This window comes from Candidatus Krumholzibacteriia bacterium (assembly GCA_029865265.1).
Lineage (GTDB): Bacteria > Krumholzibacteriota > Krumholzibacteriia > WVZY01 > JAKEHA01 > JAKEHA01.
The window spans coordinates 1-57,671 of the sequence record JAOUHG010000015.1 but is presented as its reverse complement, the minus strand read 5'-3'; the positions used below and the strand labels follow the sequence as shown (position 1 = coordinate 57,671).

At 65.2% G+C, this 57,671-nt stretch carries 45 protein-coding genes and 4 tRNA genes (1 of these 49 running past the window's edge); 15 read left to right on the top strand and 34 right to left on the bottom strand.

Going from position 1 to position 57,671, the window contains the following annotated elements:
* Both OEX18_08920 and OEX18_08915 read left to right on the top strand, forming a co-directional pair.
* Nucleotides 1-940, top strand: the end of a protein-coding gene (locus tag OEX18_08920; protein MDH4337378.1) for a T9SS type A sorting domain-containing protein. Its footprint begins 1,790 nt before the window's first position; the window shows 940 of its 2,730 coding nt (coding positions 1,791-2,730); the start codon falls outside the window, past its left edge; the stop codon is at nucleotides 938-940.
* A 152-nt stretch (nucleotides 941-1,092) separates the two neighbouring features.
* Nucleotides 1,093-3,159 carry a WD40 repeat domain-containing protein gene (locus OEX18_08915; GenBank protein ID MDH4337377.1) on the top strand — a complete coding sequence of 689 codons (2,067 nt, stop codon included), beginning with the start codon at nucleotides 1,093-1,095 and terminating at the stop codon, nucleotides 3,157-3,159.
* A gap of 13 nt (nucleotides 3,160-3,172) precedes the next feature.
* Here the strand turns inward: OEX18_08915 and OEX18_08910 are convergent, their stop codons facing one another.
* From OEX18_08910 to OEX18_08885, 6 genes are all read right to left on the bottom strand, one after another.
* On the bottom strand, nucleotides 3,173-4,609 hold the full coding sequence (locus OEX18_08910) for an aldehyde dehydrogenase family protein (protein ID MDH4337376.1): 1,437 nt from the start codon (nucleotides 4,607-4,609) through the stop codon (nucleotides 3,173-3,175).
* Nucleotides 4,610-4,624: 15 nt separating this feature from the next.
* Nucleotides 4,625-6,109, bottom strand: coding sequence for a biotin carboxylase (locus OEX18_08905; protein MDH4337375.1), 1,485 nt, complete (start codon nucleotides 6,107-6,109; stop codon nucleotides 4,625-4,627).
* Nucleotides 6,110-6,114: 5 nt separating this feature from the next.
* A complete protein-coding gene (locus OEX18_08900) occupies nucleotides 6,115-8,871 on the bottom strand; it encodes an aminotransferase class I/II-fold pyridoxal phosphate-dependent enzyme (protein ID MDH4337374.1) in 2,757 nt (918 codons plus the stop codon).
* A gap of 6 nt (nucleotides 8,872-8,877) precedes the next feature.
* Complete coding sequence (locus tag OEX18_08895; GenBank protein MDH4337373.1) at nucleotides 8,878-9,300, bottom strand: VOC family protein; 423 nt, start codon at nucleotides 9,298-9,300, stop codon at nucleotides 8,878-8,880.
* A gap of 83 nt (nucleotides 9,301-9,383) precedes the next feature.
* On the bottom strand, nucleotides 9,384-10,301 hold the full coding sequence (locus tag OEX18_08890; protein ID MDH4337372.1) for a carbon-nitrogen hydrolase family protein: 918 nt from the start codon (nucleotides 10,299-10,301) through the stop codon (nucleotides 9,384-9,386).
* Nucleotides 10,298-11,623 carry an aspartate aminotransferase family protein gene (locus tag OEX18_08885; GenBank protein MDH4337371.1) on the bottom strand — a complete coding sequence of 442 codons (1,326 nt, stop codon included), beginning with the start codon at nucleotides 11,621-11,623 and terminating at the stop codon, nucleotides 10,298-10,300. The genes OEX18_08890 and OEX18_08885 overlap by 4 nt, the downstream gene beginning before the upstream one ends.
* Before the next feature lie 145 nt (nucleotides 11,624-11,768).
* Here OEX18_08885 and trmB point away from each other — a divergent pair, with 145 nt between their 5' ends.
* The 5 genes from trmB to OEX18_08860 are packed head-to-tail and all read left to right on the top strand — an operon-like array spanning nucleotide 11,769 to nucleotide 16,503.
* Entirely contained in the window at nucleotides 11,769-12,320 is a 552-nt protein-coding gene (trmB, locus tag OEX18_08880) for a tRNA (guanosine(46)-N7)-methyltransferase TrmB (protein MDH4337370.1), read from the top strand.
* A gap of 55 nt (nucleotides 12,321-12,375) precedes the next feature.
* Nucleotides 12,376-13,086 carry a C39 family peptidase gene (locus OEX18_08875; protein ID MDH4337369.1) on the top strand — a complete coding sequence of 237 codons (711 nt, stop codon included), beginning with the start codon at nucleotides 12,376-12,378 and terminating at the stop codon, nucleotides 13,084-13,086.
* Nucleotides 13,087-13,092: 6 nt separating this feature from the next.
* On the top strand, nucleotides 13,093-14,550 hold the full coding sequence (locus OEX18_08870; protein MDH4337368.1) for a RimK family protein: 1,458 nt from the start codon (nucleotides 13,093-13,095) through the stop codon (nucleotides 14,548-14,550).
* A gap of 2 nt (nucleotides 14,551-14,552) precedes the next feature.
* Nucleotides 14,553-15,818 carry a glutamate-cysteine ligase family protein gene (locus OEX18_08865; GenBank protein ID MDH4337367.1) on the top strand — a complete coding sequence of 422 codons (1,266 nt, stop codon included), beginning with the start codon at nucleotides 14,553-14,555 and terminating at the stop codon, nucleotides 15,816-15,818.
* On the top strand, nucleotides 15,805-16,503 hold the full coding sequence (locus tag OEX18_08860) for an N-formylglutamate amidohydrolase (protein MDH4337366.1): 699 nt from the start codon (nucleotides 15,805-15,807) through the stop codon (nucleotides 16,501-16,503). Before OEX18_08865 ends, OEX18_08860 begins: the two co-directional genes overlap by 14 nt.
* A 13-nt stretch (nucleotides 16,504-16,516) precedes the next feature.
* Here the strand turns inward: OEX18_08860 and OEX18_08855 are convergent, their stop codons facing one another.
* The 8 genes from OEX18_08855 to OEX18_08820 form a co-directional block, all read right to left on the bottom strand.
* Nucleotides 16,517-17,875: a chloride channel protein gene (locus tag OEX18_08855; GenBank protein ID MDH4337365.1), complete on the bottom strand. Its 1,359-nt coding sequence runs from the start codon at nucleotides 17,873-17,875 to the stop codon at nucleotides 16,517-16,519.
* A 233-nt stretch (nucleotides 17,876-18,108) separates the two neighbouring features.
* Nucleotides 18,109-18,288, bottom strand: coding sequence for a hypothetical protein (locus OEX18_08850; GenBank protein MDH4337364.1), 180 nt, complete (start codon nucleotides 18,286-18,288; stop codon nucleotides 18,109-18,111).
* An 11-nt stretch (nucleotides 18,289-18,299) separates the two neighbouring features.
* Nucleotides 18,300-19,298, bottom strand: coding sequence for a zinc ribbon domain-containing protein (locus OEX18_08845; protein MDH4337363.1), 999 nt, complete (start codon nucleotides 19,296-19,298; stop codon nucleotides 18,300-18,302).
* Nucleotides 19,298-20,545 (bottom strand): thiolase family protein, encoded by a 1,248-nt coding sequence (locus OEX18_08840; protein MDH4337362.1) that lies wholly within the window; start codon nucleotides 20,543-20,545, stop codon nucleotides 19,298-19,300. Before OEX18_08840 ends, OEX18_08845 begins: the two co-directional genes overlap by 1 nt.
* A gap of 178 nt (nucleotides 20,546-20,723) precedes the next feature.
* On the bottom strand, nucleotides 20,724-21,869 hold the full coding sequence (locus OEX18_08835; GenBank protein ID MDH4337361.1) for an acyl-CoA dehydrogenase family protein: 1,146 nt from the start codon (nucleotides 21,867-21,869) through the stop codon (nucleotides 20,724-20,726).
* A 2-nt stretch (nucleotides 21,870-21,871) separates the two neighbouring features.
* A complete protein-coding gene (locus OEX18_08830) occupies nucleotides 21,872-23,428 on the bottom strand; it encodes an amino acid adenylation domain-containing protein (protein ID MDH4337360.1) in 1,557 nt (518 codons plus the stop codon).
* A gap of 8 nt (nucleotides 23,429-23,436) precedes the next feature.
* Entirely contained in the window at nucleotides 23,437-23,691 is a 255-nt protein-coding gene (locus tag OEX18_08825; GenBank protein ID MDH4337359.1) for an acyl carrier protein, read from the bottom strand.
* A 31-nt stretch (nucleotides 23,692-23,722) separates the two neighbouring features.
* Nucleotides 23,723-26,125, bottom strand: a complete 2,403-nt coding sequence (locus OEX18_08820; GenBank protein ID MDH4337358.1) for an SGNH/GDSL hydrolase family protein — start codon at nucleotides 26,123-26,125, stop codon at nucleotides 23,723-23,725.
* A gap of 277 nt (nucleotides 26,126-26,402) precedes the next feature.
* Between OEX18_08820 and OEX18_08815 the strand changes: the two genes are divergently transcribed.
* Nucleotides 26,403-27,269: a metallophosphoesterase gene (locus OEX18_08815; GenBank protein MDH4337357.1), complete on the top strand. Its 867-nt coding sequence runs from the start codon at nucleotides 26,403-26,405 to the stop codon at nucleotides 27,267-27,269.
* Nucleotides 27,270-27,279: 10 nt separating this feature from the next.
* On the opposite strand, the gene OEX18_08810 is transcribed toward OEX18_08815, so the two are convergent.
* From OEX18_08810 to OEX18_08800, 3 genes are read right to left on the bottom strand one after another with little or no spacing between them, the layout of a single operon-like run.
* Nucleotides 27,280-30,453, bottom strand: a complete 3,174-nt coding sequence (locus OEX18_08810; GenBank protein MDH4337356.1) for a nucleotidyltransferase domain-containing protein — start codon at nucleotides 30,451-30,453, stop codon at nucleotides 27,280-27,282.
* 26 nt (nucleotides 30,454-30,479) lie between these two features.
* On the bottom strand, nucleotides 30,480-32,213 hold the full coding sequence (locus OEX18_08805; protein ID MDH4337355.1) for a PEP/pyruvate-binding domain-containing protein: 1,734 nt from the start codon (nucleotides 32,211-32,213) through the stop codon (nucleotides 30,480-30,482).
* A 12-nt stretch (nucleotides 32,214-32,225) separates the two neighbouring features.
* Nucleotides 32,226-33,512, bottom strand: coding sequence for a Glu/Leu/Phe/Val dehydrogenase (locus OEX18_08800; GenBank protein ID MDH4337354.1), 1,287 nt, complete (start codon nucleotides 33,510-33,512; stop codon nucleotides 32,226-32,228).
* 180 nt (nucleotides 33,513-33,692) lie between these two features.
* Here OEX18_08800 and OEX18_08795 point away from each other — a divergent pair, with 180 nt between their 5' ends.
* From OEX18_08795 to OEX18_08785, 3 genes are read left to right on the top strand one after another with little or no spacing between them, the layout of a single operon-like run.
* A complete protein-coding gene (locus OEX18_08795) occupies nucleotides 33,693-35,462 on the top strand; it encodes an asparagine synthase-related protein (protein ID MDH4337353.1) in 1,770 nt (589 codons plus the stop codon).
* Nucleotides 35,459-36,676 carry a glycosyltransferase family 4 protein gene (locus tag OEX18_08790; GenBank protein MDH4337352.1) on the top strand — a complete coding sequence of 406 codons (1,218 nt, stop codon included), beginning with the start codon at nucleotides 35,459-35,461 and terminating at the stop codon, nucleotides 36,674-36,676. The genes OEX18_08795 and OEX18_08790 overlap by 4 nt, the downstream gene beginning before the upstream one ends.
* Nucleotides 36,677-36,678: 2 nt before the next feature.
* A complete protein-coding gene (locus OEX18_08785) occupies nucleotides 36,679-37,662 on the top strand; it encodes a hypothetical protein (GenBank protein ID MDH4337351.1) in 984 nt (327 codons plus the stop codon).
* A gap of 39 nt (nucleotides 37,663-37,701) precedes the next feature.
* Here OEX18_08785 and OEX18_08780 read toward each other — a convergent pair whose 3' ends face one another.
* From OEX18_08780 to OEX18_08730, 11 genes are all read right to left on the bottom strand, one after another.
* Nucleotides 37,702-38,571, bottom strand: a complete 870-nt coding sequence (locus tag OEX18_08780; protein ID MDH4337350.1) for a flap endonuclease — start codon at nucleotides 38,569-38,571, stop codon at nucleotides 37,702-37,704.
* A 70-nt stretch (nucleotides 38,572-38,641) separates the two neighbouring features.
* Entirely contained in the window at nucleotides 38,642-40,678 is a 2,037-nt protein-coding gene (locus OEX18_08775; GenBank protein MDH4337349.1) for a hypothetical protein, read from the bottom strand.
* A 111-nt stretch (nucleotides 40,679-40,789) separates the two neighbouring features.
* Nucleotides 40,790-41,311, bottom strand: a complete 522-nt coding sequence (locus OEX18_08770) for a peroxiredoxin family protein (protein ID MDH4337348.1) — start codon at nucleotides 41,309-41,311, stop codon at nucleotides 40,790-40,792.
* Between the two features lie 113 nt (nucleotides 41,312-41,424).
* Nucleotides 41,425-41,634: a hypothetical protein gene (locus OEX18_08765; protein MDH4337347.1), complete on the bottom strand. Its 210-nt coding sequence runs from the start codon at nucleotides 41,632-41,634 to the stop codon at nucleotides 41,425-41,427.
* Between the two features lie 261 nt (nucleotides 41,635-41,895).
* Entirely contained in the window at nucleotides 41,896-43,266 is a 1,371-nt protein-coding gene (locus OEX18_08760; GenBank protein ID MDH4337346.1) for a choice-of-anchor J domain-containing protein, read from the bottom strand.
* A 103-nt stretch (nucleotides 43,267-43,369) separates the two neighbouring features.
* Nucleotides 43,370-43,445 (bottom strand) — tRNA-Lys (locus OEX18_08755).
* 16 nt (nucleotides 43,446-43,461) lie between these two features.
* Nucleotides 43,462-43,899, bottom strand: coding sequence for a single-stranded DNA-binding protein (locus OEX18_08750; protein ID MDH4337345.1), 438 nt, complete (start codon nucleotides 43,897-43,899; stop codon nucleotides 43,462-43,464).
* 138 nt (nucleotides 43,900-44,037) lie between these two features.
* Nucleotides 44,038-44,114 (bottom strand) — tRNA-His (locus OEX18_08745).
* Nucleotides 44,115-44,178: 64 nt separating this feature from the next.
* Nucleotides 44,179-44,706: a dihydrofolate reductase family protein gene (locus tag OEX18_08740; protein MDH4337344.1), complete on the bottom strand. Its 528-nt coding sequence runs from the start codon at nucleotides 44,704-44,706 to the stop codon at nucleotides 44,179-44,181.
* A gap of 30 nt (nucleotides 44,707-44,736) precedes the next feature.
* A complete protein-coding gene (locus tag OEX18_08735) occupies nucleotides 44,737-45,564 on the bottom strand; it encodes a class I SAM-dependent methyltransferase (protein MDH4337343.1) in 828 nt (275 codons plus the stop codon).
* Between the two features lie 18 nt (nucleotides 45,565-45,582).
* Nucleotides 45,583-46,074, bottom strand: a complete 492-nt coding sequence (locus tag OEX18_08730; protein ID MDH4337342.1) for a transcription elongation factor GreA — start codon at nucleotides 46,072-46,074, stop codon at nucleotides 45,583-45,585.
* A 205-nt stretch (nucleotides 46,075-46,279) separates the two neighbouring features.
* Between OEX18_08730 and OEX18_08725 the strand changes: the two genes are divergently transcribed.
* Both OEX18_08725 and OEX18_08720 read left to right on the top strand, forming a co-directional pair.
* Nucleotides 46,280-48,649 (top strand): 6-pyruvoyl-tetrahydropterin synthase-related protein, encoded by a 2,370-nt coding sequence (locus OEX18_08725; protein MDH4337341.1) that lies wholly within the window; start codon nucleotides 46,280-46,282, stop codon nucleotides 48,647-48,649.
* A 113-nt stretch (nucleotides 48,650-48,762) separates the two neighbouring features.
* Entirely contained in the window at nucleotides 48,763-49,338 is a 576-nt protein-coding gene (locus OEX18_08720; GenBank protein MDH4337340.1) for an outer membrane beta-barrel protein, read from the top strand.
* A gap of 102 nt (nucleotides 49,339-49,440) precedes the next feature.
* Here OEX18_08720 and OEX18_08715 read toward each other — a convergent pair whose 3' ends face one another.
* Together OEX18_08715 and OEX18_08710 are read right to left on the bottom strand one after the other, a co-directional pair.
* Complete coding sequence (locus OEX18_08715; protein ID MDH4337339.1) at nucleotides 49,441-50,124, bottom strand: sel1 repeat family protein; 684 nt, start codon at nucleotides 50,122-50,124, stop codon at nucleotides 49,441-49,443.
* Between the two features lie 21 nt (nucleotides 50,125-50,145).
* Nucleotides 50,146-50,222, bottom strand: a tRNA-Arg gene (locus tag OEX18_08710).
* Between the two features lie 169 nt (nucleotides 50,223-50,391).
* On the opposite strand from OEX18_08710, the gene OEX18_08705 reads away from it, so the two are divergent.
* Nucleotides 50,392-50,988 (top strand): hypothetical protein, encoded by a 597-nt coding sequence (locus OEX18_08705; GenBank protein MDH4337338.1) that lies wholly within the window; start codon nucleotides 50,392-50,394, stop codon nucleotides 50,986-50,988.
* Nucleotides 50,989-51,074: 86 nt separating this feature from the next.
* On the opposite strand, the gene OEX18_08700 is transcribed toward OEX18_08705, so the two are convergent.
* Together OEX18_08700 and OEX18_08695 are read right to left on the bottom strand one after the other, a co-directional pair.
* Entirely contained in the window at nucleotides 51,075-52,238 is a 1,164-nt protein-coding gene (locus OEX18_08700) for a hypothetical protein (GenBank protein MDH4337337.1), read from the bottom strand.
* Nucleotides 52,239-52,397: 159 nt separating this feature from the next.
* Complete coding sequence (locus OEX18_08695) at nucleotides 52,398-54,338, bottom strand: oligopeptide transporter, OPT family (GenBank protein ID MDH4337336.1); 1,941 nt, start codon at nucleotides 54,336-54,338, stop codon at nucleotides 52,398-52,400.
* Nucleotides 54,339-54,519: 181 nt separating this feature from the next.
* Between OEX18_08695 and OEX18_08690 the strand changes: the two genes are divergently transcribed.
* A complete protein-coding gene (locus OEX18_08690) occupies nucleotides 54,520-55,968 on the top strand; it encodes a CHRD domain-containing protein (protein ID MDH4337335.1) in 1,449 nt (482 codons plus the stop codon).
* A 193-nt stretch (nucleotides 55,969-56,161) separates the two neighbouring features.
* Here the strand turns inward: OEX18_08690 and OEX18_08685 are convergent.
* Together OEX18_08685 and OEX18_08680 are read right to left on the bottom strand one after the other, a co-directional pair.
* A tRNA-Pro gene (locus OEX18_08685) sits at nucleotides 56,162-56,238 on the bottom strand.
* Between the two features lie 41 nt (nucleotides 56,239-56,279).
* Nucleotides 56,280-57,545 carry an ABC transporter permease gene (locus OEX18_08680; protein MDH4337334.1) on the bottom strand — a complete coding sequence of 422 codons (1,266 nt, stop codon included), beginning with the start codon at nucleotides 57,543-57,545 and terminating at the stop codon, nucleotides 56,280-56,282.
* Nucleotides 57,546-57,671: the final 126 nt, after the last annotated feature.

The window sequence follows — 57,671 nt, the reverse complement described above, 5'->3', positions numbered from 1 at the left end:
GATTCTCGCAATCGAGGACGTGCCCAACGACAACGGGCGCCTCGTTTCGATCACATTTGCGCGCGACAGCGAGGATGCCGGCGGCGCGGCAACACCGGTGCTGTCGTACGGCATTTATCGTCGCGACGACCCGCCGCCGTCGATATCGAGCCCCTCTACGATCGCAGCCAAAGAGCCCGATCCCGTGCACAGAATCGAGGGCTGGACGTACGTGGCCTCCGCTCCGGCCCACGGCGACCCGGTCTATGCCGTAGAAGCGCCGACGGTGGGTGACTCGACGATCAGCAGTGGCGACTATAGCTCGACGTTCTTCGTGCGCGCGATGACGGCAGCGCCAACGGTCTTCTTCGACTCGCCATGGTATGCGGGGTATTCACTCGACAACCTGGCTCCGCCCATGCCGACGAGCTTCGCGTACAATGCCGGGACACTCTCGTGGGATCCGTCGACGGCGGGCGACTTTGGCTACTTCACCGTCTACGGCAACGCGATCGCTGACTTCACCACCGCCGTTGTCGTCGACTATACAACCGCGGCCACGATGGACGTCAGCCTGTCCCCCTACGCCTGGTACTACGTGACGGCGACAGACTTCTCCGGCAACGAAGGTCCGCACGCGTCAATTGCGACGGCGACTGGCATCGCCGGGACACCGAACGGGTATGTGCTGTCGGTGACAAATCATCCGAATCCATTCAACCCGAGCACGGCGGTGAAGTACACGGTCCCCACCACCGGCGCGGTGAACGTCTCCATCTACGACGCGCGCGGGAGCCGCATCGCCACGCTCGTCGACAATCCCGCACACGCCGCGGGCGCGTACAGCGCGGAGTGGAACGGTCGTAACGACGCCGGCTCAACCGTGTCGTCGGGCGTCTACTTTGCCCGCATCACGCACAGCGCGGGCACGCGATCGAGGAAGCTCGTGCTGCTCAAATAGAACGGCCGCTGGAGACCAGTTCGCCCCCATACCCTCCTGCCTGGCAAGAACCCCCGGGCAACCTGCGCCCGGGGCGCGATCACTCGTTCACCCCGCCGCCCGGGCGGTGGTAGACTGCCGGGACGCCGCCGGGCAAACCGGCGCGAATACCCATGGACTCCGAACGCTGGCAACGAATCGAGACCCTGTTCGACGCCGCCCTCGACCAGGACCCGTCGCGGTGGGACACGTTTCTCGACGACCACTGTCGCGACGACCCCACGCTGCGCGCGGAAGTGGCCTCCCTGCTGGCCTCGCACGTGGTGGCACCGGAGGCCGTCGCCGTGGCGCGGAAGCCACCCCTGTCCGCGGCCCTCATCCGCTGGCGCGGGAAGATTGTCCTTGTGGCGCTGGTGCTGGTGATCGCCGCCCTGGCGTTCGCGCTGCGCTCCGAGATCGCCCGCAAGAACGCGGCCATCCAGCACAGCCTCGCCGCGAACGAAACCGCCGCGGAAGCCCGCGCCGACGCCTACGTCAACGCCATCGCGGCCGCGGAGGCGTTCCTCCTGGTCCACGAGAACGCCGACGCGCGCGTGCGCCTCGAAGCGACCCCGCCGGAGTTGCGCGGCTGGGAGTGGCGTCATCTGTGGCAGCGCCTCGACCGCAGCCTGTACCGCATCGAGGCACACCCGGGCGCCATCCAGAGAATTGCCTTCGCGCACGACGGGTCATTCTTCCTGACCACATCCACCGACAGCACCATCGGCATTTGGGACGCCGCCACCGGCATCCTGCGAAGCCGCATCGGTCCGTTGGACGCGGCCATCAACGGCGTCGCCATCCACCCCGGCAACGCGACCATTGCCGCCGGCCTGGCCAACGGCACCGTGCTCGTGCTGGGCATCGCCAGCGGGACGGAGCAGGCGCGCTTCACCGGCAGGGGGCGGGCGGTGGTGGCGTTCAACAGCAGTGGCGCGAGACTGGCGGCGGGGTTTGCCGATGGCAAGGTCCTCGAGTGGCGAACGGACACGCGCCGGCCCACCGGCACCATCGACGCGGGCGGCAAACTGGAGCGCGTTGCCTACGCGGAGAACGACCGGCTGATGGTGACCCGCGACGACGCCGGGCGCCTGCGGTTGTGGGACACGCGCACCAACCGGCGCGTCACCAATGTGTCGTCCCACGAAAGCAGCGTTTCCGCGATCCTCCGGGAATGGACGTTGGCCACCGACAACCCGCTCACCCGAACCGCGGGCGACGCCCCCGCCACCGCCAGTGCGGTCGATCCGGTGCGCGGCCTGCTCGCGGTGGGGAGCGCCGACGGGGGCGTGCGCGTGTGGCCGCGCGACGCCGACGACGTCCCGGTGTTTCGCGTTGCCGACGACACACAACCACCGCCCGCGGCCAACGACGCCTGCGTGAGCCCCGACGGATCTCTGCTGGCATGCGCTGCGGACCGGCGTGAAATCGGCCTGTGGAACGTCGCGACCGGCGCCCAGATCGCGCGCATGGAGACCGGTCGCGCCGACCTCCCCACGCGCGTTGCATTCAGCCCCGGCGGTTCGCACCTGTTCGCCGCCGACCGCGGCGGCAACGTGCTGGTGTTCGACCCGGTGGCGCGGCGCCGCTTGCTGGCCTTCGCGGCGCATTCAGCGGCGGTGCTGGGCCTCGCCGTCTCCCCGGACGGGAGCGTGCTGGTGACCGCGGGGGCGGATTCAACGCTCAAGTTCTGGGACGCGAAGAACCTCGCGCCGCGCGGCGAGTTTCGCAAACTCCCGGGCGCGGTGAGCAAGGTGGCGTTCGCACCCGACGGCACGCTGGCCGGCGCGTGCACGGACGGCGTCGTTCGCCTGTGGAACGTGGCCACCGGCGACACGCTGCGCGTGTTGCGCGGACACACGGGCGCGGTGACCAGCCTCGCCTACGACGCGGATGGAACGCGCATCGTTTCGGTTGCGAAGGAAGGTGAGGTGCGGATATGGAACGCGGCCACGGGGGCGGTACTCGACGCACGGCAGCTCAATGGGGTGGCATCGGCCTGTTTCGTTCCCGACCAGACGCGCCTCGTTGTGGCCGGCGCTGATGCTGTCGTTCGCGTCATCGACCTCGGGGATGGGCGCGAAGTCGCCCGCCTGCACGGTCACGGCGCGCGAATTCTCTCCCTGGAGGCGTCCGCTGCGTACGGGGGCGTCGTTTCCGCCTCCGCCGACGGCAGCGCGCGCCTGTGGGACGCAAAGTAGCGGTGCGCCGCGCTCAGTACACCAGCAGGCGCGGCTCGGTCATCTCCTCCATGGCGTAGCGGATGCCCTCGCGCCCGACGCCGGAGTTCTTGACACCACCGTAGGGCATGCTGTCCACGCGGAACCCGGGCACATTGTTGATCATGATGCCGCCCACCTCGAGCTTCTCGTGCGCCATCTTCACGTGGCGGAAGTCGTTGGTGAAGACCCCCGCCTGGAGCCCGAACTGGCTGTCGTTGGTGCGCGCGACGGCCTCTTCGAAGCTCGCCACCTTCTCCAGCACCGCGACCGGACCGAACACTTCCTCGCGGTTGACCTTCATGTCCGGCCTGGTTTGCGTGAGCAGCGTGGGTTCGTAGACGTTGTGCTTCTCGTCCCGCACGCCACCACCCGCGAGGACCTTCGCACCGCCGGAAACCGCTTCCGCCACCCAGCTTTCCACGCGACGCAGGTGTCCTTTGTCGATCATCGGCCCAACGATTACCTCCGGGTCACCGGGGTCGCCCACGCGCACCGCCTCGATCTCCTTCAAAAGCCTATTGGTGAAGGCGTCGTACACCGTGTCCACCACGAAGATGCGCTGTGTGGAAATGCACACCTGTCCCGCGTAGAGGTACGCACCCTTCGCGACCAGTCGCGCTGCCGCGTCAACGTCAGCGCTCTCGTCCACCAGCACCGCCGCGTTGCCGCCCAGCTCCAGCACCACGCGCTTGCGCCCGCAGATGCTCTTGAGGTGCCAGCCCACCTTCTCGCTGCCGGTGAACGACAGCATCGCGATGCGCTCGTCCGTCACCAACTGCTCCGCCACCGGGATGTCGCACGCCAGGGCGTTGAACACACCCGCCGGATAATCCGCCGTGTCGATCAGGCCGGCCAGCGCCAGCGTGGAGAGCGGCGCCTGCGGCGCCGGCTTCACGATCACCGTGCAGCCCACCGCCAGCGCCGGCGCCACCTTGTGCAGCACCAGGTTGAGCGGAAAGTTGAATGGCGTGATGCACGCCACCACCCCGATGGGAAAGCGCTTGGTGAAGGCGGTCTTGCCCTCCCCCGCGTCGAAGTCCAGCGGAACCGCCTCGCCGGAAAAACGCAGTGCCTCGGCGGCCGCGGTCCCCAGCGTGGTCAGGCAGCGGTCGATCTCGTTGCGCGCGTAGCCGAGCGGCTTGCCGGCCTCCTTCACGATGAGATCGGCGAACGCCTCCTTATGCGCCTGCAAGTGCGTGCGCACGCGCTCCAACGCCGCCGCGCGCTTGCCCGCCGACCACGCGCCGAACTCGCGCGCAGCTCCCAGCGCCGCCACGATGGCGGCGTCCATCTGCGCCGGCGTCGCCAGCGGGAGGGTGGCCAGTTCCGCGCCGGAGTACTTGTCCGCAACTGCGGTCTTCCCGGCGCCCTCCGCGCTCCAGCGTCCGGCAATGTAGTTCTGCGTCTTCAGGATATCGCGGTAGCTCACGGTGCTCTCCATTTCCTACATCATCTTGAATTCGGCGGCGTCGCGGATCTGGTTGGCGATGGCCTGGTGGTTGGAAGGTGCCTCGGCCCGGTAACTGGCGCGAATGGCGTCGATCCAGCGGCGCGCGCGGTCGGTCAGTTTGAAGTCGTTGGTCATGAGGCGATCGCGCATGACCAGAATGCCCATGTCCGCGCCCTCGTACAGATAATCCCCCTCACCGGTGATGCGCAGAAAGAACGCCTCGTCCGCGGACTCCACCGCGCGGCGGTGCGTATCCATTCGGTTGAACTTGATCCGCCCATCCGGCTGCATGCGCCAGATGCCGGAGCGGGGCGCCGACGTCACCTGCTCGATGGTGTTGCGGGTGTGCTTGATCACCAGCTGGCTCCAGCGGTCGATGTTCTCGGGTCGCGCCCAGCGCGCGTTGAGGGAACGGACGTTCAACTGGTAGGGTTGATCCATCCACTCCAGAATGTGGAAGATAAACAACGGCGCATCCGCCAGCGCGAACACCGCGTGGTTGGTGATGGAACTTGCCCCGGTGACACGCGGATTCAGCTCCCCCAGATAGAGCTCCCGTGAGTCCTGGTCCACCAGGAAATCCAGCTCGAAGTAGCCCTTGTATCCCTCCTGCCGCAGCTGGTCGCCGAACATCTGCGTGTACTTGCGCGCGTTGCGCCGGATGGTGGCGGTGAACGCCTCCGGGTAGATCTCGTTGCCGCACCAGCCGCCGCGGTACGGCGTCAGTTCCGAAAATCCCACCAGCTCGGTCATGAGCGGCGCCACGATGGTGCCATGCCGCGTCACGCACGCCTCGATGGCCGCACCCCGGCAGCGGATGCGCTTCATGATCTTGACTTCCTTCTCGCCGATGATCTCATCGCGGTGCCGCGCAAAGTCCTCGCGCGTGGAGATGAAGAATGTCGTGTGCCCGGAATCTCCAAACGGGGTCTGGATGACAAGGTGTTCTCCCAGACGTTTGGTAAGCGAGCGCAGGTGGTCATAGTCGCGCACAGGCGACAGCACATAGGGCACGCACGGCACCCCGGCCTTCTCCGCGATGCGATTGGTATTCACCTTGTTGTCCAGGAAGGTCCGCATTTCCGCCGACGGAAAACAGATCTCGAGCCCGAGCTTCTTTGCCAGCGCCTCCGTCTTCTCGTCGAACATCAGAAACAGGGCCTTGCCCGCCTTGCCATCGTGTTTTCGCGCCTCCACAAATGCGACCACCTCCGGGTGCGACAGGAGATAGTTGTTGATGTCCTCTATGCTCTGAAACTCCTCATGGGGGAGTTCCTCGCCGGGTGAGAACACGTTGGGATGCAATCCGTCGAAGCACTCGATGTAGGCGATGAACCGGAATCCCTTGATCCATTCGTCCGCGCCCAGAAGGTTGAAATTGGTGGCGCTGATGAAATAGATCGGCACCTCATTACGATGAAAGAACCGGCGGATGTCCGAGACGCTTCGTAGTGGTTTGACTGGCAGTTGCTTGGGCATAATCCTCACTTCTTCAACTTGGTTAACGACGGAATGCTAGCGGGCCGGGACATGCCCATTGCGGTCGCGGTTTTCTCCCGATCCAACGCACCGCGGGTGAATATTTTCAGTCCCAGGTCTGCGCGGTAGCCATGGATCTCCTTCACGTCCAGAGCCTGCAGGAACTCCACGATGGCCGGACTCACCACCTGCCCGGGAACCAGAACTGGAAACCCCGGCGGGTAGGGAATGACAAACGAAGCCGACACCGGCTCGAGCCCCTCCCGGAGCATGTGCCCGCACTCGTCGAGCATGGCGTACTCGATCTTGTTCTCGTCGCAGGCCAGAAAATATGCCTCGCGCAAATCCCCGCCGGGAACGCTGGGCACGGCCTGGAACGAATGGTGAAAGCGGCTGAAGTCCGGAAGCGGCGGCACCTCCTGGGTGAGGGACTTGATTCGCTTGCGCGCCATTTCCTTCTCCCTGCGGTTCAGAGACCGGAAGTGCTCATCCAACTCGTCGGCAATCCGCAGCAGCGCATTCACCAGATAGGCCACGCTGCCCCGAGTGGTGCCGATGTTGGTCATGAATAAGACCGTGTTACGCGAGGTCTTGTTGATTTGAATGTTGAACCGGTCCATCAGGAAACGATTCTTGAATGTGTCCCCGTCGACACCGGTGCGGCCGATGAACAGCGTGATCTTGGTGGGATCGAGAACAAACTCGTCCTGCTCCCACGCCGACTCCATGCGATTCCACCCCCGCTCCCGGTCGTAATACTCGCCGAGCCCGCTCGTCCGGTGCTGGTCGGGAATGAAGTCCTTCACGGTGAGCACATCGAAATACTTCCGCAGCTGCTTATGGTCCTGGATGCGCGCCCGCAGCAGCATCGCCATTTCGATGCTCTTCTCAACCAGCTCGTATCCCTCAAACTGCACCTGGCGCCGGCCCACGTCGAGCGAGGCCAGTATTTGGTAGTTGGGGGAGGTGGACGTGTGCGTCATGTATGCCTCGTGGAACGTCGCCTCCGCGCGGCGGCGAAAATCCTCGTCCCAGATGTGCACCATGGATCCCTGGCGGAAACTGCTCAGGGTCTTGTGGGTGCTCTGGGTGGAGTACACGCGCAGCATCACCTTGTCCGGGTCGGGGAGACGCGGCGCCTCGCCTGGCGCCAGCGAGCGCAGGTGGTTCTCGTACTCGACGCGGTACTCGTCGCTGCGGTAGCGTTGCGCCAGTTCATTGGCCGTATACATGGCGGTTCGTTGCCGGTATGTGCTGGTAAACCCGGCGAAGGCGAACCAGGCCTCATCCCACAGAAAGATCATGTCGGGCTTTATCGCCAGCACCTGCTCCATCACACGACGCACGTTGTAGACCAGGCCGTCGAACGTGCAGTTGGTTAGGAGCAGCATCCTGACCTTGTCCAGCCGGCCCGCGCTCTTGAGCAGGAGCAGTTTCTCGCGAATGCTCTCCAACGGCACCGCGCCGTACATGGAGTACTCCTCGATGGGATAGGAATCCAGGTACACGGGATAGGCGCCGGACAATACCAGGCCGTAGTGGTGCGACTTGTGACAGTCTCGATCGACCAGGACGAGGTCCCCGGGCTCCACCAGTGCCTGCACCACGATCTTGTTCGCAGTGGACGTTCCGTTGGTCACGAAATAAGTTCGCTTGGCACCGTACGCCACCGCGGCCTTCTCCTGGGCCCGCTTGAGCGTCCCGGTGGGCTGCAGGAGCGAATCCAGGCCGCCGGTGGTGGCCGACGTTTCCGCGAGAAACATGTTCCGTCCGTAGAACTCTCCGAAGTCCCGCATCCAGTGCGACCGGAACACGGAGTTGCCGCGCGAAATCGGCATGGCGTGAAACACGCCGGTGGGCTTGCGGCTGTACTCCTTGAGCGCGGAGAAGAACGGTGTCTCGTAGCGTTCGCGGATGCCGCGCAGGATGGTCAGGCACAGCTCCTGCAGGTCCTCGCGTCCGTAGAAGATCCGGCGAAAGATCTGCAGCGTGCTGGTCCTCAGGTTGGTCAGCGCCGTGTCGGTGATGTAGTACACGTCCAGCTCGGGGCGGAACTTCCTGATCAGCGCCCCCAGGATGGGACCCAGTTCCGGCCGGGGCTTGGCCGCGTAGTCATGCCCGAGCGCGGGCCCCACAAAGGGCTTCACCAGCGGCGAAATCCCGCGCGTCGGAAACGACGGTGCGTAGCGAATGACAACCGCCTGGATATTCATGTTGGCCAACAGGGCCACCAGCGCATCCTGAAAGGAATGTTGCAGGACCACATCGAACACGAATTCGTCGTCGATACGGCGCAGATCACGCAGCCTGTCCAGGAAGGCCTGCTCCTCCGCCTCCGCCAGATCCTCAACGAAGAGCACCTCGAAGTGCTTGCGTCTGGGTGCGTCGGTCGGCAGAAAACGCGAGGCGCGGCCCTCCTCATCGTCATCGTCCTCGGCGTACACGTCCAGCTCACCGCGGTAGGCATCGCTCACCAGCAACTGCGCCGTCTCCGCCACCTGGCGCGCAAGCGCGGGGTACTCGCCGCGCGCGAGCACCTTCTCGAAGGCGCGCACGCGCGACAGGCCCGGAAAGGCGAAGTACTGCTCGATTCCAGCCAGGCTGGCCAGCGTCTCGGCCACCTTCTCGCGCCGGCGCTTTCCGGCGCCCCCGGGGCGGGCAACGGACAAACCGGCGGATCCGCTCCGCAGCTCGTTCCAGAGGTCCACGCGCATCTGCGCGATGTTGTAATGGGGAATGCCCCGCACTCGGTCTGGCTTCATATGGATCTACTTCTTGGAATGGAGGGCAAGCTTGTTGCCCTCGGTGTCGATGAACAGCGCAAAGTAGCCGGCGTCGTCGCTTATCAGGGTCCTGCCCATCACAACCCTGCCCCCGGCGGGCTCTATGCGGGCCAGAATCTCATCGAGCCTGGTGCCGGCGTTCAGGTATACCAGTGTGCCGGTGTCCGACGGGATGCAGCCGTCTCCCACCACCACCGCCCCGCCGACCCCGTTTACCGCCGGGAAGAAAGCCATGGCGTAACCACTCATCTCTGCGGTTTCCATCTTGATGTCGTAAATGTGACTGTAGAACGTCACGGCGCGTTGAAAATTGTGGGCGGGAATCTCAAACCAGCTCACGTAGTCCTTGAGGCGCGGCTGCATGCTTCTGGCCTTCGTCGTCTTGCCTTTGCGGCCTGTTGCTCCCATGGTAATCCTCCTTCGATATGGTTCTCCCTACAATTGAGATGCTGAGATCATCGAGCTCCCGGGCGACCAGACGCTCACCGGCATCATGCGCCGGGCTTCCCACCCGGCGGCGGCTCATCGGATGCGGCGCCGTGGGCCTGCTGCAGCTTCTCCAGACGCATCGGCTTGATCAACGGCCCGAGCGTCTTGAGATAGGGGAGTTCGCGGCCGGCATCGTAGATATCAAAGTGGACGCGCCGTTCACGAAAACTCTTGAGCGGCTGCCCCAGACGCAGCAGACCGTGCTCCCGGCTGCGCTGCACGCGTTCCATGTCGATCTCGACCGGTATCATTTCGGGCCCGGTGCTGGCCAGGTAGAGCACCCGGCCATCCGGCCCGCACACGATGGAGCGTCCGGTCCCGCCGTCGCCGAGCCCATTGATGTCGAAGATGAAGCACTGGTTGCACGCCGCCGTCGCCTGCGCTATCGCGAGTTCCACATCCCGGTCCATGGTGGCGGTCAACGTGGGATGGAGCAGCACCTCGACCCCCTGTACCGACAGGGTTCGCGACGTCTCCGGGAACCACATGTCGTAGCAGATGGAGATTCCAAAACGGCCCACTTCGGGCACATCCCAGATGAGAAACTCGGTCCCCCCCGTCACACCCACCTCGTAAGGGTAGAACGGAAACTGCTTGTCGTAGCGCCCGACCACCTCACCATGCGGATCGATGACCGTCGCGGTATTGAACACTCTGCCGCCCTCGGTGCGAAACATCGAACCTGGAATCAGCCAGATTCCGTGTTTGCGCGCTACGGACTGGAAATGCGCCTCCACTTCGTTGGGAAATGCCAGCGCATTGTGGATCAGCGGGCCGAAAGGACACAACTCGCTGAACACCACCATCTGAACCCAGGGATACACCGCCATGAGCACGTCGAGCTGCGAAGTCATGTCGGCCACGTTGCTGTGGCTCGCTGATACCGGCATCTGGATGCCGGCAATGGAGAACGGCTTCATGCGGTCTTTCCTCTGGTTACTTCATCCACCACGGCTTCCAGGATATCGAGCCCCTTCGCGAGATTCTCGTCGGTAATCACCAGCGGGCCCAGAACCCGGATGATGTTCTTGTGGGTGCCGGCGCTCACCAGCACCAGCCCGCGCCGCGCACACTCACTGACTACGCGATCGCACAGTTCCCCGTCCGGCTGCCGGGGGTCGCCGTTCTTGACGAATTCCATTGCCATCATGGCCCCGAGGCCGCGGACGTCTCCAATTTCCGGGTGGCGGGCCTTCATCTTGCCAAACCGGACTGCGATCACCTTGCCGACCTCTGTTCCACGCCGGTTGAGATCGATCTTCTGCATGTACTCGATCGTCGCCAGGGCGGCCGCGCTGCAAACGGGACTCCCGATATAGGTTCCGCCGATGGTTCCCGAGGCAGCCGCGTCCATGATATGTGCCTTGCCCACCACCGCGGCGATGGGAAGGCCCGAGCCCAGCGACTTCGCGTACGTCGAGATGTCCGGTGTAACGCCGAAGTGTTCCCACGCGGACCAGCGGCCGGTGCGGGCGAACCCGGACTGAACTTCGTCGAATATGAGAACGACGTCGTGCTCATCGCAGTACGCGCGCAGCGCCTCGATGTAGCGCCGGGGGGCCACGTTGAAACCGCCCTCACCCTGCACGACCTCGATGATGACCGCTGCGAGATCCCGGGGATCAATGGTGTTGTGCGAACTCTCGTGGAGCCGCGCGATCTCCGCGTCTACGAACGCGTCTTCGTCCATCGAACCCTTGTATCGATAGGCATTGGGAAACGGCAGGCGGTAGACGCCGGGCGCAAACGGACCGCAGTGGAGCTTGTAGCCAACCTTGCTGGTCAGCGACATCGCCATCATGGTGCGGCCGTGGAATGCGTCGGTGAAACAGAGAATCCCGCTGCGCCGCGTGGCCTGGCGCGCAATTTTGATGGCGTTTTCAACCGCCTCCGCGCCCGTGCTCACCAGCATGGCCTTGGTCTTTTCGCCGTGGGGAACGATCTCGGTCAGTTTCTCGCAGAGCGCCACGTATGGTTCGTAGGTGACGACGTTGAAGCTCGTATGCAGGAACCGCCGGGCCTGATCGACGATGGCCTCGACGACCGGGGGCGGACAGTGGCCGGCGTTGACCACGCCGATACCACCCGCGAAATCGATCAGTTCATTTCCGTCTACATCGATAATCACGGCACCCGAGGCACTCGCCGCCGTGGCCGTATTGAAAACCCCCACCCCGCTGGCAACGACGTTCCTGCGCCGCTCGAGCAGTTGCTCCGCCCGGGAAGATTTGATTGCTTTCATATGCCCATAGTACATTAACATGTGTAAGTCGTCCAGCTACAACATGATGACGCTTGTGCGCTATAATAGGTTCGTGAGCCACAAACTCGACGATTCAAGACCGCGCTCTCCGCAAAGACTACTGGACCGGTCCTACGAAGGGACCGTGTTCGAGCTGTTTTCCGTGCAACAGCCGCTCGAAATTGAAATCGGCTCAGGCCGCGGGCGGTTTCTCCTTCATCGCGCCGCGCGTCACCCGGACCGGAACTTCCTCGGCATCGACTACCGCTGGCGTTTCCTGCGCGAAGGGGTGGAGCGCGCCGAACGCCACGGGATCACGAACCTTCTCTTCTATAAGGCGGAAGCCGAGGAAGTGGTCTCGCACCTGGTCCCCCTGGACAGCATCGAGGTCTTCCATATCTACTTTCCCGACCCGTGGCACAAGCGCAGGCACCACAAGCGCCGCCTGCTCACGCCCGCCTTCTTCAAGCGCCTCCACGAGCGGCTCAAGACCGGCGGCCGCCTGGAACTGGCCACGGACAACTTCGACTACTTCATTGCCTTCCGCCGCGCGCTGGTCGAGGCGGGAGATACCCTGTGGAGCAACACCACCGAGCAGCGCAACCAGCGCATCATGGATCCCGGTGTGCAGACCCACTTCGAGGCCAAGTACGCCCGCTGGGGCCGCGATCTTTATTATCTGGAACTGGTGAAGTAGCCCCCCGCTCAAGTTCCTGCTCCACAAAACCGGCTTCCCGGATTAGGATACCCCCGTGCAAAGACGACTGAAACTGGACATGATGCCGCAGCCGGACGACGTGAGCTGCGGCGCCACCTGCCTGCACGCGGTGTACCGCCACTACGGCGATGCACTTGACCTCGCAAGACTGATGCGGGAAGTCGAACAGTTGGAGGGTGGCGGCACGCTGGGTGTGTTACTGGGTTGCCACGCCCTGCGCCGGGGATACAAGGTGACGTTGTACAACTACAACCTCGCCGTCTTCGATCCCACGTGGAGCGCCCTGAGCAGCGCCGAACTGATCGATCGGTTGCGGCAACAGATGGCGGTCAAGCAACAGCGCAGACTCAAGGTGGCGTCGCGCGCCTACATCGAGTTCATGGAGCTGGGCGGAGAGATTCGCTTTTCGGAGCTGTCTCCCAAGTTGATCCGGCGCTACGTACGCGGATCGATCCCCGTCATTACCGGCCTGAGCTCAACCTATCTGTATCAAACCGCGCGCGAGTACGGCCCGCGCAACGACGCCGATGACGTGCGTGGTTTGCCGACCGGGCACTTCGTGGTCCTGTGCGGATACGACATGGATTCGCGCGACGTCCTGGTGGCCGACCCCTACCAGGCGAATCCGCGCAAGGCGCGCTACTACGAGGTGGGCATCAACCGGCTCATCTGTTCCATCCTGTTGGGCGTACTCACCTACGACGCCAACCTGCTTGTGATAACCCCCAAACGTCATCGCCGGTGATCCATCATGTCGCGTCTGATCGTCGTCAATAATCCCGACAACTGGCCGTTACAGATTCCCGGCGTCGAGGTAGTGTCCGCGCGCGCCTACCTCTCCGACAGCGAGTACAGCAAGATCAACAACGCGAAGGTGTTCAACCTGTGCCGGTCGTACCGCTATATGAGCAACGGCTACTACGTGTCGCTGCTGGCGGAGGCACGCGGGCATCGCGCCATCCCCAGCATCATGACGCTGCAGGACATGCGCACCGACGCCATTTTCCGCATCCGCTCGGAGGACCTGGACGGCCTGATCCAGAAAAGCCTGTCCCACCTGAAGACGAAGGAGTACCAGCTCAGCATCTATTTCGGAAAGCCGTTGGCCAAGACCTACGAACGCCTCGCCCGGCAGTTGTTCAACTATTTCGAGGCGCCGCTCCTGCGCGCGCACTTTGTCCACCGGAAGAAGTGGGAGCTCGACAGCGTCGACCCCATCGCGGTAAAGGACATCCCGGACTGGCAGCGCCCCTTCGTGATTTCCGCGGCCGGGTCGTACTTCCTCAAGCTCGACCGCACCCCGCGAAGGAGCAAACGATTCCAGTACGACCTGGCCATCCTCTACAACCCCGACGAGCACGACCCGCCCTCGGACGCGCGCGCCTTGCGTAAGTTCTGCAAGGCGGCGGAGAAGGTGGGGATGGACACCGACCTCATCACGCGCGAGGACTACCGCCGCGTGGCGGAGTTCGACGCGCTGTTCATCCGCGAGACCACCGCGGTCAACCACCACACCTACCGCTTTGCGCGCCGCGCAGCCGCCGAGGGGCTGGCGGTCATCGACGACCCCGAGTCCATCATCCGCTGCAGCAACAAGGTATTCCTGGCGGAGACCTTCGAACGCAACAATCTGCCCATGCCGCGCACCATGATCGTCCACCGGGACAACGCCAACCAGGTGGCGGACACGCTGGGGCTCCCCTGCATCCTGAAACAGCCGGACAGCGCTTTCTCGCAGGGCGTGGTGAAGGCGAAGACGCGGGCCGAGCTCGACGAGGAAATCGAACGCCGGCTGGCCAGTTCCGATCTGCTCATCGCGCAGGAGTTCATGCCCACCGACTTCGACTGGCGCGTGGGCGTTCTGGAAGGCAAGCCCATCTACGTGTGCCGCTACTTCATGGCCCGCCACCACTGGCAGATCCTCAAGCAGACCAAGAAGGGCGGACTGCGCGGCGGGCGCGTGGAGCCGGTGGCCATGCGCCGCGCGCCGCGCGAGGCGGTACGCCTGAGTGTGGCCGCCGCCAACCTCATGGGAGACGGGCTGTACGGCGTGGACGTCAAGCAACGCGGCTCGGACTTCTTCCTGATCGAAGTGAATGACAACCCCAGCATCGAGGCGGGCTACGAGGACAAGCTGGTGGGCGACGTGGTGTATCTGAAGATCATGAAATCCATCCATCGCAGGATCCTGCGGCTGCGCGGGGAGTAGGCGTGGGGCTGCACCTCTTCGAGGGCTACGGCGTCGAGCTGGAGTACATGATCGTGCGCGCGGACTCGCTGGACGTGTTCCCCGCCACCGACCAGGTGCTGCTCGCCGTGGCCGGCGACTACGTCTCCGAGATCGAGCGGGGCGACCTGGCGTGGTCCAATGAGCTGGTCAACCACGTCATCGAACTCAAGACCAACGGGCCGGCCGCGGCGCTGCGCGGGCTGGACGCCGCCTTCGCGCGCGACGTTTCCTCCATTGAAGACATTCTGGTTCCGGTGGGAGGCCGCCTGATGCCCACCGCCGCGCACCCGTGGATGAATCCCGCCCGGGAAACGAAGCTGTGGCCGCACGAGTACAATGAGGTCTACGCGGCCTACGACCGCGTGTTTGGGTGCAAGGGGCACGGCTGGTCGAACCTGCAGTGCGTGCATCTGAATCTTCCCTTCCACGGCGACGACGAGTTCGGCCGCCTGCACGCGGCCATCCGCCTGGTGCTGCCGCTGATTCCGGCGCTCGCGGCCAGCTCGCCGATTCTCGAGGGCCGCCTCACCGGCCTGATGGACAGCCGCATGAAGTATTACCGCGAGAACCAGAAGACGATCCCCATTATTACCGGCAGCGTGATCCCGGAACCGGTCTACACGAAGCGCGACTACGAGGAGAAGATCCTCGGCCCCATCTACGCGGCCATCGCGCCCGTCGATCCGGAGGAAACGCTGCAGGACGAGTGGCTCAATGCGCGCGGCGCCATCGCCCGCTTCCAGCGCGACGCCATCGAGATCCGCATCATTGATATTCAGGAAAGCCCCACCGCCGACATGGCGGTCACGCACGCCATCGTCTCCGTGCTGCGCGCACTGGTGGCAGAGAAGTGGCAGACACTGGCGCGCCAGATGGCGTTCCCCACCGAACCGCTGAACGCCGTTTTGCTCGCCACCACCCGGGACGCGGAGCGCGCCCGCATCACCGACACCGACTACCTCGATGCCTTTGGCATCCGCGCCAAGAGTGTCACCGCCGGAGAAGTGTGGGACCACCTGGCCGGGGCGGTGATCGCAAACGCACCCGAGTTCTCGAACGCGTGGCAGGAGGCGCTGGGCGTCATTCTCCGCGAGGGCACGCTGGCGCGACGCATTGTGCGTGCCGTCGCGGGCGAGAATACCGATGTGGCCGAAAAACTCGGCCTCCCGCGTGAGTCGCTCCGCCCCGTCTACGAAGAACTGTGCGACTGCCTCCAAGAAAACCGGATGTTCCATGCCGCCGGCTGACACAACTCTTGTGCTCTCCTGCGAGCACGGGGGCAACATGATTCCCGCGCGCTACCGGCCTCTGTTCAAAGGCGCCGCCACCGTGCTGCGGTCGCACCGCGGCTGGGACCCGGGTTCGCTCGAGCTTGCGCGCACCATCCGGCGCGCCACTCGTGCGCCACTCATCGCCACCACCACCTCGCGCCTGCTGGTGGAGTGCAACCGGTCTATTGGTCATCCGCGCCTGTTCTCGGAGTTTACCCGCAGCCTCGACGAACGCGACAAGGCACAACTCCTGAAGACGTATTACCACCCGCACCGCGACGCCGTGGAGAGGGCGATCCACGACAGGATGCGCACGGTGCATCGCGTGGTCCATATTGGCGTGCATACCTTCACGCCCGTATACGAAGGACGCAGGAGAACCGTCGATATCGGCGTACTGCACGATCCTCGGCGCGCTTTTGAGAGCGGCGTCGCGTGCGCACTCGTGGGTGCGCTCAAGACCGCCACCCCGGGTCTGAAGGTGTACCGCAATCTCCCCTACCGCGGCTGGAGCGACGGCCTGACCACGTCGTTGCGCGAGACGTTCCCCGCCAGCCGCTACGCCGGCATCGAACTGGAGGTGAGCCAGCGCTTCGTGGGCACCGCGCGCTGGCGCGCGCTGCAGCGGTCAATCGCGTCGGCCATCCGCGCCCAGGGGTGAGGTCGGCCTGGAACTACACCGCCGGCCCGGGCGGAGGCGGGGGCTGCTGGGGTGCCGCGGGAGCCGGTTCGAGGTCGCGCAGCAGCGCGCGCTTGGACTGCTCGTAGAAGGACGCGGTTCCAAAGAGGCGTGCGCTGCCCAGCGCCACCAGTGCCGCGAGCATCATGGGAAATATTGCGCTGTGGCGGTCGGTCATCTCCAGGATCAGCACGAAGGACGTGAACGGCGCGCGCGTCACCCCGGTCAGCACCGCGATCATCCCCAGCAGCGCGAGCAGCACCGCGTTGGTACCCGTCCACCACGACGCCACCCACGAGCCCAGGCTCGCGCCAATGGCGAGCGACGGCGCGAAGATACCACCGCCGCACCCGCTCAGGTACGACGCCATCGTCGACGCGAAACGCACCCCGATGAGCTTGAAGCTGGCCACCGTGTCGCCCGCCAGGATGTCGGATACCAGGCGGTTGCCCGGGCCCAGCGCGCGCGCGTCGATCAAGCGCAGCAGCACCATCGCCACGCCGCACACGAGTGCGACCGCCAGCCCCGCCTGGATGCGGCGCACCGAGAGGCGCCGGCGCATCCACACGCTGGTACGGAAGGTGGCGTCGCCAAAGAACGCACCCAGCGCACCCCCCAGCACACCCACCACGAACGCGGCCGGAATCACCGCAAAACCCACGCGCCCGATGCGCGGGAAGCCCAGGTAGAGGTAGCTGCCCACCAGCCACTGCGACACCAGTCCCGAAACCAGCACCGCGGACAGCACGGTGGTGCGCACGCGCGAGAAGTGCTTGCTCGCGAGTTCCTCGACCGCATATACGATTCCACCCAGCGGCGTGTTGAACGCGGCCGCCATGCCCGCCGCGGAACCGGCCAGCATCCACGACTCCAGCGCCACCATGGGTGAAAACGTACGGATGTAGCGGCCGAAAACGTAGAACAGCGACGCGCTGATCTGCACGGTGGGTCCCTCGCGCCCGATGGCGCCGCCGCCCACCACGCACAACAGCGAACTCACAATCTTCACCACCGCCACCCGCAGGCTCAAGAGCGGCGCTATCAACGCGTGGTCCACGCGCGCGTCGTGCAAATCGACCGCCGCCATCACCTGCGGGATGCCGCTCCCGCCGGCGCGCGGGGCAAAGCGGTTCACCAGCCACCAGCCCAGGGCGAAGCACAGCGGGGCGGCAACGATCAGCCAGTACGGGTGTTGCTCGAAGGTCCGCACCGAGAAGTGCTCCGCCGCCCGGTACATGAACGAATACCCCACCGCCACCAGGCCGGCCACGAAGGCGGCGGCGATCAGGCCCACGCGATGGATGTTCCGGGGCTGGGCGAGGAACGCCCGGGTGCGTCTGCGAAAATGGCTCACGGGAGTCTTAGCACACTGCAAATCGTGCGCCACGTCAAGGACTTAGCGGCTTTTTTGTGAATTTGTGCCCGGGCGTGTGACGACCGGCCGGGCGCCGGGTCATACCTGTGTACGGACGCCCCCAGTGGCCCCGCGCAGTGACCTCCCGAGCCAGCGCGGTGCCCCCCCAAGCAGAACGGGCCACACCCTGAGGCGTGGCCCGTTTTGTTGTGCGGAAAGGATGTCCGCCGGTCTCAGATGAACTTCAGCGCCATTTTCACGCGCTTGAGATACAACTCCAACTCGTCGATCCGGCCGCGCAGTGTCGACGCTTCGTCGACACCCTTGACACCCCTCATGAGGTACTCGAGCTGCTCCTGCGCGCCGCGCAGCGCCTTCAGCGCCTCATCGCGCTGATCATCCGTCAAACCCATCGCGCGCCTCCTTACTTTTCCTCCTGGTCGCGGCGGATGGAGCGCGGCAGGCGGTCCAGCGCGTACAGCGCCGGGAACGCCGCCAGGTTGGGCACCCACAGCAGCCCCTCCATCACCGCGTCCGAGAGTGATCCGCCCTTCACCCACTGCGTGAACACAATGGGATCCTCCACCGTCATGGTGAAGTCTACCTGCTTGGGCGCCTTGTCGGAAATCTCCAATCGTCCGTCCAGGATGGCGATGCAGAACTCGCCGCCACCGGTCTTGACCCCGATGGTGTGGCTGCGGTCGGCGAGGTCCTTCTGTGCGCGCGAACCCGGCACCACCTTCGACGCCATGGTACGCATGCCGTCGAGTGCCGTCTTGAATGCCGGTGCCCACTTTTTGTCCTCGCGGATCTCGGGGACCGGCGGCTTCTCCAGGTTCAGTTGCGAGGCGAGCAGCGGCTCCCTGTCACGCAGCTTCTCCGGCACCTCGCTCATCGGCACCGCGAAGATGTCGAGGATGGTGCCCTGGCGGTTGTCCTCGAACACCAGTTTCACCTCGAGCCCCTTCACGAAGATGCCCGGCCGCGGAATGCCGGTGGTCGTCCTGAGACGACATGGGAGAAACGACGCCACCTTCGCGTCCCGCGCCACGTCCACGTAGCCGCGGCAGAACGGCGCCTGCCCCACGAACATCGCCGAGGGGAAGAAGGTGATGGGTGCCGTGGCCGCCAGCACCCCGCGCTGCGGCAGCGTGATTTCTTCCATGGCCTCGAAGCCGCAATCCGGACAGTGCCACGTGGCCGCCGGTACCATGACCTGTTTGCACTTCCGACAGCGCGCACCCAGCAGCTTGCCATCGCGCAGCGCCATGAAGAAGCGCGACAGCTCGCCGTAGGTCTGCTTGTAGAGCGTGAGCATGCCGGTGTTAAACTGCAGGCACGTCTCGCCGTCCTTGCCCGTGACCTCGCTGACCTCTTTGGGGAGGTTGAAGCCGGGCGGGATGACCATTTCGCGCTTATCCATCACTTGCCTCCTTCGTCGAGCTCGAGGACGATGGCGCCGCCGAAGCACGCGTTTATTGCACCGGTGCCGTGCACCAGGGCCAGCGGAACTTCGCGGTTGATCATCTCGCGTCGCGCGGACCACATGGAGAACATATTGGAACCGCCCACGAAGTGACCGCCGAAGATGAGTCCTCCAGACGGATTCACGAGAATCTGCTTTCCGGTGGGCCGCTTCTTGTCGCCCAGGTCGGCGATGTCGGCCATGATGCCGTCGTCGATCAAGGAGCGCGTCTTTCCGATGGGCACAAAACCCATCTCGCCCATCGTGATCATGAGTTGCGCGACGAAGGCGTCGTGCAGTTCCACGATCTTGATGTCGGAGGGCTTCACACCCGCCATCTTGTACGCGCGCTCCGCGGCGAGGCGGTCCGAGACGATGCGATCGAGTGGCTTGTAGTAGCCGCCGCGGCCCACCGCGTACGCCTCGTTGGCGGCACCGATTCCCTTGATCCAGACGATGGGCTGCCCGGTGCGGGCGGCGAGTTCGCGCGCCTTGTCTTCGCTCGCAAAAATCGTCGCCCCCGCGCCTTCCGTGTACATGCACGCTTCCAGGAGCCGCAGGAAGGGCGGGATGATCCAGCGCGAATTCATGACGTGCTCGACGGTCACGTGTTCGTCGCGGCGCTGCGCGTAGGGGTTGCGGTTTCCCTGCCGGCACAGCTTCTCCACGATCTTCGCGCGCACCAGCGGGTCGCCGATGTCGCCGGGATGGCTGTCGTTGTAGCCCAGGCACATCTGCATGTAGGAGTCGTTGGCGGTCGCCCCCAGCGGGTTCTCGAAGAACGGATCCCACGAGTAGGCGATGGTGTTGATGACCATCGGCGTGGGCGACTTGGAAACCGGATCGAAACAGTCGGTTGCCTTTTCCCCTCCCACGCACATCACCACGTCCGACATGCCGCTCGCCACTTCCATGATGGCGGCGCGCATGGCGTAGAAGCCGGTGGCACCGCCGCTGGTCACGCGCGTGCCGGGCTTGTTGGTCATCCCGATCAGCCCGGTGAGCGAGCTCTCGGGGATGGCCTGGTGTTCGAAGATGTCGTTGTAGATGCCGTAGATGACCGAATCGACGTCCTCGATGGTCATCCTGGCGCTGGCGAGCACGTCGCGAACCGCGGTCTGGAAGAGATCCCAGTAGGTCTTTTCCACCCAGCGGCCGCGACATTCGGTGATCGAGGCGCCCACGATCCCGACACGTCTCATCATGATTCCGACCTCCGCTGTTGTTCTGGCGGCCCGCGGCAGGGCTGCCCGTGGAGTCCGAAGAACTCCGGACACGGACAGACTGCCAAATAAAGACTTAGTTGTCCACTATTTTCGGGGCCGGTGATGCGAGGGCGGGCACCCCCCCGCTTCCAGCGCGGGGGCGCGAATGGGGCGGGCTCTACAACCCCAGCAACGGGGCGATGATGGTGCGCTGGATCTCGGAGGTTCCCGAGTACAGCGTACTGGCAAGCGCGTCGCGCAGCTCCCGCTCGACCTTGTATTCCACCATGTAGCCGTAGCCGCCGTGAACCTGCATGGCGTTGCGCGCGCACTCTATCCACGACTCGCTGATGTAGAGCTTGGCCATGGCCGCCTCCAGGTAGACGCTGCGGCCGCGCGACTTCTGCCAGGCCGACTTGTACAGCAAGCCGCGGGCGGTCTCCAGACGGATCTTCATGTCCACGATCTTCGACGCGACGAGTTGAAATTTGCCGATGGGCTGGCCAAACTGCTCGCGCTCGTTGGCGTACTTGATGGACGTCTCCAGCAGCCGCTGCATCGCCCCCACCGCGCTGGCCAGGATGCAACCCCGCTCCCACGACATCGAATCGGCGAACAGCATCTTCCCCGCGCCTTCTTTTCCCAGCCGGTTTCCCTCCGGCACAACGCAGTCGTCGAAGAACAACTCGCACATGGGAGAGGTGCGAATACCCATCTTGATGGTGTGCTTGCCCAGCGAAAGCCCGGGGGTGTTGCGATCCACCAGAAATCCGGTGACGCCATTGGCCCCGAGTGCGGGATCGACCGTCGCGAAGACCAGGTACACATCGGCCACCGGCCCGTTGGAGACGAACACCTTGCTGCCCTTGAGGACGTAGTGGTCACCCTTCTTCGTGGCCGTGGTCGCGATGCTGTATGCGTCGGACCCGGAGTCGGGCTCGGACATCGCGTTGGCCCCAATCAACTCTCCGTTGCACAGGCGCGGCAGGTAGCGCTTCTTCTGCTCTTCCGTTCCAAAGCCCATCAGCGGCGTTTCCAGCGTCCACATGTGGGCGTTGATTGAGAAGCACAGGCCGTTGTCCTCACACCCGTACCCTAGGCTCTCCAGCACCCCGACGGTGGTGAGCGCGTCCATGCCCATGCCGCCGTATTCCACCGGTACCGGAAGACCGTGAATCCCCATCGCGGCGCACTTCTTCCACCCCTCGCGGTTGAAGTCGCCGTTCTGGTCGCGTTCCATCAGGCCGTCGTTGAGTTCCTCGCGGGCAAACCGGGCCACGCTGTCGCGCAGTTCCTTCTGTTCCTTCGACCAGGAGAAATCCATGGCTACTCCATCTTCATGAGGGTCTGGTAGTCGGTCTTCTCGGTGGAGGTCCTGGGAAGAGCCTCGTGGAAGGAGAAGACGTCCGGAATCATGTATACCGGCAGGTGCTGGGCGCAGAACGCCTTGAGTTTTATGAGCGAAAGTTTGCCGCCGTCGCGGGTGGCGAGGTGGGCGCGCACCTTCATGCCCAGTTCCTGGTCCGGGAGCGCCACCACCGCCGCCTCACGGATGTCCGGGTGGCGGTACAGACACGACTCGATCTCGCCCAGCTCCACGCGGTATCCCCGTTTCTTCACCATGCGGTCCCTGCGCCCGGCATATGTGTAGTTGCCGTCGGGCGCCTCGGTGACGATGTCGCCGGTGCGGTACCAGCGTTCGAGCGGCGGTACATCTCCATTCAGGTAGGCGCCCGCGGTCTGCTCCGGGAGGTTCCAGTAGCCCGGCGTCACCGAATCCCCGCGGATGCACAGCTCGCCCCGTTCACCGCGGGGAACGTCGTTGCCGTCTTCATCCACCACGCGCCCCTCGAGGTGCGCGCACACCCCGCCGATCGGGAACGGGTCCGTCTGGCCAGGGGGAATCTCGCGCGGCAGTTCATGAAACGTGCATACGTTGGTCTCGGTGGGCCCGTACAGGTTGAAGTAGCGCGGCTTCGGGAGAATCGCGTGCAGCGCCTTCAGGTGCACGATGGGAAACACCTCGCCGGCGAAATTGACGATGCGGATGTGGGACAGATCGAGCGTCTCCAGCCTGCCGTACTGCACCAGCAGGCTCAAGATGGAGGGCGTCGAGTACCACATGGTGATCTTCGTCTCGTGAATCAACTGCGCCAGCTTCTGCGGCTCCTTGCCCACGTCCTCCGGGATCACCACGAGGGTGGCGCCGTGCTTGAGTGGCGTATAGATGTCGAGTATGGAAAGATCGAAATGAAACGGTGCGTGTGACGAGAATACATCGTCGGGCACCGGCGCGAAGGTCGCGCTGCACCATTCGACAAAGCTGGTGGCGTTTCGCTGCGTGAGCATGACGCCCTTGGGTTTCCCGGTGGAGCCGGATGTATACAGGATGTAGGCGAGATCGTCCGGCCCGGTGTGAACGGTCGGCACCGGGGGTGCCGTGTCCACGCGCAGCGCGTCGTCGAGACATCTCCCGCCACCCACGTCTTCTATCACGATCATTGCCGGGCTCGCGCCTTCGGACGCCAGATGCTCCCGTAACGCGGCTTCGAACCGCTTCTCGGTGATTACCACCCGCACCGCACAGTTGCCGAGGATGTAGGCGTTGCGCGTGGCCGGCGCCAGCGGGTCCACCGGCACGTAGGCCGCGCCCGTCTTGAGGATGCCGAAGATCGACGCCACCGCATCCACGGACTTGCGCAGGTACACGCCCACCCGGTCGCCCGGCCGGACGCCGAGCGCAACCAGGCGGTCTCGCAGGCGGTCGGTGAGTTCGCCGAAGGCGGCGTAGGTGATCGCCACCCCGCCGGGCTCGCGGACGGCCGTCCGGCTCGGAAAGCGCGCGACGGCATCCTCCAGGTAGCGTTGCAGCGTGGGGGTCATGCGAGCATTTACCCGAGCTTGGTCTTCACCAGCGCAACGATGCGGTCCAACGAGTCCAGATTCTCCGCATCCGCTTCGTGTGCCTCGATCGCAATGTCGAACTCCGACTCCAGGTACGTCACGAGCTTGAGCGTCGCCAGGGAATCCAGGATGCCCGTGGTCATGAGCGGGGTATCGTCGGTGAGTTCGTCGGGATCTTCTCCTGGCAGGAACTCATCGAGGATGTACGACTTCACCTTTTCGCGAATGGCGGCTTGGTCCATGTGCTGCAATCCTTTCCGGCGGTTCTACCGCTCACGATGCCTTGCGGTTCAATCTTTCACGCAACCCGGCGTACAACTCGCTCGCAATCAACCGATGCCCTTCCGCGTTGGGATGCGAGTCCCAGGGCGCGATCCAGAGCGAGCGGAGATCCGTCCCCTCGAAAGCGGCGGTCATATCGATCACCACCAGACCCGCCTCGCGCGCGATCTCCATCTGCCGGCGCAAATCGGCTTCCTTCTCTTCACCGTACTTGCGCGTATTGGGAATGTAGCCGGCCATGGGCACCACGCCACGTTCATTACAGCGGCGCGCTATCTCTCCGTACAGCCACCGAAGGAGTTCCTCCTGGCGTGGCTTCAGCTTCTGCATGCCCTCGGCAAATGACGTCCCCTTTACCAGACCATTCTGGCGCATGACGTCGTTTATGTACTCGTAAGGCACCGGCAGGCCCAGCTGCGCGGCGTCCGCCACATCCTTGGCCATCCAGTACAGGTCGTCGATTCCTATATAGAGCATGGCGTCCAGGTCGAAATCGAACATGCGCGCGTCCATGTCGATGAGGCGCTGCAACGGACCGTACCCGCCCACCGAGAAGTTCAGAATTTCATAGTGGAGACTGTCTCCGTCTGCATTCAGACGATCTTCCACCAGGTTGTCGTAGACCTCGTCGTCCCCGACCCCCGTGCCCATGTCGTAGGACGCGCCGGTTACCGCGATGCGATAAGTGTTCAACGCCTTGCTCATTTCATACGGGCGATCGCGCATGGCCCACTGGTTGGTGCTCATTTCCGCACCCTTGAACCAGACCTTCTTGTTGGCGATGAGCTCGAAGTCCGGGCAGCCGTCCCGCGGGTGCATGGCCCAGCAGCGCTCCCAGTTGGGCGGTTTCTGCGCGTAGAGATTTCCCAGTCCTTCATTGAAGCGGGCCACATTGGTGAGGTCCTCGTAGTACCCGCGGTCCATCATGGCGGCATCACGGGCGTTCATGCGCGACGACTTAAGACCGTCGATCACGTTGCTGATCCCGGGATCGACCGGATAGACGAGGGGCAGATATGCGAGGAAGAGAATCACCGCGCACGTCGCCGCCACCTCGTAGGCCGGGCGCCAGAACGGGGCGGCCCTGCGCGCCTTCGCCAGCTTCGACCCGGGACTCCCCTGTTCCGAACGCGCGTCCAGGACCTTCAACACCCCGAGACCCGCCAGTACCACCAGGATCACCAGCGCGTCGCCGGCATCCGCCCGCACCAGTTGCCCGAGGATCATGCGGAACTCCGCCATGGACTCCGACGACCAGATCACCCAGCTGAAGCAGACGACCACGAAGGTGCCCACGGTTCGCAGGCCCAGCTTCAGCGCCGCGCCGGACGACAGGCTGGCCTTCTTGAGGCTCCGCCGGCGCCCGTACTTGTTCTCCCACAGCATGTTGCCCAGAACGAGCATACCCATGATCGACCAGAACACGATGTCCTGCCAGATCACCGGGAAGCTGCCGCGGATCCAGAACCACTGGTAGGAGTGGAGCGCCCAGGTCACGAAAAACGCGATCAGCGTGGCCACGATGAGCGACGCCGTCGCGTTAATGCGCTTGCTCAGGCGAAAGTACACCGGATTGAAGAACACCTTCTGCAGGAAGTCCTTCCAGTAGATGTTGATGCGGCGCCAGTAGTCCGTGAAGCTGTCCGAATAGAAGTACTTGTTGTTTGCCGGGCCCAGATTGAAGCCAAACAGGTGCAGCATTCCCACGATCATGTGGAAGCTGCCCGAGATCTTCAGGTACATGAGGTACGCCGTCACGATGAACCGGGCGGCGGCAAGCGGGGTTGCCACCGTGTCCGCGCCGACCATCAGATTCTGATACACCCAGCGGTACAGCAGCAGCTGGATTAACCCCCGGAACATCCACTGGACGCCGGCCTGATAGACGGTCATGTCATCGTCGTCGTAATAGGTGCGACAGAAACTCTTGTAGTCCACCACCGGAAACAGAGGGAAGCACACGTTGGGGAGCATGAAGAAGTACGCCAGCGCGCGCCAGAGGGAGAACGGAGCGGACTTGCTGTGGAGATCGTACAGATAGACGATCATCCGGAACATGAACATCGCGCCAAAAATTGGCCAGATGGCCGCCGACAGAGGCGAGGGGATGCCGCCCGCGCGGACGGCGGCGAGCCCACATCCGGCCACGAGCATCAGCAGGACTCGAACCCGGAAGCGAACCGGCACATGCGCCAGTCCTATGACAACCAGCCCGAGCCCGACGATCTGGGCCGCATTCGACAGCCCCAGCACCGAGTACATGCCCACCAGGGAAACAAGCACGAAGACGGGGAGGCGCAGGCGAACGGGGGCGAAGTGGTTCGCCACGAAACCGACGCACGCCACGCTCAACAGGCGGAAGAATCCCCCGCTCTCGATGGCGAAGGTCCTCACGACGAGCGTTATCAGCAGCAACTGAACCGCAACCGCGGCAAAGCGGAGCAACCGGGCGGGATGGAATCTTCCCCGGCCGGCGTGGATATGCGCACTGATAGTCCGCTGTGACTGGTCGTTCATTGCGATTGTCGGAAATGGGGGTGGGTGCAACCCCGGAGTTCGCCTGGTACGGTGGTAAGCATATCACGTATAGCGAGTTCCGAGCAATGACGCCGCGACTGGCTTTGCCGCCCGGCGCAGGAAGGAGGTGCAACGCGCGCGGTTATGTGGGAGCATGGGTGCCAGCCATGGCGGGATCAACGTGACACGCTGCCTGTTTGCATCCGACCTCCACGGGCGGCTCGATCGCTACGAGAAACTCCTCCGCGAAATCGATACCCGGCGCCCCGCCGCCGTCTTTCTCGGCGGCGACCTCCTGCCCCACGCGTTCCACGACGCAGACTTCATCGGGACCGTCCTGGCTCCCCGCCTCGAGTCACTGCGAACGAACATGCAGGCGGACTATCCGCCCATCTTCGTCGTCCTGGGCAACGACGACCCGCGCACCGAGGAGCCGGCGTGCGCCGCGCTCACCGGGCGCGGCCTGTGGCACTACATCCATGATCGCCGCGTGGAACTCGCCGGGTACGACGTGTACGGCTACGCGTGCGTGCCGCCCACGCCCTTCGGTCTCAAGGACTGGGAGGTGTACGACGTGTCGCGCTACACGCCCCACGGGTGCCTGTCGCCCGAGGAGGGTTTCCGCACCGTGGCGGTGGCACCGGAGAAGATCCGCTACGCGACCATCAGCGAGGACATCAATTCGCTGGCGGAGAACCGGAGCATGCAGCGCGCGGTGTGGCTCTTCCACACGCCGCCCCACGAGACCCGGCTGGACCGCGCCGCGCTGGATGGCAGGGCAATCGACGGCGTGCCACTGGACGTGCACGTGGGTAGCATCGCGGTGCGGCGTTTCATCGAGGAGAAACAGCCGCTCGTCACCCTGCACGGCCACATCCACGAGTCCGCGCGCCTGACCGGAAGCTGGCGCGACCGTATCGGAGAGACGCACCTCTTCAGCGCCGCCCACGACGGCCCCGAGCTGGCCCTGGTCCAGTTCGACCTGGAGAAACCGGCGGACGCGGAGCGCCTGCTGCTGTAGCCGGCAACGTTCAGGAGAGGGGTGGCAGCGCCAGCTCGCGGGCGGCGTCGGTGACCGCGTTGATCTTGGCGGCGAAGCTGCTCTGCTGCTTGATGTCCTCGTCGGTGACGAAGTGTACGTCGAGCAGGCCGTCCACCTGGTAGCCGGTGCGCATGTAGTTCATCTCGGCCAGCGATTTGCTCCAGCCGTCCAGCCACAGCGACAGTTCCTCGCGCTTGCGATCGTCGCCGTCGAAGTGCACGATGAGGTCGAGGTCGCTGGCCGGTCCCGCGGTGGCGTTCTTGGCGCTGCCAAACACGTACATCGCCCGCACCGGGAAGCGCTTGCGGTCGAGATGGGCGGCAATGCGTTCCGCCATGCGCAGGCGCCAGCGCCAGTGATCCTCCCCGGTCTCCGCCACCAGGTAATCGTCGCGCCGCGCCCTGTCCCTGGGCGGCGCCGGTGTGCCCAGGACACCGACCGCCTCGTCCAGATCCGCGTTGAGCAGCACCTGCAGCACCCTTCCGTCGGTCTCGGCGGGCACGTCGATCACGCGCACCACGTCTTCCAGTTCCGAGAACTCGGGGAGGATCTTCGGCAGCGTGTTCCGGGCCCGCCGCAGGAAGTTCTCGTCGAAGATGATGCCCTCGTCATCCGGATAGAGCGGGAGATAGCGGATGTCCGCCTCCACCAGGTCCTGGAAGAAGTGGGTGCCGAATGACAGCTCGGGCAGATACTTGCCCGTCTTGCGCGCTATCTCGATCAATACCGCGGTGTTGTTGATGTCAGAGTAGGTGACGTCCACGCCCAGGCGGATGTCGCCGCGGCTACCCCACCGTCCCGGGCCCATGAGGATGAACTGGCGTTTGGGGAGCACGGCGTTGAGCTTGCTGATGGCACGCCCCACGCGCTTGAGGGTGGCCAGCTCGGTGATGGCGACGTATTTCTCCGGGTCCACGAAGACGATGTGGGTGATGTTCGGGACGTAGCCGTTGGAGATGTACCTGTTGGCGGTGAATACCACGCGGTCGAGCGGTAGATCCGGGGGAATGGGCGCGGGCGCGTGCTTCTCGGTGAAACTCTGCGCGCGGCACTGCAGGAGGTAGAAGTCGTGTCCGTCGTGCGCGAACTCGATGTCCACCGGCGTGCCGAGCTTCTCGCGCAGCAGGGTGAGCAACGCCTGGATCTGCGCCACGAACGGCGTCTCCGTGATCAGCCCCTGGAACGTCACCACGAAGGCGTCCGTCTCCCAGTCGGGCTCCATTCCCACCGGCTTGCGCACGCGATCATGGTCGACCAGCGACACCAGGCGCCGCGCCATGGGGTACGCGTCCCCGACGGCGCGGAACAGTTCCTCCACATCCACCGACTCGATGGTGTTGGTCTCCAGGTTGATTACGTCCATGCGCTTGGGTGAGTAGCGCACCACCTCGTCCGCGGTCACGTTGACCCGCAACCCCGGCTGGCCGGGCGCCAGCAGCACCGGGTAGTCGTCGCTCAGGCGGTCGACCGCGCGCGTTCCCAGGCCCGGCACCATGCGCACCAGCCCGTCCTCGCGCTGGATACGCGCCGACCAGCGGAACTCGTTGTTGCTCAGCGCAACACCGGCGAAGGCGGGCAGGTAGTACTTGCCCACACGCCGCCCCACCACCTCCTGGATCATGATCCCCATCTCCTCGTGCACGTCCAACAGCCCGCGTTGCGCGCGGTACTTGATGGGGTCCGGCCCGAAGATGGACGCGTACACCTCCGCGATGGCGTCCTGCAGCGCTGCCAGGCGTGCGGTCTTGGAGCCCTGGTTGGCGAGGAAGAGGCTCTTGTACTTGCCGGAGAACGCGCTGCCCACGCGGTCCTCGAGCAGGCTCGAGCTGCGCACAATGATGGGGTTGTCGCCGAAGTCGTCCAGCGCGGCCGCGAGCCCCTTGGACACCTCGGACGGGAAGCGGGAGTTCTTCATCACCTGCACCACGCGGGGATACTCCTCACGCACGCGCTCGATCTCGCGGTACTTGCGGTCGTAGATGTCCTCGAGGTTGTTGTAGTGAATGAACGCCAGGATGGTGTCCGAGCTCACGTGCCACGTGCGCGGCACCTTGAGATTCTCAAAGAGACCCGAACCCTCCGGCGCGCGCCGCGCCACCTGCGCGGCCAGGAACAGCCCCGCGCTCTTGCCGCCCAGCTTGCCGTGGCTCTCGGACGAGTGCACGACGCGTGGAAAGATGTCGTAGAAATCCGACAGCGCAAAGTGATCCTTGGCAACGCTGACAAAGGAGGGGTTGTCCGAGAACACGCGCCGCAACAGCGCCGCACGCAACGACGCCTGCACGGAGCGCGACAGCTTGCTCTCGTCCACGTTGGCGCTCTGGAAGCGCAGGATCGCCTCCGCGATGGCCTGCAGCGAGCTGTGCGGGTTCTCCAGGGTGTCGAAGAGGAACGACGCCTTCTCTTCTTCGATCCACGACTCGAGGCACTGCACCAGTTCGTCCTCGGGCCACGATCCGGCCGCGAGATCGAAGGCTTTCTCGGTGATCTTGGTGAGTGCGGCCAGCGCGCGCCGTTCCTGGGGCCGGTTCTCGTCCACCGCCTCGGCGGGCGGAGACTCCATGAGGAACTCCTGCAGGAGGGCGTCGGCTTCCTGGGTTCCGGACTCGCACAGGCGGTTGATCATCTTGCGCGTCACGCGCTCCAGCAGCCGCGGGTCCGTCTTGCGGATGAAGTTCAGGATCACCTTCCAGTCAGGGTGCTCCTGGGTGGATATTGCCCGCGCGTCGTTCCAGCTCTGCAGCGTCGAGCGCAGCTTCTGCTGGAGCAGGAAGAACGCGATGCGCTCCGCAATGGCGTTGATCAGCCGGCGTTCCTCCTTGAGGAACGGACCCTCGTCCGCGTCGGGTCGTGCTTCGGTGTAGAAGACCGCAATCTGCCCGGCGCGCTCGCCCTCCACCACGATGTCCGCCAGCTGTCGCCACTCGGTCTCCACGAACCCCTCGGGCCGGAAGACGGCGCCCCGCACCTCCAGGCGCGCCTGGCAGATGGCCGAGTACTGCCAGCCCTGGGGAATGGTGGCGATGATGCGCGGCGCCATCTCCGCCATGGACAGTCCCCGGATGCTGAGGATTTCGTCCACCGCGTAGAGACAGTTCAGTTCCTTGGCGCGCTCCTGCAGCGCGGCCAGTATCTGTCGGGTTCTCTCTTCTGAATCGGGCATGGTTGTGCGGTTCTCGCTGTGTGCGGTCAGGCGTGCCGGATGACGCCGCGGCCGCTCCTTCCGTCCACCTTGACGCGCAGCGGCGAGTCGCAGCGGACGTGTCGCAGGTGTTCCGTCTCGGTCACCACGGGCAGGGCGTTCAACCAGTCCCAGTCGATACCGGGCTTTTTCTCATGGTGCACGGTGAAATAGCTTACCTCAAAGCTGGTGATGTTGTGGAAGAAATGCGACCCCTGGCTGGGCTCGACGTTCATGTCCGGAAGGGTGGCTTCCACGATCACCTTCGCGCTGGCGATATCGCCCCAGTTCACGGGAATCCCCAGCCACGGGTCAACACTGCCCCAGCGTCCAAAGCCGATCAGGAGGTAACGCCGCTCGTCGTCCATGAGCGTCCGGTTCAGTTGCTCCAGTTCGGCGGCAATGACCCGGGTGGAGCGCGCCTCGAAGCGCTCGGGTTTGACATAGACGACGTCGCAGATGGTGTTCTCGCTGCCGTTCCCCATCACCCGCGGTGACGCCAGCAGCAGGTCGGGCGCTTCGAATTCCGTATCATCGATGGTAACGGTCTCGTCGGACACCACCATGGGCCGCACCTGCAGCAGCGCCAGGCGCGCGCGATCGTTGCGATTGTCGGGAAACGTCGCGGCGAACTCTATCTCCACCGGCGCGCCCACCGATTGCTCGCACAGAGCGAGCAGAGAACGAATTGCGTCGCTGAGTCCGAATTCTCCCATCTCGAGCAGCGGCGAGAAATTGAGAACGCGGGGTCCATCCACGCCGATGCCCGCCACCAGCCGCCCCCGCTCGGCGTCGTAGGTGGACGCGACGAAACGCAGCGTGTCGTCCAGCGCCGCCGCCCGCAGATCTGCATTGATCAGGTATTCCGTCTCCGCGGTGGGATCGTACTCGCGCACATCTCCCATGTTCACGGCCCAGAACTCGAGCTGCGTGTTCTTCATCTGGTCGGACACCGACGCAAACGGCGGCGGCGCGGCAGGATGCGCGGGCGAATACGGCCACGAGATGCCGCCGTCCACGATGGTCTTGCCCAGGCCGAGCGCCAGGTTCACGACGCCTTCCCGCGGCGCGGCGCCACCCGTCGGATAGAAGTTGTACGATCGCCCCACCCCGGACAGGTGCGGGTAGTAGCGGTCGAAGTGCCGTTCGCCCACCACCTCCTGGATGATCACCGCCATCTTCTCGTCGGTCACCGTGCGGCCCGCGGCGCGAATGTAGCCCTTCGCACCCTTCGAGTAGACCGACGCATAAACGAACTTGATTGCCTCCACCAGGCGGTGGAAGCGCTCGTCGGGGTCAGACTGGTTGTTGGGAATCATCTTGGTCTGGTAGACGCCGGCGAAGGGGCGAAACATCGCGTCCTCGAGGAGGCTGGACGAGCGGATGGCGAGCGGTGAATGCACGTCTTCGATGAGTGCGCGCAGATCGCCGACCACCTCCACCGGCAGGTCTCCCTTCTGGAAGGCCAGTGCGATGCGGTCGTCGGCCGCATCGGAGCAGGCGACTTCGGCGAGGCCGTTTCTCGCGATGAAATGATCGAAGACGTCGGTGGCGAGAACGGCGGAGGTGGGAATGTCGACGGAGACGGCGGCGTGGCCGGCGGAGGCGAGTTCCGTCCGGATGGAAACGAGCCCCTCCGCCTTGCCGCCCAGCTCCCCGTCACCGATCCGGGAGAACGACTCCCCCGACGTGAAGAAGGCTCTGCCGAAGCGGGGGATGTCGCTCGCGCGGTCCTTCGTCATGCACGCTCTTTTCTATACCCAGCCTCGGTCCCGGCAGGCCCTCGCAACCCGGTCGATCGCGATCATGTACGCGGCGCTGCGCATGGGCACGTCCTTCTTCTGCGCCAGTTCGCTCACGGTGGCGAAGGCGGAGGTCATCTTGAGATCGAGACGGCCCAGCACGTCGTCCTTGGGCCAGTAGTAGTTCATGTTGCTCTGCACCTGCTCGAAGTAGCTGCACACCACCCCGCCGGCGTTGGCCAGGAAATCCGGGATGAGGAAGATCTTCCTCTCGTCGATGTGCGCGTCCGCTTCCGGCGTGGTGGGGCCGTTGGCGCCCTCCGCGATGAATCTTACGGAGCGCGAAATCTCGCGCACGTTCTCACCCGTAATCTGGTTCTCCAGCGCGGCGGGGATCAGAATGTCGACCTCCTGCGCGATCCACTTGTCGCCGGGCATGAGCTCGTAGCCGAGGTCGCGCGCCTTCGCCTTGTCGATCCCGCCGTAGCGATCGGTGACGGCCAGCAGTTCGTCCACGTCCACGCCGCCCTTGCGATGGAACGCGTACGAGGTCTGGTCGGCCTGGTCCCACGACGACACGCAGGTCACGGTGCCGCCCAGCATCTGGTAGAGCCGCACGGCAAACTGCCCCACGTTGCCGAAGCCCTGCACGCTGGCGGTGGTGTTCTTGATATTGATGTCCAGCTGCTTGAGCGCCTCGCGCAGCGTGAAGATGACGCCGTAGCCCGTCGCCTCCGAGCGGCCCAGCGAGCCGCCCATGCCGACCGGCTTGCCGGTGATGGTCCCCGGCAGCCGCTGGCCGTGGATGTGTTCGAACTCGTCCAGGATCCACAGCATATGCTGGGCGTTGGTCATGACGTCCGGCGCGGGAATGTCGATGGCGGGGCCGAGGTTCTGCGCGAGCTGGCGCACCCACCCGCGGCACACGCGTTCCTGCTCCATCATGCTCAGGTTGTGCGGGTCGCACACCACGCCGCCTTTGGCACCGCCCAGGGGGATGTCGGCGATGGCGCACTTCCACGTCATCCACATGGCGAGTGCGCGCACGGTGTCCAGCGTCTCGAGCGGGTGGAAACGAATGCCGCCCTTGCACGGGCCACGCGCGTCGTTGTGCTGCACGCGGAAGCCGCGGAAGACCTTCACGGTGCCGTCGTCCATGCGCACCGGGATGGCAAAGGAAAACTCGCGCAGGGGGTTGCGGAGCAACTGCCGGGTTCCGTCGTCCAGACCGATGGTCTCGGCGATGGTGTCGAATTGAGACTGGGCTACTTCAAATGAGTTGTATGGTTTGTATGCCACGGTTGGTCTGCCTTCTCGAGGATGTGCGGCTTTACTGGGCGCCGGCCGACGCTTGTGAATAGTATCGCCAAATAAACACCAGACTGTCCACTATTTTCAGGGCACGCGCGTTTGACGCTGCGGCAAAGCGGCCCGTACAATGGCGCGGCGGAACCCTCGAACCTTCAACGCAGTACGCCCATGACCCAGACCCCAGAGCGCGGAATCACCTCCCCCGGCCTCCGCGTTGCGTGGCGCTTCCAGCCCCATCCACCCGGCCGGTCACCGGTGCACAGCGACGAGCACCTCGCGGCGGATGCCGGGCACCCGGCCGGGTACCCGTTCGAGGCGATCCGGGGGCCGTGCGGGCTGCTGTGCCTGGAGGGGCAGGTCTACGGCGGACAGCGCGCGGCCCTGCTCAAGCGCATCGAGGATCTCTGCACCAGGGCCCACGACGATGAGGCGCTGGCGCGCGAACTGCGCGCGGCGGTGGAGTCGGTGGACGGTGACTTTGCGCTCCTGTGGTACGACACCGGCGCGCGGCGCGTGGCGCTGGCCGCGGACCGCTTCGGCCGGCTTCCCCTCTATTATGGAGCGACACCGCGGGGCATGTTCATGTCCCGCGACCAGGCCTTCGTGCTCAGGCAGACCGGCGAGCGCGGTATCGACACCACCGCATTCGCGCAGCTGCTGCTCTTCGGATATCCGCTGGGGGCGCGAACACTCGCGGCCGGCGTATCGCGCCTGCTTCCGCGCGAGGTGCTGGTGGCGTCGCGCGACGGCTGGCGGCTCTTTCCCTCCCCGGGATCGCCCTTCCGGCGTTCGGTTCGAGAGAATCTTCCGCGCGACAAACACGCACTGGCGCGCGAGCTGCGCGACGCCTTCGTGGCTTCCTGCCGTGACCGCGGCATGATCGACGCAGGCAGTCACGTCCTCTCGCTCAGCGGCGGTATCGATTCGCGCACCACCGGTGCGGGCATGCGCGCGGTGTTGCCATCCTTTGCCGCGGTGACCTTTGCCGCACCCGGTTCGAACCACGCCGATGAGCGCGACGTCGCCGCCACGGTGGCACGCACACTCGGCGCCGAGTGGCGGTCCTACGAGTGTGATTTTGCCAGCCGCGCGAACATCGACGGCATCGTGCGCATGAAACTCGGCTTGAATCCGGCGGACGTGGCGTTCGGAATCGACTATGTGCGGCGGGTGAAGCGCGACTTCCCCGGCCCGGTGGCATTCTGGACCGGCGAGGGCGCGGACAAGCTGCTGTGCGAGCACCGCGCCATTGCCCGCTCACCGAAGCCGGAGCAATTGGTGCGGTTCATCATCGAGAAGAACGCGGTGATGCCGCCGGAACGGGTGACGGCTCTGGCGGGTGTTTCCGTGGACGAAATGGTGGAGAGCATTCGCGCCACGCTTGCGGATGATATCGAGCCGGAAGATGCCTACGTGCACTTCCTGCTCTCGCAGCGAGTGGTGCGCTTCCACGACGAGGGTGAGGACCGCCACCGCTGCGCAGTGTGGCCGGTTTCACCCTTCTTCGGCGGGGACTTCGTTTCCCTGGCCCGCGCCATCCCGGGCCGCATGAAGCGCGAGCGGCGCCTGTACCGCGCCTTCCTGCGCGAGCTGGCCCCGGACATGGCCGCGCTCCCCCTGGCGGGCGGGCACGCCGCGCCGGCCTCGCTGCGCTTCGCGCTCGAGTATGCGCTGCGCGACGCGCTGCGCAACAACCCGGCCACGTCCGCTCTGCACCGGCGCGTGCGCGCGGCGCGTGGCGCGCGCCGCGCACCCGGCGGGCCCTGGCACGCAATGCTCGGGCGCCTCGTGGACGAAGGCGGGGTTCCGGAACCGTTGCGCGCGGCGGAGGTTCGTCGCATCGTATCCGGCGAGGTGCCGGCGTCGCCGTTCGCGCTGTGCATGATCCTCACCACCGCGCTGGCGGTGCGCGCCATTCACGGCGGTGTGGAGCCATGACGCGGCGCATTCTCGTGGTCACGCCGTGGAAACGCCGCTGGGAGATGGGCGGCGGCGCCGGTCTCGCCGACGACTACTACTTCATCCGCGGCTTCACGCAGCGCGGCTACGAGGTGCACTACCTCTCGCCGCGCTACCGCGGCGCGGACGTCACCATGGACGGCTACGTCGTCCATGAGTTCCCCGACTTCTTCCTCGCCACCGAGGCGTGGCCCACGTTCCTCAAGCGGCCGTTGTGGCCGCTGCTCTTCACCGCGTGGGTGGTCGTTCGCGGTCTTGCCGTCGTGCGGCGCTTCCCGCCCTCGCTCGTGCTGGGGCAGACGCACCTGGGTGCCGCCGCGGTCCGCATGCTCGCGCGCCACGCGGGGGTGCCGTCGGTCGTCAAGCTGTTCGGCGTGGTCGAACTGGACCGCACGGACTGGCCGCGCGCGAAGTACCTGCGCAAGAACGCGGAACAGATTGCGGCGTTCAAGGTGCCGCAGGACGCGTGGATCATTCTGGATGACGGCACCGGCGGTGCGCAGGCGGCGCTGCGCAACGGCGTGCCAGCCGGGAAGATCCACGCGCTGCCCAACGGCGTCAACCTGGAGTGGGGCGGGCGGCTGCCCGGCCCGGACGCGCGCGCGCGCTACCGGATCCCCGACGGAACCGCGGTGGTGCTCATGCTCTCGCGGCTCACCGGGTGGAAGCGGCCCGACCTGTTCATCCGCGCCATGCCCGCCATGGTTGAAGCCGCGCGCCGGCCGGTGGTGTTTGTCATTGCCGGCGACGGACCCCTGCGCGCATCCTGCGAGGCGCTGGCCGCGCGCCTGGGGGTGGCGGACTCGGTGCGTTTCCTGGGCCCGGTGGCGCACGACGACGTGCCGGACCTGATGTCGCTGGCCACCGTGTTCGTATCCACCAACGAGCGCTCCAACCGCGGCATTCCCGTGTGCGAGGCGATGGTGTGCGGCGTGCCGGTGGTTGCCTTCGACGCGGGCGATACCCGCGCGGTGGTGCGCGACGGTGAGAACGGACGGCTGGTCGCGGAGGGCGACCTTCCCGGCTTTGCGCGCGCCGTGGCGGCGATGGTCAACGACGAGATGACGCGAAACGCCATGGGCGAGGGGGCGCGCCGCTTCGCGCGCCGGCACTTCACCGGGTGGGACGAGCGCATCTCCATGGAGGCGGACATCGTTGAAGCACTGCTGAAACACCACGGCGAAACCGGATGAGCATGCGCGCGCGCCTGCAGAACATCTCGTTGCTCGCGGCGTCGATCCTGTTCGTGGAGCTTCTCCTGCGTCTCTTCGACCCCATCGGCATCGCCTACTTTGCGGGCCTGCGTGAGTACAACGACCTGCTCGAGTTCGGCGCACCGTGGGGGTACTTGCACCGGCCCGACCAGCGCGCGCGCATCCAGGGGGTGGAGATCACGATCAACCAGCACGGGCTGCGCGGGGCCCCGGCATCCGTCGAGAAGCCGGCAGGAACGAAGCGACTGATGATTCTGGGCGATTCCGTCGTGTTCGGCTGGGGGGCGCCGCAGGATTCCATCTTCCCCGCACGCATCCAGCGCCGCCTCGCGGCGCGCGACACGTCCATCGAGGTGATCGCCGCGGGCGTCGCCTCCTGGAACACACGGACCGAGTACGAGTGGCTGCGTACGCGCGGATTGGCATTTGCGCCGGACGTGCTGCTGTTGCTCGTGGTCTACAACGACGCGGACCCCATCCACGTGGGCCATACCGACGTCCCCCGCGACAGTTTGCTCGGCGCGGCCACGCCGCACCGCGTGCTGGCACGGGTACTGCGCGACGCATGGAAGCGGGCCTACCAGGGATCCCGCATCTGCGCAACCATCCAGTACGCGCGCGTGTTCGCGCGCCAGCAGAGCCTCGAGTCCGCGGGGTACCCACCCGGCTCGCCGCAGTGGCGCGACGCGCGGCTGGCGCTGGACGGCGTCATCAATCTGTGCGAAGCCAATGGGATCGACCTGGTGGTGTTTCTCTACGGCGACGAGAGGCGCGTGGAATTGAGCGGCGTGCTGCGCGCGTACAGCGACCACCTGGCCGCGCGCGGGATCACCCCCCACACGCTGCCGCCGATCCTCTTCGATGACCGGCGCTACCACAACTCGGTCGTTGACCCGCACGAGAACGCCGCGGGGCACGCGGTGCTGGAGCAGGCCATCGCGCCGGTGGTTCTACCGCGCTTGTGAAAGAAGTGATTACTCCCACAGCGGGAGTGAATGTAAAGATCACGCCCGCAGACGCGACACTGTTTCAGCCAGGTCCGGCACGCCAAGTTTCCCACACAGTGCGGCAAAGGAATCCGTGGGGCCGCGCCACTCCAGTTCGTCGACCGACTCGAAGACCGGCGCGTCCGTGCGCAGCGTGGCGATGTCGCGGAACAGGCGTGCATCGGCTTCGTGTTCGCGCAGTGACGCGGCGAGCGCCACCGCACCCCGGATGGGCACCTCCCACTGCGCCGGGTCGTGTGGAATCGCCTCGAGGTGCTCGTAGCGCGCCAGCACCGCCGACGCGCTCTTCGCACCCCAGCGGGGCACACCCGGGAAGCCGTCGGACGCATCCCCCACCAGCCCCAGGTAGTCCGGTATCGACAACGGCCCCACGCCGAACTTCTCCCGCACGCCGTCCTCGTTGCGAATCGCACCCCGGCGCCGGTCGAACTGAACCACGAAGTCTCCGCGCACGCACTGCGCGAGGTCCTTGTCCGGCGTGCAGATGAAGATGCGTTTCACGCGCGGGTCGGTTTGCGCGCGCGCGGCCGCGGCGGCGAGGCCATCGTCCGCCTCTTCTTCCACCATTGCCCACACCACCACACCCATCGCGCGCAGCGCCGCTTCCAGGGGATGAAACTGCCGCCACAGCGCGGGATCGATCCCCTCGCCGGTCTTGTAGCCCGCGTACATCTGGTTACGGAACGACTCCACCACGTGGTCGGTGGCAACGCCCACGTGGGTGGCGCCGTCGCGGAGCATGGCGGCGATGGAGTTGAGCACCCCCACCAGCGCACCCACCTCGTTGCCGTCCGCGTCGAGGCGCGACGGCAGCGCGTAGTAGTGCCGGAAGAGTTCGTAGGTCCCGTCGACGAGGTGGACATTCATGGCCAGAGGATAGCAAAACGGGCCGGATCATTCGACCCGCCCGTCGCGAGGCGTTCCTGCCCTGAGGAGTTCAGTTGCCCGACACCAGCCCGTCCACGATGGCACTGGTGACGGCGGCGGTGATATCCACCACGCTGAAGAGGTCCACCGCTCCCAGGTCGAAGCGGTCCTCCCCGACCACGGCGTACACGTTGAACACCTTGCTGTCGTGCCCGTACACGAAGCCGATCTCGCCCAGGTCGTCGATCATGATGACGCCGTTTTCGATGTCGTCCTTGACCTGTTCGAATATTTCCTTGTCCGGGACCGTGTCGTAGATCTGCTGCATGCTCACCTTGCGGTCGTACGTCTCCTTGATGTACTTGACGTTGTCCGCGGCGGTGATCAACTGGTTGGCCTGACTATCGGACATGACGCGCCTGCTCACATTGACCGTCTTCACCGTCACGCCCAGTACCTTGTACTTGAAGGTGGTGGAGAAAATCTTCTTGGAAGCCGCCGAGCGCAGCGCCGCCTCGATCTCGTTGCGCGTGGCGTCGTTGTCCTGGATCTGCTGAGCCGCCGCCTTGAGACGGTTGAGCTGCTCGTAGTAGGTGTTGTCCGCCGCGTAAAGATGGGTTTTGAGCTGGCTGTAGTAGTCCTCGCCCTCGTGCTTCCTGAGCTCGGCGGCGATGCCATCGGAGAGCGCCTTCTTGGCCGTGTCCACGACGCCGGGCAGCGAGCTGCGCAGACCGCGCAGGCTCAGTTCGAACTCATAATCCTTCGTGGCGTCCTGCAGGTTGTTCCACGCCTGCTCCGCTTCCGCGATGCGATCATCCAGCTCGTCGGTCACACCGTTGCTCACGCCGTCGAGGATCGACTGCGGCGGCACCGTCCACACGGTGGTCTCGTCCCTGGTGACCCGACCCTCGATGTTGTACACGGTGGCGTCGTCCCGCACGCTGCCGCCCAGCGTGAGCGCCTCGGGCGCAAAGCCGAAGTGCCCGGTCAGCGTTTTGCCCTTGCCCGCCGGCAGGTTCCAGCCGAACTCACCCGCGACCGAGATGTCGAAGTCGAGGTCGCTTTTCACGAATCCGCTGGTCTCGAGCGCTGCCACCGGTTTGGCGGGGATGAACGCGGGCCACCAGTCGAGGTCGGCGGTGAGTCCGTTCACGTAGGCGTGGCCCTGGAAGATGTCCTGCACGCTCGCCTCGCGCCACATACCGCCGCTGCCCTCCGCGATGGGAATCTCAACACCCACGATGTCCTTCAGGAACAGGTCCAGCGCCATCGCGCCGTTGTAGCCGCACTGGTAGCCCATGCGCAGGTCGGAGGTGAAGGGATCCTCGAGCGAGAGGTGAACCTCGGTGTAGTTGTTGTCCACCATCTGGCCGCTCACCTGGATCACCTTGAGGATCGGGAACGAACCCACGCGCGTGTTCTTGCCGTCGAAGTTTCCCATGCCCTCCACGGGGTGCCAGGGCGCAAAGGGGATGCGGCCGTGCAGCGACCAGCCCGTACCGGCGTTGCCGATCAGATCCTGCGCGCCGTAGACGTAGTACATGGGGTCGTTGAAGTCCATGATCATGAGGAGCTGCCCGCCCAGCGGTGCCCTCACCTTGACGGGCCTGGTGGCCCCGTCGCCGGTCTCACCGGTCGCGATGCTCATCTCCAGCGTGACGGCGAAGTTGAACACGAAGTAGTCGGTGTCTTCCTTCAGCAGAATGCCGAAGTCACGGTTCTCGTTGAGGAACTTGCCGGAGAAGAAACCAACGTCCGCCTGCACCGGGTTGGCGAACTCGATGCGCTCGTGCGGCGACGGGATTTCGGTGGTGCCGGTGATGTTGCGCACGCGACCCTTCTCGTCGAATGACACGTCGAGGTCCGCGTTGACGAACGAGACCCCGCCGTCATCGGTCTTCACGTCCAGCGAACCCTGCACCTGGTAGCCGTCGTCGGTCTCGATGACGGTCCCCTGCGGGGTCAGGTCGTCGCGCGTCAGGGTGCGCGAGGTGTACCCCGTATCCTTGGGCTCCTCGGGCGCGGTGCTCTGCTCGCTGCAGGCGGCCAGCGTGACCAGCAGGCCCGCCGCCAGCAACCGTAAAATATTGTGATTGAATGACTTCATGATTCTGCCTCCGGGTTTGGGGCGGTCCTCCTGAGACCGTCCACCCTGTAACGCAGAATCCGCCGGCAAGAGAGATCAGCGAATCAGCACCATTTTCCGCGTCAATGGAAGTTAGTTGTCGATCAGGGCGCGTATAGACCCGCCGTCGATGGGGGTCCTGGAATCGGTACTGACGGCCTGCACGGTCCCCATGCGGTTTACCACGATCTCCATGGGGTACGTGTCGACACCGTACCTGACGAGAAACGCTGCCTCGACATCCTGATAGATGGGATAGCTCAACCCGTGCCCCGCGCGGTAGCGGGCGTTCTCCGCGGCCGTTTCCGCGGTGATGCCGAAGACGCGTCCGGGTTCGATCACGCCGTCGTAAACCGCGCGCTCCCAGCGGGTCGCCATCTCCGCGCATCCTTCACAAGTGGGATCGAGGAACAGCACCACGGCACCGCCCCTGCCGGAAACCAGCTCGATGCTCCCCACCCCGGCTCCGAGCGAATCCGCCAGCAGTACGTCGGGGAATACATCACCGGGCATGAAGGGAAAGTCGGGCGCCTCGGCGAGCGGCGGCGCATTGCGGGCGCGCAGCGCACCGCCCGCGCGAATGCCCGCGTATCCCACCACCAGTGCCAGGACCATGAATGAAGTCCATTGCAGGAACTGCTTCGACCTTGGATTCATCTGTGCAGCGAATCAGAATCGAAAGGGCGGAGCGCCGCGCGCCCCGCCCTTCCGGTGGAACGTTGACAGCGCTAGCAGTCCATGACCTGCGGGCAGTTCCAGATGCCCGAGGTATCCTTCTTGCACGACGTGCCGAACGGTGTGACACAGCACTTGTACGGCACACTGCAGATGCACGTGTAGTAGCAGGGGCCCGCCTCTGCGCCCGGGGCCTTCAGCCCGATGATCGCCCCCGCAACAAAGATGACGGGCAACAGCAACAACACAGCACGCTTCCTCATGGTCTCCCTCCTGTGTGATGGGATGTGAGCAGCCCTCGCCATCGGCGTCTCCCCCGGGAGTGAACGCCGGTTCGAACGGGGCAATACTACCACGGGCCGGGCCGGCCGATGCAACATCCGTTTACCCTCCGGGCGTGCCCCCGGGGCCCGTGCCGGGCGGCGGGGCGCTGACGCTGGAGCGGATTGACTGGTGTTCAGTTTACCACATCGAGGCCGGACGCGCCCACCGGGTTGGCATCTGCGCCCGCACGGCGGCGTCTGCTAGCGGCGCGAGTCCCCCGCGTACATCAGCTCCACCACCACGCGCTGCTCCTGGTTGGGGCCTTCGTCAATCCAGCGGACGCGGTTGACCTGAAGGGACCGGTTCGTGATCCACAGCGGATCCGACTCGACCCACTCGGGCGCACGGAGGATGCACCACGACTCCCCCGTTGTGGCGTCCGCGATCCACAGATCGGCCGCGGTGGTTCCATAGTGGCCATCGGCGCGTGTGGGACGCGAGAACGCGATCCAGCGGCTATCGGGGCTCCACGAGAACTCGTGGCTCGCGAACTCGTCGAGCGAGTCCACAACGGTAACGGTGCCTTCGGGAATAGAAACCGCGTACAGTACGTACCGGGGACTGGTGTATAACATGCCGGATACCGCGATCATTCGGGAGTCTGGAGACCATTTCGTCTCCGTCCCCGACGCGCGGATGCCGACCGGTATCTCGGCCCGGGTCGCAACATCCACCACGGCAAGCTGGTGGGGTTCGCGCGTTGACTTCCATACGACACAGGTTATGTACCGACCGTCCGGCGACCATCGCGGGAGTGAACCGTACGTGCCGAGAAGCCGCTCGGACCGGCCGGTCGCGGGATTCTCGATCTCGACGTATCCTTTGTTCTGGACGATGACGACGCGCGCCACCAGCGAGTCCGGCCCGGGTGCGTAGTTGCGGTCCGTCGGTGTCCGGAGAGAAGGGGTCCTGGTTTCGAAGGGGACGTCATCGGCCCACGGCTCCCGGACCGCCACGACGCGCCATGGATTCGGGTGACCGGACACCGGCGCGCACGGTGTGTTCACCGGGAACAGAAGTTCGCCGGCGGGCGCGAAGTCTCCGACCGCCACGTCGTCCAGCCCGAAGCTGGCGCCGTTCGTGCCCACCACCCGACACCCGAACTGCACGCGCTGGCCCGTCCACGCCGACAGATCGACGAAGCGCTCCCGGTACACGAACGGATCCGCCGGCGACTCGTTGCCGGTGATGGACCAGAGCGGCATCCAGTCCGTTGTTCCCGCTGCGCGGATGTTCAGCGACGCATCGAGGGCGCTTGACCAGTGTGTATTCCCGGACCAGGAGAATTTCAGCGTCCTATCGCCCGCCGTGAGCATGACGACGGGGGTGATGAGCCATTCGTCGATGGGACCCGGTGAACCGGAACCAACGTAGGCCGAGGCCCGCCCGCTGCCCCGATAAGCCGGGTCGGTGGTCCGGTGCCACGCGTGCGGAACCGGCAGGCCGGCGGTCACTGTCGTCCATCCCGGCGGGGGGAAGGTCGCGCCCTCGAACCCCTCATCGAGCGACGGAGCGGCAAGTACGAAACCGGCGCCGAACAGCACCAGCAGAAATGCAAGGAGGGCCCTCATGGTAACGTTCCCGGGTAGGAGCATAATCCCGGCCAGCTTCATGGCTTCAAGGCAGGCCCCGAAGAAAAGAACGGCCCGCACCTTTCGATGCGGGCCGCTGCAGTGGTGCGTCGCCAGGGACTCGAACCCCGAACCACCTGATTAAGAGTCAGATGCTCTACCAGTTGAGCTAGCGACGCGATTCTGTGGGAGGGCTTAGAACGGCAGGTCGTCGTCCTCGGTGCCGCCCGAACCCGCGCCCTGCGGCGCCGGCTCGTTGTTGTTGCCGTAGTCCTGGGAGTAGTCGGCGCCACCGGTTTCGCCCACACGCCCCAGCATCTGCATGTTGTTGGCGACGATCTCGGTCATGTACTTCTTCTGCCCCGACGGGTCGTCCCAGGAGCGCGTCTGCAGGCGGCCCTCCACGTAGACCTGCTTGCCCTTCTTGAGGTACTTCTCGCAGATCTCCGCGAGCTTGCCGAACGCAACCACGCGGTGCCATTCGGTGCGCTCCTCGCGCTCGCCCGCCTTGTTGTTGAAACGCTCCGAGGTGGCGACGTTGAAGTTCGCAACCGGCGCTCCGCCCGCGGTGTAGCGCACCGTCGGGTCGGCGCCGAGATTGCCGATGATGATGACCTTGTTCACCCCGCTCATCACATACCTCCCAGGTTGAAACCAAAACAGTTCCGGGCGGGACTAGCCCCCACCCGGCCCTCTGTTATAGCGGATGCGCCCGGGCCGGTCAAGTGGGCCGGAACCGTGGTTGCCCTTGCGCCTGCTCCGAGAAAGAAATGGGGTGGATGATGGGACTTGAACCCACGACAACCGGATCCACAATCCGGGGCTCTAACCAGCTGAGCTACACCCACCACAAGGCCGGAACAGCATGGTAATGCGCCCGTTGGCGGGTGTCAAGGAGGCGCAATGGCGGTCCTAGGCGGCTTCCCGCGGGGTGCGCCGCCAGGTGGCCTGGAGGAGGCCGTTGTGGAAAACCCGGGACGCGTACAGTGCCCAGCGCTGCTCGGTGCCGTGGCGTTCGAAGAGCGGCACCCCCTGACCCAGGGTGATGGGGTGGATGGTGACCACCAGTTCGTCGATAAGCCCCGCCTGCATGAGCGCCGAGGCCACCCCGCCACCGCCCACCACCCAGATGCGCCCGCCGGGCTGGGACTTCAGCTTCTTGACCACGCGCGCCGGGTCCTCGCGGGTTACTTCGGCATCGGGGTGGGGGGACGATTGAAGCGTGCGCGAGAACACGTGCGCGCGCTTGCCGGCGTACGGGTATTCGATGAAGTTGAGCGAGATCTCGAAGGTGCGCCGCCCCATCACGACGGTATCCACGCTGCGGTAGAACTCGTCGAAGCCGTAGTCGTCGTCCATGAAGAGCCAGTTGATGGACTCGTCGAGACGGGCGATGAAGCCGTCCAGGCTGGCGGCAACAAAATAGGTGACGTCGCGCATGGGTCTTCCTCTGGTAGATGCGATGGCGCGCTAACGCTTGCCCGCGACCACCACGATGCTCGGAAACGGCACCCGCGACCACGTCTGGCGCAACGACTTCGGCAGCGCCCCGAACACGCGTTCCAGTCCCGTCATGACGCCGATGGGGGTTGGCACCACGCGCCGGCGCGGGTTCCACACCGCCGAAACCGCGGCGAACCCGTCTCGCAGCAGTTCGTCGCCCAGCTCGTGGTAGGTCCACTCCTTGATGTGGAATCCTTCCGGTTCGCCGCTGGTGAAGTGCTTGGAAACGTCGTGCGGCCCGGTGAGACGGTGGGGCGTACGGAACACGTACACGCCGCCCGGCGCGAGGGCCTCGGCGATGGACCGGAAATGCAGGCGCTGGTCGTCGAGGTGCAGGTGTTCCACGAGCTGGTCGCTGAAGGCCACATCCAGCGTGCCGGCCGCGAAGGGGAGATCGAACCCGTTGTAGAGCACCAGGGTTGCGTTGGCGGGCAGATCCGGCATCGCCACCCCGTCGGCGGAGATCTCCAGCGCGTACACCGCCCCGGCGTGTTGCGCCAGCAACGACGCAAACGTGCAGTCCCCCGCGCCCACATCGAGCACGCGCGCGCCGGGGCGAAGAAACGGCCTCACCAGCGCCAGCAGATTGGCGTTGCGGGCGGCGACGCGCGCGGGGTCGTGCCTGCGGGTGAGGCGCGGGTGATCGGGCACCGCGGCGAACAACTCTTCGTACATGGTGGCATAGATGCGGGCGCGCTCGTCGCGCGACGAGGAACGGCGCAGCCGGTCGGCCAGCGCCTTCTCGGTTTCGTAGTGGCGGCGGAGGTTTTCGGGCGGGCGAACGGCGTCTGCCATGGCGCGATGGTACCGCGCTTACTCGCGGAAGTCGTCCGAGAAACTGCACTCCAGGATTTCGTAGCGGCGCTGCCCGGCGGGAAGCGTCACGTCCACCTGCTCCCCCCGGGCGTGGCCGATCAGGGCGCTGGCCAGCGGCGAGTTGTAGGCGATGATACCGGCTTCGATGTCGGTCTCGCCGTCGCCCAGAATGGTGCACTCGCGCTCGCGGCCGGTATTGACGTCGCGGATTTTGATTCTCTTGCCGAAGGTCACCGACTCCTCCGGGAGGAGTTCGTCCTTGCGCACCACGTTGGCTCCGCTGAAGCGCTCCTGCAGCTGGCGCAGGCGGGTGGCGGTGTGCGACTGCTTCTCCTTGGCGGCGTGGTACTCGCCGTTCTCCTTGAGGTCACCGTGGGCCGCGGCCGTCGCAATCTCCCTGGCGATGTCGTTCTTGAGCAGCTTGTCCAGCCGCTCGATCTCGCTCTTGAGTTTGTGGTAGCCCTTCTCGGTGAAATAGAACTGCGCCATGCGAACCTTCCGTGTTTTGGCTCCCGCCCGCGGCGGGGGAATGAAACGCGACCCCGAAGCAAATCGGGCTGCCGTCCCGGGCAGCCAGGCGGCGGGGCCGCGGTCCGCATGATAACACGCCGCCCGGCCGTCGCCAAACCCGGGAATGGCCGCCGCTGGGCTGCGATTGACAGCCCGTTCCCCGAGGCATCATTGTCACTTCCCGATGACACGCCCCCTCCAGATGCACCGCTCGATCCTCGTGCTGGCCGTGCTGGCCGGTGGCGCCATCCTTACCGCGCTCCAGAACACCACCCTCGAGCGCCTCAAGGGCGCGCTGATTGCAGATCCGGCCTCGGGCACGTACCAGCCCGGACTTGCACAACGGGCATGGGGGACACTGCCCGCGCTGCACGTCACCGACTGGCTGTTGGCGGGACTGCTGCTCGCAACCGTTCTGCTGCTGGCGGTCGCCGAAGTCCGTACCCGGCGCGTATCGGCCGACCTGCAGCAGATACTCGCCAGCAATCGCGACACGCTCGTTTTCATTGCGCTGCTCGCCGCCGTTGCCTGCCGTTTCTACCTGGCACCGGGCGAGTTCGCGCTCGGCGACAGCACCGCGCACATCACGCGCGTCTGGACATCCGCGCGTTCACTGTCGCAGGGGCAATGGCCATCGTGGTCGTTCCTGACCTACGCCGGTTTCCCCCTGCTGCAGTTCTACGGCTCAACCTTCTTCATCGTCACCGGCGCGCTGGTGGCGGTGTTTGGAAACCTGGCCTGGACCACCAAGGGCATCCTGTTTCTGCTCCACGCCGGGTCTGCGTTCCCCATGTATGCGTGGGCACGAAACACCGGCCTGGAACGCCGCGGCGCCATGATCGCCGCACTCGCCTACGTGCTCTCGTTCCAGCACACGCACACGGTGGTGTGGGCCGGCGCGTTGCCGGTGGCGCTGGTGTACTTCCTGTTCCCGGTGGTTCTGTGGGCGCTCGAGAACGCGCTGCGCGCGTACGCGAAACGATGGGTGCTTCTGCTGGCGCTGTCGGTTGCCGCGCTCATCAACACGCACCACGGCTACGCGGCGTTCGCGCTGGAGCTGGTGGCCGCCTACGTGATCGCGCGCCTCCTGCTGGCGCGGGCGGTGCGGCCGTCCCCGGCGGTGCTGGCACCCGTTGCCCTTGCCCTGCTGGGCGGACTGCTTTTGTGCGGCGGGCCCATCGCGCGCGTGTTTCTGGAAGGCAATTGGGTGCACCTTTCGGCCGGGTTTCCGCTGGCGCTCCCGGCCGTGCCGGACATGTCCTTCCTGCGCGACATCCTCGTGTGGCGCAATACGTGGACGGGCTGGACGGCGGCGTACCTTGGAATCTCGGTGATCGCGTTCGCCGCCGCCGGCGCGTCACACGCGTTTGCGCGCAACCCGGACCCGGCTTCCCTGGTGCGCCGCCCGGTGGTGGTGGTGGCGGTGTTTGCCCTTCTCTGTGCCGCCGGAAGCGGCCGCCTGACCAACCTGGCACTGCCGTGGATCGCGCTCGCGGCGGGCGGAGTGGCTGTGTGGGGCGCCCGGAACCGTTCTCCCCGTTTCACCCTGCTGCTGCTCTGCGTCCTGCTCCTGGACCTGGGCCCGACCACGGTCCAGTCGCCCTACCGCAGCGACCGCGGCTGGCTCCGCGACGGGTTGCGCGCGGTGGCGCGCGAGGTGGCCCCGCAGCGCACGCTGGTCGGCTTTCAGTCCGACGCGGGAACGCACTTCGCCCACTGGGGCGCGTACGCTGACACAGACCTGATCGTTCCCACCGGTTTCTTTCCGCAGGGGGCACCCCAATCGCTCGCCAGCATCAACGCGCTGGTCGATGCCCTGAACACGCCGGGGGTGGATCCCGACCTGGTGAGCGACCTTCTCTATCTGTGGGATGTCGGTGCGCTGGTGAGCCATTCGCGAGACCGTTTTTCCACGCCGCCGGCGAATGAACGCGCGCTCCACACGACGATCGAGCACGCGTCGCCGCTGCTCTTCTCGCGACGGCTCGCGGTGGCGCGCGACGATTCGCTCTACGCCCTGCAACACCCGAGCCTGGAGCTGGGCCATACCGCGAGCGATCGGGACCGCGAGTGTTACCTCGCCCGCATCACGCCGTGGGTGGGGGCCATGGGAATCGACCCCGTGCGTTCGGTTGCGCGCGTGATCCTCGTGGCCGACGAAGACACCGGCGCGGATCATACACCGGTGCCGGTGATCGACGACCCGGCGTCGATCACAACCGCGACCGGCGACTCCCTGCTGAACGGTGTCGAGGTCACCGGCTACGACGTCGATCTGCGCCGCGTCGCCATTGGCTGCCGGACGCACGAGCCGGGCTACCTGCGCGTTGCGTTCTCCTGGTATCCCTCCCTGCGCGTCACGCTGGACGGCGAAGCGGTGACGCCGCTGCGTTCCGCACTCGGTGCCATCGTCGTCGCCGTGCAACCCGGCCAGCACACCCTCGTTCTGACACCCACCTCGCCGTGGCGGTGGCGCTCGCTCGTCGCGGGCGCCGGCGGCGTGCTGCTGATCCTGGCCTCGGTCGCCCTGGCCGGACGCCCCCGCGGATTCTGAACCGCCCCGCACGCCGTCCCCTGCCTGCCCGGGTGGTGCGCCTCTTGCAATCCCGCTCCGTAACCCGTTCGCAAACACCGGTGAGAATCGATTCTTCAAGCGGAGGCTATGAAATGAAACGACTTAGCGCGCTTCTGGCGGCCGTCGCAATCTGCACGGCAATCGCCACCAACGCGTCGGCCGAGGCCAACCTCGCGCTGCGCGGTATCGGCCTGAAGGCCGGGGTTGTCAACCCCGAGGACATCAGCTCGACGCTGGGCTTCGGGCTCGTCGCCGATCTCGGCACCGTCCATCCCAACGTTGCTCTGGAGAGCTACGCCGGCTACTGGTCGCAGACCGAGAGTGAATTCGGCGCGGAGGTGGGCGTGAAGGACTTCTCATTTGGCAGCAAGGCCAAGTACATGTTCACCACGTCCAATCCCTCCATGCAGCCCTTCGCGGGCGCAGGGCTGGGACTGCACATCGTCAACGCGCACGTCGACGTGCCGGGCTTCTCGTTTGGCGGCATCACCTATCCGGGCACGTCCGCCAGCGACACGGAAGTAAGGCTGGGCCTGGACCTCGGCGGCGGTCTGCGCATCGACCGCGGCAGCCAGTTTGCCTTCCTCGGCGAGGCGTGGTACTCGGCGGTCAGCGACGTGAGCCAGTTCTCGGTGATGGTGGGCGCGGTCTACATGTTCGGCCGCTAAGAACGATCGAGCACTTCGCAGGCTCAACAGAAAACGCCCCGCGACCACTCGCGGGGCGTTTTTTCTTGAATCGCTGAGCCGGTTCCGAATTCCTGAAAACCGCTATTTCTTCTCCGCGCCGTTCGCCGCCTTCTTCAAGTACGAATCGAGCGGCACCAGCAGGTTCTCGGCACTGCTCAGTTCCCCGGCGAGCGCCTGCGCCTCGGCGATCATCTCGGCGGTCAGACCGCGGGTGGCGGAAATATTCCGCTTCGCATGGTTTTCCGGTGAAGGATCCATGGTGGCGGACACCAGCAGCAGCGCCACGCCGGCCACCTTGTTTTCCGTCACACCCTGGCCGCGCACATACAGCATGCCCAGGTTGCCGATGGCCAGCGCATCCCCCTGCACCGACGCCTTGCGGTACCACGCGTTGGCCTTGGAAAAATCAACTGCGGTGCCCCGACCATTCTCGTAGAGCACCCCCAGATTGTATTGCGCGGCCATGTTCCCCTGCGCGGCGGCTTTGCCATACCACACAACCGCTTGCTTCTCGTTCTTCTCAACGCCAATGCCCCGCTCATACATCAGCGCCACATTGAATTGAGAATCGGCGTGGCCTGCCCGGGCGGCCGCGAGGAATTCCTGGTAGGCCAGCGGCAGGTTGTCGGCTTCGTACGCGGCGACGCCGGCCTCGAAGTGCGCAACCGCCTCGGGACTCTCCACGGCCTGGGCCCATGCCACAGGAGGCGTGAACACGCAGAGGCACGCGCCCAGAACAAGCGTTGCGGCTTTGAGTGGTTTCATTTCATTCCGTTTCTGCGTGAATGGCGACCCCGGAAGGATTCGAACCTTCGACCCACAGCTTAGAAGGCTGTTGCTCTATCCAACTGAGCTACGGGGTCGCCGAAATGGGCGCAATCACTCCATATGTAACATGGCGGACCCCGGCATCCTAGCCGCAGATTCCGTGATCACTTCCAGCCCGCTTCCCTGCGTCTACCGGTGACAGCAATCACGTCACGTTCCCGGCGGTTCCGGAGGTCGCAGGCAATGAAATACGTAAATATATTAATGACAACGCTTTTTATGGTCGGGAGCGCGCTCGTTGCCGGCTGCGGGGACGATACCGTCGCGCCCCAGGCCATCCCGCAGAAGGTTGCCACCACCGACGAGATCACGATTCAGATGTCCTCCCTCACCGCCATCACCGACTGCGACCCGAGCGGCGCCGGCGGGCCCGGCGACTTCTACATCATCCTGGTGGTGAGCAAGAAGTACGAGGACGGCATCTTCCACGAGGTGGGCCGTTCGGCCGAGTTCCTCATGCAGGTGAACGACGGGGAGACCCTGGGCGCGCCGGACAACCTGATGACGCCGATCACCTTTGAGATGCCGCGCAAGGCCGGCGCGGAGTTCAGCGTGGAGGCGTTCATCCGCGAGTCAGACGGCAACGGGGTCAACAGCATGTCGCAGCATGTGTTCGCCAACCACCGCTTCGACCGCCACGACTACGACACATGGGGCTCGGGCGCCCGTGACTTCGAGTCGTACACCAAACTCAACGACGGCCGCACGGTGGGTGTGTACAAGTTCGCCACGTGGAGCAACGCGGGCGACTGCCGCGGGTATGCCAACTACGCCGTGTACATCAAGACGATCTGGGAATAGGCTATCGCGCGAGGAAAAAACAGGCGGGCCGCCCCGGGGATACCGGAGCGGCCCGTTTTCGTTCCATTCGTAGCGGCAGTGACGGACTACTGTTCCGTCAGCTTGCGGAGATCGTCGATGTTGGTCTGCAACTCCGGCGGGAGCTCCCGGGCCGGTATGACGTTGTAGGCCGAACTCCGGTAACCCTCGAGAAACGCGAGCGCGTCTTTGGCAACGCCCGATTTGGGGACCAGGCGTATCGCCTTGGCCAGGAGGTACTCGGTCTCCGATACCCAGTACGAGCGGGAAACGTAGGACTCCGCAACCCCCAGCAGGTAGTAGGCCTCGGCCACGTCCACATCGCTCTCCGGATCCGAGCTCAGGTAGCGGTGCAGGAACGTGATGGACGCGATGAACTCCACCAGCTGCTGACGGTCGGAAAACGACGTCGTCTTCGCCCGCGCCTGCGTCACCATGTTCCGCCCGGTCGCGAGTTCCTTGCTGGTGGGAACGTCCAGCTTCAGCGTCTCCAGCGATGCCGTCCAGGCGCGGACGTCCGCCTTGAGGGCGTCGGGCATGTCCGTACGGCGGACAAACTCCTTGAACGCCTGGATGGGCCGCCTGGTGTCGCTCAGGGCCCCGATGGAGATTCTGAGATAGTTGCCAAAGACGTCGAACGTCGAGAGGTCCGCGGCGGTCGCTTCCCGGGACTTGAGGACCTCCTCGTAGGTCGTCATCGCGTCCGAGAACTGGCGCGCGGCGACCTGCAGGTTCGCGCGCGCGGGCGGGGGGAGTTGCGCCACGTCGATGGTATTGAGAAACTCCCGGCCGGGCTCGAACGGCCGGTCGGCCGGTAGCTTGGTATGACAGGTGACGCAGTTCTCGGTGATCTGTCCCAGAATGAAACGCGACCCGATGTAGTTCTTGGCCTTGAACTCCGAGAGCGCCTCATGTGCGTCCCGCGACAGGGACCCGCGCATGAAGTCGAAACTCGGGTCCAGGCCCGCGCCGTGCGCTTCGACCTGGTCGACATTGCGGGCCAGGGCTTCCAGCTTGGTGCGTATTTCCTCGCCGTTCCTGGGATCGGCAAAGGCCTCCTGATCCAGGCTGTAACCGTAGACACTCGACAGGACCACGAACACGCCCCGCATGGAAGCCTGCGCGGGCCCCCGGTCGGGTTCCTGCGATGACGTCACTTCCGCGGCTAGAAGGACCATCGCCACCACGACGCCAAACAGCGCCACGCCGCCAAGATGCCGCAGGGTTTTCATACTGGTTTCACCTCGCTGTTTGAAAGACAAACTCCAGGCCGAAGTATACACCGGCGGCGAAATGGAGGCACCGCAAAACACGCGCACCCGGGAGCGCGCGAGCAAAAAAAGGGCGGCCACCCGCGGGTGACCGCCCATGAAGAAATGGTCGGTCGAACGCTACGCCTTCTTCGTCCCCAGCGACTTGCGCAGCAGCATCCAGGTCATGAACAGCAGGGCCGCCAGCGACACCAGTTGCATGATGCCGTCCGACGCCCACGGCTTGATGAACGGCATGTCGAGCCTGGCCACCACCAGGCCGGCGATGACGATGCCCATGATGGCCTCACCCGCCACCAGACCGGACGCAAACAGGAAGCCGCGGTGGATGGCGTTCATGCTGGCCTCCGGCGAGAGCTTCTTCTTCTTCGAGTTGTTCTCGACCATCTTGTACACGATGCCACCCAGCAGGAGCGGCGTGGTGACGGTGAGCGGCAGGTACATGCCCACCGCCAGCGGCATCACGTAGAGCCGGAACGACGCGTTGCGGGGCTCCAGGAAGATGCGGTCGATGACGATGGCAAGGATCCCCACGCCCGCGCCCAGGAACAGCAGCGTCCACGGCATCTCGCTGTGGCTGAAGATGGTCCCAACGAGGCCCTTGAACATCATCGCCTGCGGGGCCGCCAGGGGGGCCACGCCCTCCCGCGCGGCCTCGCCGATGCCGTAGGCCGAATGCAGCAGCGTCATCACCGGTGCCACGATGAACGCCGCCAGCACCGTGCCCCAGATGGCCGACCACTGCTGCCGGCGCGGTGTCGCGCCCAGCAGGTAGCTGATCTTCAAGTCCTGGCAGATGTCGCCGGAGAGCGACGCGGCGCAGCACACCACCCCCGCCACGCCCAGCGTGGCCAGCATGCCGCGCGTGCCGGTGAATCCGAACAGGAGAATGATGCCCGCCGCAATCAGCACCGTGCAGATGGTCATGCCCGACGTCGGGCTGTTCGACGACCCCACCAGCCCCACGATGTAGGCCGCCACCGCCACAAAGAAAAACGCGAGAAAGAACATCAACACCGTGGTCACCGCGGTCACCCCGACGCTGCCGGTCATGCGCAGGTACACCGCGGCCATCAGCGCCACACACACGAAGGTGAGGCCCACGAGCCACTTGCCGGTGATGTTCTGTTCGGTGCGAATGGTGGACGGGTGCTCGCCGTGGCGCAGGCCGTGGATGGCGCTGGCCACGCCGGCGCGGATGCTGGTCGCCACCTTGATGATGGAGTACACGCCGCCCACCACCATGGCGCCGATGCCGAAGTAGCGGATTTTCTGGTCCCAGATGTCTCCCACGAAAGCGGTGGGATCACCGGTCACGCCGCCGGCCTGGGCGACCAGAATCGGGATCGCCACCCAGAAGCTGATCAGGCCGCCGATCACGATGAGCGCGCTGATCTCGAACCCGACCAGAAAGCCGACCGCCATCAGCATGGGTGAGTTGTCGATACCACCGTAGGCGGCGCTGCGCCCGAATGCGAACGCGCGTTCCACGGTTCCCATGAACAGCCCGACCACGGACACGCCGATCTTGTACAGGGCGCCGATCCCCAGCGCGCCGAAGATCCCCTTCATTTCCTCACCACCGCGGTCGCCGGCCTTGAGCACCTCGGCGCAGGCCACACCCTCCGGGAACTTGAGCTCCTTCTGCTCGATGATCATGGCGCGCCGCAGCGGCACCATCATGGTGACGCCGATGATGCCGCCGGCCAGCGCGATCATCGTGGTCTCCAGATAGTTGAAGTTCGTCCACAGGCCCAGCAGCACGATGGCCGGGATGGTGAAGATGACGCCCGCCGCCAGCGCTTCGCCCGCACTCGCCACGGTGTGGACAATGTTGTTCTCGAGAATGGTTCCGCGCCGCAGCATGCCGCGCAGCACGCCCATCGATATGACGGACGCGGGAATGGCGGCGCTGACGGTCATGCCGGCGTAGAGGCCGACGTACACGTTGGCCGCGCACATGAGCAGGCACAGGATGCTGCCGAGAATGATGGCGCGGAGACTCGTCTCCGCCATGTCCAGTACCGAGGCAGGGACGTACGGTCGAAACTCGTTGTCCATGGGTTCCTCCGGGGTTCCGCGTATTATCCACACTCGCGGGGTGACAAAAAAGGCCAAAAACGGCCATTGGCGACATGCGGATGCCCGTTTCACTGGCAGCCCCCGCGGCCTTGCGGGTGGCGCGACGTTCCCCTATCATCTACGCAAGTCCCCCCGCATCCCTCATCCCCAGGAGGCAGCCATGCCGTACCGCCGCATCGGAATGGGCCTTTTTGCCGCAGCCAGTCTGCTGTTCGCCGCTCCCAGTTCTCGCGCTGAGATGTGTTTCGTCGCCCTGCTCGACGGCGCGCAGGCCGGCACGCCTTCGCCGGGCACCGGGGTGGGCCACTTTCTGCTCAACGACGACGAAACCGCGCTGACCTACAAGATCACCTTCTCCGGACTCGGGAGCACCGAGACGGCGTCTCACATCCACAGCGACGCCGAGGGCGGTGCGGCGCTCAAGAACACGGGAACCGGCGCCACCAAGATTGGCGAATGGACGTCAGCCGACACGGTGCCGCTGACACCCGCGCGCGTGGCGGATCTCAGGGCGGGATTGCTGTATCACAACATCCACAGCGCCAACTTCCCCGCGGGCGAGATTCGCGGGCAGATTCTCCCCGCGCCCTGCGAGGAGCAGTGCTTCGAAGCGTCCATCGACGGCCAGATGACCGGCACGCCGGGGACGGGGTTCGCGAAGCTCGCGCTCAATCACACCGAGACCGAGCTGGCCTACTGGATCGAGTTCTCCGGCCTCACCGCCACGGAGACCGCCGCGCACATCCACAACCGCGCCGAGGCCGGTGCCGCCGTTCGCACCCTGGGCACCGGTTCGCCCAAGTCCGGCGTTTGGAAGTGGAACGACGCGGTACCCCTCACGGGCGCGCGGGTCAAGAACCTCAAGACCGGAATGATGTACGTCAACATCCACACCAGCGCCTTCCCCACCGGCGAAATCGACGGCGACATCTTCCCGGGCAGCTGCCAGCCGCAATGCTACGCAGCATTCCTCGACGGCACGCAGGCGGGCACGGGATCGCTTGCAACCGGCCAGGGGTACTTCCACCTGAGCCACGCCCACAACCGCATCGCCTTCGATGTGACCACCAGCGGCGTCATGGGTGAGACGGGCGCACACATCCACAGCGACAGCGAGGGCGGCGGCGTGGTGCGCAACATTGGTACCGGCATGAGCAAATCGGGACAGTGGGACTACGACGACGCCTCGCCACTCAGCATGACGCGCGTAATCGCGCTCAAGGCGGGCGCGCTGTACGTCAACGTGCACACCACGTCATTCCCGGGCGGCGAGATCCGTGGACAGATGAATCCCATTGTGTGCGGCACCACCGCGGTGGACGACGCGCCGCGCGCGACGGCGCTCCTGCGCAACTACCCCAACCCGTTCAATCCCGCCACCACCATCGCCTTCGCGCTGGCCGCACCGGCGCACGTCCGGCTCGACGTGTTCGCGGTGAGTGGCGCGCACGTGGCGACACTCATCGATGGACCGCGCGAAGCGGGCTACGGCGAGGCGGTCTGGAACGGTGTGGACGCGGGCGGGAGACCGGTGGCGAGCGGCGTGTACTTCTACCGGCTGACGACGGCGGGCTTCACAGCCACGCACCGCATGGTGCTGTTGAAGTAGAACACGCAACGCGCGACAGGAACTTGCGAAAAGAGCCCGCCAGGAGACGGGCTCTCAGTCACGAGAAGGCAACGCGCGGAAGGAACTTGCGAAAAGAGCCCGTCAGGAGACGGGCTCTCAGTCACGAGAAGGCAACGCGCGACAGGAACTTGCGAACAGAGCCCGCCAGGAGGCGGGCTCTGTTCGTAAGAAGTGGTCGGGGCGAGAGGATTTGAACCTCCGACCCCCTGCTCCCAAAGCAGGTGCGCTACCGGACTGCGCCACGCCCCGACCCGGCGCTCATTCTAGCATACCGACCGTCCGCGGCCTATTCATCCCGCGAGGCGATACCAGTGGACGAGCTCGCGCAGGCTGGGCCGCTTGCCGTACATGAGGATTCCCACCCGGAACACGCGCGCCGCGAAGCCGATGGTAAAGTACACCGACGCGAGGATGAGCGCCATGCTCAGCAGGATCTGCCACAGCGGCGGCTCCAGCAGGATGATGCGCGCCAGCATGATCATGGGCGCGAAGAGCGGAATCATCGACAACACCACCGCCAACCCGCTGTTGGGGCTCTGGATCAGGAGCATCAGGCACAGAATCGGAACGATCATGGGCAGCGTGATGAGCCCCTGCAACTGCTGCGCGTCCTGATCGGTGGTGCATACCGAGCCCACGGTCATGAACAACGAGGAGAACAGCATGAAGCCCAGCAGGAAGAATACAATCAGATAGACGAACACCGAGGGCGCGATCTGCAACGAGGAGAGCATGGCCACGGATCCCGAGGCGGCGAATCCCGCAAAACCCATCCCCATCAGCGCCCACAGTCCAAGCTGGGTGAGCCCCGCCAACCCCACGCCGATCAGCTTGCCCCACATCAGGTCGCGCGGCGTCACCGCGCTCAGGAGCACCTCGATGACGCGCGAACCCTTCTCCTCGATGATGCTCTTGGAGATGGTCATGCCCCACGACAGCAGCGACGTATACAGGATCATGGTGAAGATGAACACCATGCCGTAGTCGGCGAGGAAACTCTTCTGCTCCAGGCCGCCCTGTGCGGTCACCTGCTGCATGTCCAGGTCGATCCCGGCGGTGAGCGACTTCACCCGCTCGTAGTCGAGCCCTTCTCCCGCCAACCGCTGTTGAATCACCACGTCGGTGATGATCTCCTGAAACCGCTCCAGCACGTTCATGTTGCGTTCTTCGCGCGTGATGTAGGTGGCTTTCCCGTCTTCGTAGATGCTGGCCGGAATGGCAATCACGATGTCCAACTCACCCGTGCGCAGCGCCTCCACGCGGGCGGCGCGCGCCTGGGCAAAGGCATCGCCGGGGACGGACATGGCCGCCACCAGGTACTTGGCGCTGCCATCCTTGAGCGTGTCGGAGAGCGCGGCGGCAATCCCGTCGCCCACTTCCCCGGTCTGGTCCAGGACCGCCACCCGGTAGCTCTTGTCGGGCACGACCAGCGCAAAGAGCACCGGCACCACGAAGAACACCAGCATGAGCACCGGCACCAGCAGCGTGCTGATGATGAAACTCTTGCGGCGCACGTTCTCGGTGTACTCGCGCCGGATGATATACTTGACCTTCACGACACCTCCGATACGCGTTCGATGAAGATGTCGTGGATGGAGGGCTCAGCCAGCTCGTAGCGGGTCACCCGCAGGCGCGCGCGCGCCGCATCCAGCACGCGGTCCGGGTCGGCACCGTCGCGCAGG

Excerpts from the sequence above, each read along its gene's own strand:
- OEX18_08915 (MDH4337377.1), top strand. The coding sequence starts at position 1,093 with ATGGACTCCGAACGCTGGCAACGAATCGAGACCCTGTTCGACGCCGCC.
- OEX18_08905 (MDH4337375.1), bottom strand. The coding sequence starts at position 6,109 with ATGCCCAAGCAACTGCCAGTCAAACCACTACGAAGCGTCTCGGACATC.
- OEX18_08900 (MDH4337374.1), bottom strand. The coding sequence starts at position 8,871 with ATGAAGCCAGACCGAGTGCGGGGCATTCCCCATTACAACATCGCGCAG.
- OEX18_08895 (MDH4337373.1), bottom strand. The coding sequence starts at position 9,300 with ATGGGAGCAACAGGCCGCAAAGGCAAGACGACGAAGGCCAGAAGCATG.
- OEX18_08890 (MDH4337372.1), bottom strand. The coding sequence starts at position 10,301 with ATGAAGCCGTTCTCCATTGCCGGCATCCAGATGCCGGTATCAGCGAGC.
- OEX18_08885 (MDH4337371.1), bottom strand. The coding sequence starts at position 11,623 with ATGAAAGCAATCAAATCTTCCCGGGCGGAGCAACTGCTCGAGCGGCGC.
- OEX18_08870 (MDH4337368.1), top strand. The coding sequence starts at position 13,093 with ATGTCGCGTCTGATCGTCGTCAATAATCCCGACAACTGGCCGTTACAG.
- OEX18_08860 (MDH4337366.1), top strand. The coding sequence starts at position 15,805 with ATGCCGCCGGCTGACACAACTCTTGTGCTCTCCTGCGAGCACGGGGGC.
- OEX18_08850 (MDH4337364.1), bottom strand. The coding sequence starts at position 18,288 with ATGGGTTTGACGGATGATCAGCGCGATGAGGCGCTGAAGGCGCTGCGC.
- OEX18_08845 (MDH4337363.1), bottom strand. The coding sequence starts at position 19,298 with ATGGATAAGCGCGAAATGGTCATCCCGCCCGGCTTCAACCTCCCCAAA.
- OEX18_08840 (MDH4337362.1), bottom strand. The coding sequence starts at position 20,545 with ATGATGAGACGTGTCGGGATCGTGGGCGCCTCGATCACCGAATGTCGC.
- OEX18_08835 (MDH4337361.1), bottom strand. The coding sequence starts at position 21,869 with ATGGATTTCTCCTGGTCGAAGGAACAGAAGGAACTGCGCGACAGCGTG.
- OEX18_08830 (MDH4337360.1), bottom strand. The coding sequence starts at position 23,428 with ATGACCCCCACGCTGCAACGCTACCTGGAGGATGCCGTCGCGCGCTTT.
- OEX18_08825 (MDH4337359.1), bottom strand. The coding sequence starts at position 23,691 with ATGGACCAAGCCGCCATTCGCGAAAAGGTGAAGTCGTACATCCTCGAT.
- OEX18_08815 (MDH4337357.1), top strand. The coding sequence starts at position 26,403 with ATGGGTGCCAGCCATGGCGGGATCAACGTGACACGCTGCCTGTTTGCA.
- OEX18_08810 (MDH4337356.1), bottom strand. The coding sequence starts at position 30,453 with ATGCCCGATTCAGAAGAGAGAACCCGACAGATACTGGCCGCGCTGCAG.
- OEX18_08805 (MDH4337355.1), bottom strand. The coding sequence starts at position 32,213 with ATGACGAAGGACCGCGCGAGCGACATCCCCCGCTTCGGCAGAGCCTTC.
- OEX18_08795 (MDH4337353.1), top strand. The coding sequence starts at position 33,693 with ATGACCCAGACCCCAGAGCGCGGAATCACCTCCCCCGGCCTCCGCGTT.
- OEX18_08790 (MDH4337352.1), top strand. The coding sequence starts at position 35,459 with ATGACGCGGCGCATTCTCGTGGTCACGCCGTGGAAACGCCGCTGGGAG.
- OEX18_08785 (MDH4337351.1), top strand. The coding sequence starts at position 36,679 with ATGCGCGCGCGCCTGCAGAACATCTCGTTGCTCGCGGCGTCGATCCTG.
- OEX18_08780 (MDH4337350.1), bottom strand. The coding sequence starts at position 38,571 with ATGAATGTCCACCTCGTCGACGGGACCTACGAACTCTTCCGGCACTAC.
- OEX18_08775 (MDH4337349.1), bottom strand. The coding sequence starts at position 40,678 with ATGAAGTCATTCAATCACAATATTTTACGGTTGCTGGCGGCGGGCCTG.
- OEX18_08770 (MDH4337348.1), bottom strand. The coding sequence starts at position 41,311 with ATGGTCCTGGCACTGGTGGTGGGATACGCGGGCATTCGCGCGGGCGGT.
- OEX18_08765 (MDH4337347.1), bottom strand. The coding sequence starts at position 41,634 with ATGAGGAAGCGTGCTGTGTTGTTGCTGTTGCCCGTCATCTTTGTTGCG.
- OEX18_08760 (MDH4337346.1), bottom strand. The coding sequence starts at position 43,266 with ATGAGGGCCCTCCTTGCATTTCTGCTGGTGCTGTTCGGCGCCGGTTTC.
- OEX18_08750 (MDH4337345.1), bottom strand. The coding sequence starts at position 43,899 with ATGAGCGGGGTGAACAAGGTCATCATCATCGGCAATCTCGGCGCCGAC.
- OEX18_08740 (MDH4337344.1), bottom strand. The coding sequence starts at position 44,706 with ATGCGCGACGTCACCTATTTTGTTGCCGCCAGCCTGGACGGCTTCATC.
- OEX18_08735 (MDH4337343.1), bottom strand. The coding sequence starts at position 45,564 with ATGGCAGACGCCGTTCGCCCGCCCGAAAACCTCCGCCGCCACTACGAA.
- OEX18_08730 (MDH4337342.1), bottom strand. The coding sequence starts at position 46,074 with ATGGCGCAGTTCTATTTCACCGAGAAGGGCTACCACAAACTCAAGAGC.
- OEX18_08725 (MDH4337341.1), top strand. The coding sequence starts at position 46,280 with ATGACACGCCCCCTCCAGATGCACCGCTCGATCCTCGTGCTGGCCGTG.
- OEX18_08720 (MDH4337340.1), top strand. The coding sequence starts at position 48,763 with ATGAAACGACTTAGCGCGCTTCTGGCGGCCGTCGCAATCTGCACGGCA.
- OEX18_08715 (MDH4337339.1), bottom strand. The coding sequence starts at position 50,124 with ATGAAACCACTCAAAGCCGCAACGCTTGTTCTGGGCGCGTGCCTCTGC.
- OEX18_08705 (MDH4337338.1), top strand. The coding sequence starts at position 50,392 with ATGACAACGCTTTTTATGGTCGGGAGCGCGCTCGTTGCCGGCTGCGGG.
- OEX18_08700 (MDH4337337.1), bottom strand. The coding sequence starts at position 52,238 with ATGAAAACCCTGCGGCATCTTGGCGGCGTGGCGCTGTTTGGCGTCGTG.
- OEX18_08695 (MDH4337336.1), bottom strand. The coding sequence starts at position 54,338 with ATGGACAACGAGTTTCGACCGTACGTCCCTGCCTCGGTACTGGACATG.
- OEX18_08690 (MDH4337335.1), top strand. The coding sequence starts at position 54,520 with ATGCCGTACCGCCGCATCGGAATGGGCCTTTTTGCCGCAGCCAGTCTG.